Source organism: Petropleomorpha daqingensis (genome assembly GCF_013408985.1).
GTDB classification, from domain to species: domain Bacteria; phylum Actinomycetota; class Actinomycetes; order Mycobacteriales; family Geodermatophilaceae; genus Petropleomorpha; species Petropleomorpha daqingensis.
The window spans coordinates 1574352-1630194 of sequence record NZ_JACBZT010000001.1 but is presented as its reverse complement, the minus strand read 5'-3'; the positions used below and the strand labels follow the sequence as shown (position 1 = coordinate 1630194).

Sequence of the window (55843 nt, the reverse complement as noted above, 5' to 3'; positions counted from 1 at the left end):
TGGGCCCCGAGCACGGCCAGGCGGCACTCGTGGACGAGGACGTCCGGGCCGAGGCCGCCGACGTCCTCGCCGACGCCGCCATCGGCTTCTGGGCGGCCGAGGTGCTGCCCCCGCTGGTGCACCGCGAGCTCACCGCCGCCTACCACCGCGCCGCGGTCGCGTGGGGCGGGCTGCCCGACCTCGGCGCCACCACCGACGAGCTCGCCGAGCTCCTCTCCTCGATCGCCGCCCAGGACGGCGCCGGTCGCGGTCGCTGGCGGGCGGCCACGGACGACGGCCGCGCCGAGCACCGGCCGTGGGCCTCGGCGATGCACGACGCCTGCTGGGCCGCGCACGTCTCCGGGCGCACGCGCACGCTCGCCGCCGCGCAGCTGCACGCCGTCCGGGCGTTCCTCGACGGCGGCTTCGACGCCCGCGACGGTGCGCACGGCGTCTGGAACGCCGTGGCCGGCTGCGTGCAGGCGGTCGTGATGGCCGACCTGCTGGACGAGGCGTCGCTCGAGGTCCTGCGCGCCCCCTGGCTGCGCGTCCGCCCCGCCTCCTGAGGGTCGGCGGCCGACCGCGGCCGCCAAGTCGACAATTCGGTCGACGCCGTTTCCGTGTCGACATTCCGACAATTCAAAGAATGGCGCGACACGGCGAAAAAAATTGTGCCGGGCGCGGCGTTTCGCGCCGCCCGGGAGCTCCTCCGTCCAGTTCACTCTGGTCCCACACGAACCAGTAGCCCCACCGTTCGCAGCCGTGGCGAGAGGGCTCAGGACCGGATGGACACACCACCATGGCTCTTGCACGCCGCGCACTTCTCCTCGCGTTCGTCGCGGTGTGCGCTCTGCTGCTCGCCGTCGGAGTCGTCGGGCCGGGGCAGCCGCCTCGCGACCACGGGACGACCGGTGCCGTTGCCGCCGGCACGGCTGCGGCGCCCGGTGCGACCCCCGAGCTGAGCACGAGCGTCTCGAAGCAGACGAGCCCGCTGGTGCTGCTCGCGACGAGCGAGCCGGCCGCGACCCGGCGGTCCCGGCACCGCGTCCGGCCGGTCGGCCGGCGCAGCAGCGCGCACCGGCACGGGCGCCGTCCGGCACCTCGGCCGGGAGGCCGGGCCGCGCCCCGCGGTCGCCATCGGCGGCTGCGGCCCGAACCGATCGCCGGCGTCGACGAGCAGCTCGCCCGAATGGCGCTGGAGCTGAACGTGCTGGTCGGTTCGTTCCGCTATTGATCATTTCCGTCCTTTCCGGACGGGACCGGACAGCAATCTCGGCAACCCGCTCAAGAGCGGGCCGGAAATGCCGATGACGTATCGACAGCCTGCTGGGCGGGCGCCCGGCAGAAAGCAGGAGGAACACGCGTGGACCGGATCAAGGTGATGGTGGTCGACGACTCGGTCGTCGTCCGGAAGATCGTCACCGACGTGCTGTCCGAGGACCCGGCCATCGAGGTCGTCGGGACCGCCGTGAACGGCAAGGTCGCGGTCAGCAAGCTCGAGCAGCTCAAGCCCGACCTCGTCACGATGGACATCGAGATGCCGGAGATGAACGGCATCGAGGCGGTCCGGGCGATCCGCGCCGGTCAGGGCGGATCCGGGCGCAGCCGCGTGCCGATCATCATGTTCAGCACGCTGACCGAGCGCGGCGCCTCGGCCACCCTCGACGCGCTGTCGGCGGGCGCGAACGACTACGTGACCAAGCCGGCCAACGTCGGCAGCGTCGCCCAGTCCATGGAGAGCGTGCGCCAGCAGCTCATCCCGAAGATCAAGGCGCTGACCGGTCGCCCGGCCACCCCCGCCGGGCACCGCGCGCCCGCGCCGGCCGCCCTCCCGCCCCGCGCCCCGGCCCCGCGGACGGCGCCGGCCCGCAAGCCCGCCGTCCTCGTGATCGGCTCCTCGACCGGCGGCCCCGAGGCGCTCGCCCGGGTGCTGCCGGCCCTGCCGGCGTCCCTGCCCGTGCCGATCCTGCTCGTGCAGCACATGCCGCCGGTCTTCACCCGCCAGTTCGCCCAGCGTCTCGACCGGCTCTGCGCGCTGCGCGTGGTGGAGGCGGTCGACGGGACCCCGCTGCAGCCGGGCACCGTGCACCTCGCCCCCGGCGACCGGCACCTCGTCGTCCGCCGGACCGCCCGGGGACTGCAGACCGCCCTGACCCAGGACCCGCCGGAGAACTTCTGCCGCCCCGCGGTGGACCCGCTGTTCCGCTCGGCCGTCGCCGCCTACGACGGCGCCGTGCTCGGTCTCGTGCTCACCGGCATGGGCTCCGACGGCCGCAACGGCGCCGGTGCCATCCGCGAGGCGGGCGGCACCGTGCTGGTCCAGGACCAGCAGACCTCGGTCGTCTGGGGCATGCCGGGCGCCGTCACCCAGGCCGGCCTCGCCGACGAGGTCCTCCCCCTCGATCGCGTCGCCGAGGCGATCCACCGTCACCTGTCCGGCGTTGCACCCGTCACCGCCGTTCCTGCCACCGCTGGAGGACTCCGATGACCCTCGCCACCACCAACTTCGACTGGGTGCGCCAGCTCGTGCACCGGGAGAGCGCGATCGTTCTCCAGCCGGGCAAGGAGTACCTGGTCGAGGCGCGGCTGCTGCCGATCGCCCGGTCCATGGGCCTGGCCGACGTCGGCAAGCTCGTCGACGCCGTCCGCAGCCGGCCCGACCCCGACTCCACCCGGCGGATCGTCGAGGCGCTGACCACGAACGAGACGTCCTGGTTCCGGGACGGCGACCCGTTCACCGCCCTGACCTCGACCGTGCTGCCGTCGCTGGTCGCGGCCCGCGGGCCGAACGAGCCGCTGAAGATCTGGTCGGCGGCGTGCTCGAGCGGCCAGGAGCCGTACACGATCGCGATGCTGCTCGAGGACGCGCTGCCGAGCGCGGCGACGCGGGTCGCCATCACCGCCACGGACCTCTCCCGCGAGATGGTCGAGCGGACCCGGGCCGGGCGGTTCACCCAGCTCGAGGTCAACCGCGGCCTGCCGGCGCCGATGCTGGTGCGCCACTTCACCCGCGCGGGCAACGAGTGGGAGGTCGCTCCGGCGCTCAAGCGCATGGTGACCGCCAGCGAGTGCAACCTCGCCGCGCCGGCGTTGCCGCCGATGGGCCCGTTCGACGTGGTCTACCTGCGCAACGTCCTCATCTACTTCGACCTGAGCACCAAGCAGGCGATCCTCCGGCGGGTGCGTGCGGTCATGCGCCCCGACGGGTGGCTGTTCCTGGGCGCCGCGGAGACGACTCTCGGCGTCGACGACTCATGGGAGCGGGTCGTCATCGGCCGCAGCTCCGCCTACCGCCCGCTGAAGGGGGCCTGAGAAGTGCGTGCTCTGGTGATCGACGACTCCCGCGCCATGCGCCGGATCGTCTCGCAGATCCTGGAGGGCCTCGGGTACGAGGTCCGCGACGCCGGCCACGGCCGGGAGGGGCTCGACGTCCTCGACGAGGGCTGGATCCCCGACCTGTGCACCGTGGACTGGAACATGCCGGTGATGGACGGGCTGCAGTTCGTCTCCGCCGTCCGCGCCAACCCCGCCCTGCGGAGCGTGACGATCATGATGGTCACCTCCGAGAGCGAGCACACGCAGATCGTGCGCGCTCTGGCGGCCGGTGCCCACGAGTACGTGATCAAGCCGTTCACGGCCGACGCGATCCGCGACAAGCTGGCGCTGCTCGGCCTGCTGCCCGAGGAGGCCCTGCTGTGACCGCCTTCCCGACGACCGGGTCCGACACGGGGGAGCGCCGTCGCGCCGGCGACACCCGACCGGTCATCTCCGCGCTGATCGACGAGGCCACCGTCCAGGCCATCGCCGAGGAGGCGTGGATCGCCCTGGTCGGCGAGGACGAGGTGCTCGTCCCGCTGCCCGGTGACCTGCCGGCCGACCCGCTGTCCAGCTGGGTCGACGTCGTCGGCCCGTGGACCGGCAGCGTGGTGCTCACCACCGGCGCCCAGACGGCCGCCGAGCTCACCCGCGCGCTGCTCGGCGACTACGCCCCCGACCTGCTCGAGCACGAGGACGTCGCGGACGCGTTCGGCGAGATCGCCAACGTGGTCGGCGGCAACGTCAAGGCCGCTCTCCCCGGCCCCTCCGCGCTCAGCCTCCCCGAGGTCGGCAACCCGCCGGCCGTCCGGAACCCCGCCGACGTCGTCCGCATCGACGTCCTGTGGCGTGGCCAGCCGGTCTCGATCTCCGTGCAGGGTGCACTCCCGCCCCTGCCGGTGGCCCATCACTGATCCCCCGCATCACGGAAGTAGGTGTCCCTGTGAAGATCCTCGTCGCTGACGACAGCCGCGTGATGCGGCAGATCGTCATCCGCACGCTCCGCCAGGCCGGTTACGACGACCACGAGATCGTCGAGGCCGAGGACGGCGCCGACGCGCTGGCCAAGGTCGGCTCGGAGAAGCCGGACCTGGTCCTGTCCGACTGGAACATGCCCAACATGACCGGCATCGAGTGCCTGCAGGCGCTGCGCTCCTCGGGCTCGGACGTGCCGTTCGGCTTCGTCACCTCGGAGGGCTCGCCCGAGATGCGGGAGAAGGCGGCCAACGCCGGTGCCATCTTCCTCATCGCCAAGCCGTTCAACGAGGACACGTTCAAGGAGCACCTGGACGGGGTGATCGCATGACCACGGTCGTGCTGCCCGCCGCCAAGGACGTCAAGGACATGCTCTCGGGCCTGGTCGGCAAGCCGGTCGCGGTCAACCCGGGTCCGCCGGTCACCCCGACCGAGAAGAGCCCGGTGTCGGTCGCGGTCTACGTCGACCCCGGCATGGCCATCAACGCCCTGTGCGTGATGGACCTCGCGGCCTCCGCCTACACGGCCGGCGCCCTGGCCCTGCTGCCCCCCGGCGGCTGCCAGGACGCGGTCGAGGAGGACGGCGAGCTCACCAGCCTGCTGGTCGAGGCGCTGCACGAGGTCGTCAACGTGCTCTCCGCGATGTTGAACGTCCCCGGTGCCCCGCACTCGAAGCTGCACAAGCTCTACGCGCCGGGCGAGGACCTGCCCGGTGACGTGGCCGGCATGCTGGCCAACTTCAACCGGATCGACCTCGCCATCGAGGTCCCCGGCTACGGCAAGGGCGGGCTCTCGCTCGTGCTGCCGTGACATCGTCGGCCTACCGGCCGACACCGCGGCCACGAGACGTACCCCTGCCGCGTTGAGCCCCACCCGTCGCTGCTCGGGAGACCCTCCGGGCCTCCCCTCGCAGCGACACGCGACCCCCGTTGCCCTCGGGCAGCGGGGGTCGTCGCGTTCTCAGACCAGCGCTGGGCTGCGATCCTTCTGCTCGCTCGGCAGGCAGGCCCACACGTGCTTGCAGCTGCCGTCGACGTACCACCCGTGCGCCACCGAGAGCCGGGCCACCAGGTGCAGCCCCAGGCCCCCCTGCGCCGGGTCGCGGTCGACCGCTGGGGCCGGCATGACGCCGGCCGCGCGGTCGCTCACGTCGAGCAGCCAGCCACCGCTGCCGGCGACGACCGTCGCCACCACCGGGGACTCTCCGTGGCGCAGCGCGTTGGAGGCGAGCTCGTCGAAGGCGAGGATGAGCTGCTCAGCAGCGGGATCGTCCTGCTCCGGGGGAAATCCGACGTCGTCCAGCCTGCTCCGCAAGACGGAGCGGGCCGACGGGAGTTCCGCTATCCCGTCGAGGTGCCACCGCCAGACCTCCCCGCGACCATCCGGCAACGGCCGTAATGGCCAGGTCATGACTGCCATGCCTCCTCCGCGTGTCGTCCGCCGTCTCGGACGTCGGATAGGGTGCCCAGTTCCGCTCCTGCCGAACCCCGGATCTCGGACAGAGGGAAATCTCACGTTCAGCGGGGTTGCGGGTCCGGCCTGACCAGCAGCGCGACGAGCGCGACGTCGTCCTCCGGAGTGCCCTGCAGCATGCGGTCGAGCACCTGGTCGCAGAGCTCGCCCAGCGGCCGGCCGGCCAGCTCTTCCAGGCACCCGCGCAGCCGGTCGAGCCCGTCGTCCAGGGTGCTGCCGCGCCGCTCGATGAGCCCGTCGGTGTAGAGCAGGACGACGCTGCCCGGGACGACGTCGAGCGTCGACTCGACGCGGTCCGCGGTGGGGTCGACGCCGAGCATGAGGTCCCCGAACCGCCCGCCGAGCACCGCCACCTGCCGGTCGGGCGTGAGCAGGAACGGTGGCGGGTGGCCGGCGTTCGCCCAGCGCATCAGGACGCCGTCGTCCCCCGCGAGACCCTCGAACCGCGCGACGGCGGCCGTGGCGAGCGCGCCGGTGTGCATCGAGGCGATCGCCTCGTCCAGCCCGCGCAGGACCGCGGCCGGCCCGTCGCCGCTGTGGTGGGCGACACCGCGCAGCAGCCCGCGCAGCTGGCCCATCATCGCCGCCGCGGCGGTGTCGTGGCCGACGACGTCGCCGATCACGAGCACCGGCGTCCCGTCCTGCTGCAGGAAGGCGTCGTACCAGTCACCGCCCACCCGCGCGGCCTCCGCGGCCGGGACGTACCGGACGACGACCTCCGCGTGCGGGATGCCCGGAGGCTCGGTCAGCAGGCTGCGCTGCAGCGCCTCGGCGAGCTTGGCCTGCTGGCTCTGCCGGTGCACCCGGTCGACGGCCCGGCCGGCCTGGGCGGCGACCTCCCGGGCGGTCTCGACGTCCTGGGGCCCGACCACCCGCCCGGCGTCGTGGTAGAGCGTGAGGACGCCGACGGTGCGGTCGGCCGCGGGCAGCGGGAGGACGGCGGCCCGCTCGGGCCCGAGCTGCTCGAGCAGATCGCGCGCCGGGCCAGGGCGCATGAGCGCCAGGACGTCGGCCACCGGCTCGGTGACCGGCGTGCCCGCGGTGAGCGCGAGCGCGACCGGCGAGGTCGGCGGCAGCGTCTCCAGGCGGATGTCGGCGTAGCGGGCCAGCAGCCCGCGCTTGCCCGGGTCGGCGTGCCAGGAGCCGACGTCCCGGGCGCGGCCGTCGCGGTCGACCACCGTGACGATGCACGCGTCGGTCAGCGTCGGGACGACGATGCGGGCCAGCCGGCCGAGCGCCGAGACGCTGTCGAGGGCGCCGGAGAGCTCCGCGTTGACCCGAGACAGCAGGTCCAGCCGGGCGGTGGCCCGGCGCGCCGTCTCCTCGGCGGTGTGCCGGGCGGTGATGTCGAAGAAGTACACCGCCAGGCCGTCGGGTCGGGGCCACGCGCGCACCTCGTACCAGCCGGGCAGCTCTCCGGAGTACTGCGCCTCGAACGTGATCGACTGCCCGGACGCCACCGCGTCGCGGTACGCGGCCTCGAACCGGCTGCCGACCATGCGCGGGTAGACGTCCCAGATCGAGCGGCCGAGCAGCTCCTCGCGGGGCAGGTGCAGCAGCCGGTCCATCTCCGCGTTCACGTAGCGGAAGCGCCATTGCCGGTCGAGGAGGAAGAACGCCGCCGGCATCGCCTCGAGCACGCCGGCGAGGTCGTCGGGGTCGAGCTCACCGCCGGCGTCGACGACCACGCGGAGCGGGACGCGCCGGGGTCGCTCGGCCGGAGGTGGCTGCTCGGTCACCTCGACCCCCCAACGTCGGGCCCCCGTCGCGGCCCCGCTGTTGGAGCGCGCCCTGCCGCGCGGCGGAAGGGCGGACACCGTGATTGTGGCCGCGGTCACCGGCACTGCCAAGGAGGCCCGGTGCGCCGTCGTTCACGATCCGGTCACGCCACCGTCGCCCGCACGGCCCCGGCGATCGCCGCCACGCCCTGCGGCGCCCACACGATCGAGTCGTGGTTGGTGTCGGGCACGCTGCGCCCGGTGATCCCCGCCTGCTCGGCGCCGAACCCGGCCAGGCGCGGCTCGTCGTAGAGCCCGGGCGGCTGGTCGCTCATCCCCCGGGGCGCCCAGAGCAGCGTGGCCGGCACCGGCAGCTCGCGGGCCACCTGGAGCACCCGCTCCTCGGCGAGCAGGTCGGCCCCGTCGGCGCGCACCGCCGCGGGGACCACGGCGCTGCGCAGCGCCGGTGGGTCACCGGTCAGGTCGCGCGCCAGGAAGGCGGCCACCGAGGGGACGTCCACCCACGGGCCGACGGTCGGGTGCCCGGCCCAGAACGCCCGGACGGCGGCGAGATCGGGGAACGTCGTCGCCAGCCGGTCCAGCGTGCTCCCGAGCAGGGCGGTGAGCATCGCGTCGACGTCCTCACCCGGTTGGCGGGGGAAGGGCAGCCCGCCGTCGACGAGCACGAGCCCCCGAACCCGGTAGCGCGTCGCCGCGGACGCGGCCAGCGTGGCGACGAAGGCGCCCATCGAGTGCCCGACGACGACGGCGTCGCCGAAGCGGCCGAGCAGGGTGGCGACGTCGTCGGCGTGCGCGGCCAGGCCGTACGGACCCGGGAGCCCGGCCGAGCCGGCCCGACCGCGCAGGTCCGGGGCCACCACCTCGAACTCCCCGGCCAGCTCGCCGGCGATCCGCGCCCACACCAGCGCGTTCGACGTGATGCCGTGCAGGAGCACGACCAGCGGCGCGCCGGGGGAGTCCGCTCGCCAGTGCAGGACCGACAGCTCGCCGCCCGTGACCGGAACCATCGTCTGCTCGGCATCCCGCACCGGCCCAGTCTGGTCCGGGGCGGTTTCGCGCACCTAACCGCGCGCGGTTAGGCGCGCGAAACCGCGGTTCAGTCCGGGTGGGAGAGGAGGTAGCGGCCGAAGTGGGGGACGGTGAACGCGATCTGGCCGCGCTCGGCGGAGTAGACGAGGCCCTTCTTGATCAGCGAGTCGCGCGCGGGGGACAGCGACGCCGGCTTGCGGCCCAGCGAGACGGCGACCTCCGACGTCGCGACGGCGCTCCCCTGCGGTCCGCCGAGCTCCGCCATCGCGTGCATGTACTCGCGCTCGGCCGGGGTCGCGCGGTCGTAGCGGGAGCCGAAGAAGCCGACCGCCAGCTCCGTCTCGGCCACCGGCGCGGCCATCGCGACGTCGTCCGCGGTGATCGGTGAGGCGGCCGCGACGTCCCAGGTGACCTTGCCGTAGGCCTGCACGAAGTACGGGTAGCCGTCGGCGGCGGCGTACAGGGCGTCGAGCGCGGCCGGCTCGAAGGTCACCTCCTCCCGCTCGGCCGGCGCGATCAGCGCCAGGTCGGCGGCCGGCCGGTCGAGCCGGTCGATGCGCAGGTAGCGGAACAGCCGCTCGGAGTAGCTCTTCGACGCCGACAGCACCGCCGGCAGGTGCGGCAGGCCCGCGCCCACGACGATCAGCGGCGCGCCCTGCTGGGACAGCTCGTGGCAGGCCGCGCAGATCGCCGAGACGTCGTCGGGCTGCACGTCCTGCATCTCGTCGATGAACAGCGCGATGCCCTTGCCCACGTCGGCGGCCAGCCCCGCCGCGTCGCTGAGCAGCTCGACCAGGTCGATCTCCATGTCCCCGGAGTCGGCGCGGCCCATCGCCGGCGGCACGTCGATGCCCGGCTGCCAGCGGTCGCGCATCTTGGCGTCCGGCTCCTGCCGCAGCGCGAACGCCTTCACCACCCCCAGGACGGCGTCCATCGACTCCTGGTCGGGGTGCCGCAGCTCACGCAGCGCCATGTGCAGCGCGGAGGAGACCGGCCGGCGCAGCGACTGGTCCGGCCGCGCCTCGATCTTGCCGGTCCCCCACCCGCTGCCGATCGCCGCCGAGCGCAGCTGGTTGAGCAGCACGGTCTTGCCGACCCCGCGCAGCCCGGTGAGCACCAGGGAGCGTTCCGGCCGCCCGTGGGCGATCCGCTGCAGCACGACGTCGAACGCCGACAGCTCGGTGTCCCGGCCGGCGAGCTCGGGCGGGCGCTGTCCCGCGCCCGGGGCGTAGGGGTTCCGTACGGGGTCCACGTCGAGCACCGTATGGGGCCGTCTAGCGAGCGCCGTAGACATCCGTAGAACGCCCGAGCGTGTCGTCAGTCCGGGCCGGGATCCTCGGTGGCGAGCTCCTGGATCCGCCGCGAGCGCTCCTCGGCCGCCTCGGCTGCCCGGAGGTGCTCCCCTGGGTCGCCGTCGCCGCGCTCGGCGTGCTGAGCCAGCCGCCGGTGCACCGCGGCCATCTCCAGCAGTTTGGACGCGGCGTTGTAGATCGCGCCCTCCACGCTCTGCCGCTCCGCGTCCAGCAGGGTCTGCGCCGACCAGGCGTGCCCGACGTGGCAGGTGTAGATGACTGCGCCGTCCGGTGCCGACTCGAACATCCCGCCCTGGCACTCGGGGCAGCCGAGCGCCGCGGGGGTGCCGAGCTCGCTCGTCGCGGTGGGCGGTTGCTCCATGACCACTCTTCCTTCCTGCTGCGCACCGACTCCCCCGCGCTCCGCCACCGGACGGCGCACGAGGTCGGCCACGGCGGGGCCCAGCGCTGCTGCCGGGAGCGCCCGCGCCCGCCGCACGGCGGCGAGCGCGGCCCGCGGCATCCCGGTCACCCGGGCCTCGTCGGGATCCTGGACCAGGACGACGCCGTCCTGGGCCGCGACCGCCGCGGCGCCCACCGCTCCGTCGTCCAGCGCGCCGGAGAGGACCACCGCGACGACCCCCGGCCCGTACGCCGCAGCCGCGCTGCGGAACAGGGCGTCGATCGCCGGCCGCTGCCGGTTCTCCCGCGGCCCACGGGACAGCCGCACCTTCGAGTCGTGGACCAGGAGGTGCTGGTCCGGCGGGGCGACGACGATGCTGCCCGGTCGCAGCGCCTCGCCGGTGCGCGGATGGGCAGCCGGGAGGGCCCCGGCACGGGCGAGCACCTTCGGGAGGGCGCTGTCGGAGCTCGGCTGGAGGTGGACGGCGACCAGCACCGCGGCCGGCAGATCCGCCGGCAGCCCCGCGACGAGCTGCTGCAGGGCCTCCAGGCCGCCGGCGGACGCTCCCACCACCACGAGCCGATCGGTCAGCGGACTCGCCTCCCCCGGACCGGTGGCGGCCACGTCTCGGCCGCCCCTCATCCTCCTCCTGGTCGCGGCGCACGACGCATCGAGGTGGGTCTACGCCTCTCTCGCGACGACGCTAGAGAGGCGTAGACGTCGTCAGATGCTGTGTCCTGCGTGGTCGTCCCGCTAGCGTGACCGCCGTGATCAAGTTCGTGGTGAAGGTGGTCATCCTGGCCGCGGCCTTCTACGGGATGGCCTACTTCCACATCCCGAAGGGGCTCTCGGTCGATCCGAACCCGAACGGGGTCCTGGGCGAGTTCGGCACCTACCTCTGGATCGGGCTGATCTTCGGCGTCGTCAACGCCATCGTCGGGCCGATCCTGCGGCTGCTGTCGCTGCCGTTCGTCGTGCTCACCCTCGGGCTGTTCCTGCTGGTCATCAACGCCGCGCTGCTCGGCCTCACGGCCGCGCTCACCGACCGGCTGTCGGTCGACGGATTCCTCACCGCGGTCCTCGGCGGGCTCATCCTCGCCGTCGTCGGCTGGGTCGCCGACCAGGTCCTCGAGCGCTGACCCTTCCCCCGCCGCGTCGCCGTGACGGGCGCCACGGTCAGGGATAGCGTGGGTTTTCATGGCCACGACGACCGGCGTCGTCCCGGAGACCCCGGGACGCGCAGCGGGGGACGACGAGGTCCCCCCACCCCCGGCGGCTCCGACCGAGCTCGCCGCACTGGAGGCCGAGCGCACCGAGAAGCGTGAGCTGCTCGACCGCGCCGCCGAGACCGCCGTCGGGGAGCGCACCCGCTTGCCCGCCGGCTGCGGCCCCTCCGACGTCCCCGCGCTGCTGCAGCGCTACTACTGGAGCGAACCGGCCGCCGAGGTCATCGGGCACGATCCGGCCGAGCTCGCCGGCCTGGCGCTCGGGCACCTGAGGCTCGCCGAGGTCCGGCCGCAGGGCGCGGCGACCGTCGACGTGCAGCGGCTGGACGACGGGCGCGGGATCGTCCGCATCGTCACCGACGACATGCCGTTCCTGGTCGACTCGGTCACCGCCGAGGTCGTCCGGCAGGGCATCTCCCTGCAGCACGTCGTCCACCCGGTGGTCGTGGTGCGGCGGGACGTGACCGGCCGGATCCGGGCGTTCTGCGACAGCCCCTCCCCGGACGGGTGCGGTGACGACGCCCTGCCCGAGTCGTGGATGGCCGTCGTCCTCGACGGGCCCTTGGACGACGAGGCGGCCCACGACCTCGTCGTCGGCCTGCGCTCGGTGCTCGCCGACGTGCGCGCGGTCGACGAGGACGCCGCGCGGATGCGCACCCGGGCCCTGGAGCTGGCCGACCGGCTGGAGAAGCTGGCCGACAGCGCCGAGCAGCCGACCTCCGACGACCCGGCCGACGACCCCGCCGAGGCCGCCGCGCTGCTGCGCTGGCTGGCCGACGGCAACTTCGTCTTCCTCGGCGCGCGCGACGTCGAGCTGGTGCCCTCGCGGGGCAAGACCGCCTCGCGCGCCGTCCCCGGCACCGGGCTCGGCGTGCTCCGCAGCGACACCGACATGACCGCCGCCGTCCTGGGCACCCCCGAGGCGACGCGGACGCCGGGCCACTCGCTGCTCGTGGTGACCAAGGCCGACGCCCGCTCCACGGTGCACCGGCGCGCCTGGCTGGACCTGGTCGGTGTGCGGCTGCCGGCCGAGGCGGGCGTCAAGCAGCACCGGCTGGTCGGGCTGTTCCCCACCGCCGCCTACACCACGAGCGTGCTCGACGTCCCGCTCGTGCGCCGCCGCGTCGCCGAGGTGATCGCCCGCTCCGGCGTGCCGGCCGACAGCCACACCGGCAAGGCGCTGCTCGACGTCCTGGAGACCTACCCGCGCGACGAGCTGCTGCAGATCGGGACCGATGAGCTGTTGCCGGTCGCCATGGCCGTGCTGCACCTACAGGAGCGCCGGCAGACGCGGCTGTTCCTGCGCCGCGACCCGGCCGGCCGGTTCTGGTCGGCGCTGGTCTACCTGCCGCGGGACCGGTACACCACCGAGGTCCGCACCCGCATGCAGCAGCTGCTGCTCGAGCGGCTCGGCGGCACCGCGATCGAGTACACCGCCTGGTCGACCGAGTCGGTGCTGGCCCGGGTGCACTTCGTCGTCCGCCTGCCGGTGGGCCGGCGCGGATCGCCGAAGGGGCCCAAGGTCGACGGCGAGGCGCTGCAGGCCGAGCTGGCCGCCGTGGCGCTCAGCTGGACCGACGAGCTGGCCGCGGCGCTGCACGCGGTGCACCCGCCGGCCGAGGCCGAGCGGCTGCTGGCCCGGGTCGCCGACGCGTTCCCGGCCGCCTACCAGGAGGACTTCCCGGCCACCCGCGCCGTCGCCGACCTCGAGCAGCTCGAGGGCCTGGACGCCGGCGGGATGGCGCTGCGGCTGTGGACTCCTCCGGACGCCGCCCCGTCGGAGCGCCGGCTGACCATCTACCGCGTCGGCCAGCGGCTGCTGCTCTCCGACGTCCTACCGGTGCTGCAGCACATGGGCGTCGACGTGGTCGACGAGCGGCCGTACGAGATCGACCGGATCGGCGCGCCGCTGGCCTGGATCTACGACTTCGGGCTGACCACCACGGTCGAGGACCTGCCGCTGCTGCGCTCGCTGCCCGAGCGGTTCACCGAGGCCATGGGTGCGGTCTGGCGCGGGGACGCCGAGGACGACGGCCTGGGCGCGCTGGTGCTGCTGGCCGGGCTGAACTGGCGGCAGGTGACCGTCGTCCGCGCGTACGTGCAGTGGCTGCGGCAGACCGGGCTGCCGTTCGGGCAGGACTACGTCGAGGCGACGCTGGCCGCGCACCCGGAGATCGTGGGCCGGCTCGTGGCGCTGTTCGAGACCCGCTTCTCCCCCGGCCGGGACGCCGGGCGCGAGGCCCGGCAGAAGGACCTGGTCGAGTCGCTGCACACCGCGATCGGCGCGGTCGAGTCGCTGGACGCCGACCGGCTGCTGTCCGCGCTGCTGGCCGCGGTCCGCGCCACCCAGCGGACGACGTACTACGCCGGTGGCCCGCTGGCGCTCAAGCTCGACCCCGCCTCGGTGCCCGACCTGCCCGAGCCGCGGCCCAAGCGCGAGGTCTGGGTCAGCTCCCCGCGGGTCATGGGCATCCACCTGCGCTTCGGCGCGGTGGCGCGCGGCGGGCTGCGCTGGTCGGACCGCCGGGAGGACCTGCGCACCGAGGTGCTGGGCCTGGTCAAGGCGCAGATGGTGAAGAACACCGTCATCGTGCCGACCGGCGCCAAGGGCGGCTTCGTGGTCAAGCAGCCGCCGCCGGACGGAGCCGGCCGCGACGCCGTCCAGGCAGAGGGCATCGCCTGCTACAAGCTGTTCATCGGGGCGCTGCTGGCGCTCACCGACAACCTGGTCGACGGCAAGGTCGTGCCGCCCGAGCGCGTCGTCCGGCACGACGGCGACGACACCTACCTCGTCGTCGCCGCCGACAAGGGGACGGCGACCTTCTCCGACATCGCCAACCAGGTGGCGCTCGACAGCGGCTTCTGGCTCGGCGACGCGTTCGCCTCCGGCGGGTCGGTCGGCTACGACCACAAGGCCATGGGCATCACCGCCCGCGGCGCGTGGGAGTCGGTGACCCGGCACTTCCGCGAGCTCGGTGTCGACGTGCAGGCGGAGGACTTCACCGTCGTCGGCATCGGCGACATGTCCGGCGACGTCTTCGGCAACGGGATGCTGCTGTCGGAGCACATCCGGCTGGTCGGGGCGTTCGACCACCGGCACGTGTTCGTCGACCCCTCCCCCGACGCGGCGAGGTCGTTCGTCGAGCGCCGCCGGCTGTTCGACCTGCCGCGCTCGTCGTGGGCCGACTACGACGCGTCGCTGATCAGCGAGGGCGGCGGGGTCTGGCCGCGGACGGCGAAGTCGGTGCCGGTCTCGCCGCAGACGCGGGTGGCGCTCGGGCTGGCCGACGACGTCGAGGCGCTGGCGCCGACCGAGCTGATCCGGGCGATCCTGCTCGCGCCGGCCGACCTGCTGTTCAACGGTGGGATCGGCACCTACGTCAAGGCGCGCGACGAGAGCGATCTCGAGGTGGGGGACAAGGCCAACGACGCGGTCCGGGTGGACGGCGAGCAGCTGCGGGTCCGCGTGGTCGGCGAGGGCGGCAACCTGGGGCTGACCCAGCGCGGCCGCGTGGAGTTCGCGCTGGCCGGCGGGCGGGTCAACACCGACGCGATCGACAACTCCGCCGGCGTGGACACCTCCGACCACGAGGTGAACATCAAGATCGCGCTGAACCGGCCGGTCGACGCCGGTTTGCTGTCCGCCGCTGCCCGGGCGAAGCTGCTCGGGACGATGACCGACGAGGTGGCGGCCGCCGTCCTCACCGACAACCACGCGCAGAACGCGGCCCTGGCGACCGAGACCACCTCGGCCCGGTCGCTGCTCGACGCGCACGAGCGGTTCATCCGGCACCTGGAGCGCAGCGGCCGGCTGGTGCGCAGCGTCGAGGCGCTGCCCGACGAGCGCGGGCTGGCCGAGCGGCGGAGGGACGGGCAGGCGCTGACCAGCCCGGAGCTGTCGGTGCTGCTCGCCTACGCCAAGCTCGAGACCGACGACGCCGTCCTGCACTCGACGCTGCCCGACGACCCGTCGCTGGAGGACCTGCTCGTCTGCTACTTCCCGGCGGCGTTGCGGGACCGCTTCCCCGACGCGATCTCCGCGCACCCGCTGCGGCGGGAGATCGTGGCGACCGCGCTGATCAACCGGGCGGTGAACATCGCCGGGGTCACCGGGCTGTTCCGCCTGTCCGAGGAGACCGGGGTGCCGCTGGCCGCGGTGACCCGCGCGCACGCCGTGGCGCTCGCCGTCTTCGAGGTCGACCGGCTGTGGAACGCCGTCCGGCCGCTGGACAACCAGGTGCCGGCGACCGCCCAGGTCGAGCTGCGCACCGAGGCGACGCGGCTGGCCGAGCGGGCGACCCGGTGGCTGCTGCGGCTGCCCGCGCTGACCAGCGAGCACCCCGCCCCGCTCGCCGACGTGGTCGGCCGGTTCACCCCCGCGGTGGCCGAGGTGCGGGCCGGGCTGCCGTCCTGGCTGCTCGGCGGGGAGGCGCAGGCCTACGCCGACCGGGCCGCGCGGCTGGAGTCGACCGGCGTCCCGGGGTCGCTGGCCACCGAGGTCGCCGCCGCTCCCCTGCTGCCCTCGGCGCTGGACCTGGCGATCGTGGCCGAGGAGACCGGCGCCCCGATCGCGCTGGCCGGGCAGGTCATGCAGCGGCTGGCCGACCGGCTGGGCCTCGTGCCGCTGCGCGAGCAGATCATCGCCCTGCCCCGTGACCGCCGGTGGAACTCGATGGCCCGGGCCTCGCTGCGCGACGACCTGGCCGCCGAGCAGGCCGCGCTGACCGCCGACGTCCTGGGGCTGCGGTCCAAGGACAAGGCCGACGCGGGGGCCCTGGTCGAGGCGTGGGCGTCGGCGTGGGACATCGCGCAGCGCCGGGCCGCCGGCCAGCTCACCGACATCGCGACCGGGGACCGCCAGGAGCTCGCCGAGCTGCTGGTCGCCGTCCGGACCCTGCGCGGCCTCCGCCACCGCTGACGGGGGCGGCGGCTTCACCCTCGCGGTGTCGTCGCCGCCCTCGCGTCATGCCGCGCGGTTCCCGACCACACCGCGAGGGTCGGCCGCCGCTAGGTCCGTCTCGGGAGGTCTAGCCCCAGAGCTAGAGAGTCGTAGAAGGCCTCAGAGGGGCGGACGACGGTCGCCGAAGCGGGTCGCCTGCTCGAAGGCGTGCCCGACCTCCAGCACCCGCCGGTCGGCGCGCGGCGGCCCGACGATCTGCAGACCGACCGGCAGCCCGTCCGGCGTGAACCCGCCCGGCACCGAGAGCGCCGGGCAGCCGGTCGGGGAGAACAGCGTGCAGGAGCGCATCCACTCCAGGTAGTTCTCCTGCGGCACTCCCCCGATCTCGGTCGGGTACTCCATCTCGACCGGGAACGGCAGCACCTGCGTCGTCGGCGCCAGCAGGACGTCGTACCGCTCGAAGAACGCCACCATCCGCTCGTACAGCTTCGTGTGCGCCACCTCGGCGCGGGCGACGTCGGCGCCGGTGAGCTTCGCGCCCATCTCGGCGTTCCAGCGGATGCTCTCCTTGACCAGCTCCGGGGTCCGCCGCGACTTCTCCAGGTGCGCCTGCTCGAACAGCCACGCCCGCAGCGTCCCGAACACCTCGTCGGCGTCGGTCAGATCGGGGCAGTCCTCGTCGACCCGCGCCCCGAGGTCGCGGAACACCCCCAGCTGCGCCATGAGCACCTCGGTCACCGCCGGGTCGACCCTCACCCGCCCGCCGAGGTCCGGCGTCCACGCGACCCGCAGCCCGTCCAGCGACGTGGGCAGCGGCTCGGCGAAGACGGCGCCCGGCGTCTCCAGCGAGATCGGCACCCGCAGATCCGGCCCCGCGATCACCGACAGCTGCAGCGCGACGTCGGCGACCGTGCGCCCCATCGGCCCCTGCACCGACAGCGTCGACCAGCCCAGCGGCGCCGGCCACGACGGCACCCGGCCCGGTGTCGGCCGCAGGCCCACGACGTTGCAGAACGCCGCCGGGTTGCGCAGCGAACCGCCCATGTCCGAGCCCTCGGCCACCGGCACGAGCCCGGCGGCCAGCGCGGCCGCCGCTCCCCCGCTGGACCCGCCGGCCGAGAGCCCGTGCCGGTACGGGTTGTGCGTCACGCCGAAGACCGGGTTGAACGTGTGCGATCCCGCCGCGAACTCCGGCACGTTCGTCTTCCCGACCCGCACCGCGCCCGCTCGACCGAGCCGCGCGACCACGAGCTCGTCGCGGGCGGGCACGGTGTTCGAGAACAGCGGCGAGCCCCACGTCGTCCGCAGGCCCCCGGTCGCGTGGGTGTCCTTGTGCGCCACGGGCAGCCCGTGCAGCGGGCCGACCGGCTCCCCCGCCGCGAGCGCCGCGTCGGCGGCGTCGGCCGCCGCCCGCGCGCCCTCGACGTCGAGGGTCACGATCGCGTTCAGCGCGGGGTTGACCCGCTCGATGCGATCCAGGTGCGCGTCGAGAACCTCGCGCGCCGACACCGTCCGGCCGCGGATCAGCGCCGCCAGCTCCGTCGCCGGGGTGAAGCAGAGGTCGTGACTCACCCTGCGAGGTTCCCACGCTGAGCGCGGGTGGTGACCACCTGGTCGGCCGGGACGACGAGCGTCAGCGCCGAGCCGTCGGCCTCCACCGGAAAGCCGTTGCGCCGCAGCAGCGCCCGCAGCCGGCCGACGTCCGTGGGCTCGGCCGTGGTGGTCGCGAGGAACCGCGCCAGCCGCCCCTTGTGCGCCTTGTTGAAGTGGCTGACGACGGCGCGGCTGCCGTCGGACCGCTCGCTGAGCACGGTGACCGTCACCGCCCCGGGCACCGGCGCCAGCGCGGCGTACGAGCCGCTGCGCAGGTCGACCACCAGGTCGTCGATGTCCGCCAGCACCGCCGACAGCGCCGGCTTCCACAGCGTGCGCAGCGTCGGCAGCCCCGGCAGCTGCGAGCCCGCCGAGAGCCGGTAGGCCGGGATCCGGTCGCCGTCGCGCACCAGCCCGAACAGCGCCGAGCCCACCGCCAGTCGAGATGCCGCCCGGGCCCGCCCTGCCTTCGTCAGCGACCGGACGTCGAGCGCGTCGTAGAGGACGCCGGTGTAGCGCTCCAGCGCGGGCGCGGTGGGCGCGCTCAGCAGCGCCGCGTTGCGCGCGATCTCGCCGTCCTGCTGCGCGGAGAGCCCGAGCGCGGCCCGGGCCGACGGCGGGTCGTCGGAGAGCGCCACCAGCGCCTCGACCAGCTGCGCACGCACCGGCGACAGGGCGGGAGAGGACAGCGAGTCGAGGTCGAGCGGGGAGCCGGACCCGCCCGGCGACTTCGTCTCGGACGGGGGGAGCAGGACCAGCACGAGGCGCCACGTTACGTCGCCCGGAGAGCTCGCCTGAGGCGTTCCTGCGAAGTCCCTGCCAAGAGGACCGAAGTCCTGGCACGTCGCGAGCCACCGGAGCACCATCGAGGGTGCGGCAGATCACCGCGCATCCCTGCGAAGGGAGAGGACGCCATGTCAGCGTTGTCGGAGCGGCCCGAGAATGGCCTGCCGGCCGAGATGTCGCTGGAGGAGAAGCTCGCGTGCGAGCGCGAGGCCCGCCACGACGTCGCGGCCCGCGGACGCATCGCCGACGTCGCGCCCATCCAGCACTACCTCGAGCACTCCCGCACCGAGGACGGTCTGCACCCCCCGAAGAGCGGGCAGCACAAGCCACGCACCCCGCACGAGCGCCCTGCCCGGACCGGGTTGTCCGGCTGGCTGCGCTGGGGCGAGGACGGCCCCCCGAGCCGGACCCAGCACTTCCCGCCCGTCTGAGGTCGGCGGGCCCCGCCTCAGTCCGCGAGCTGCACGGCCACCGGTGCGTGGTCGCTGGCGCCCTTGCCCTTGCGCTCCTCGCGGTCGATGAGCGCGCCGGTCACCCGACCGGCGAGGGCCGGGGAGCCGAGGACGAAGTCGATCCGCATGCCCTCGCGGCGCGGGAAGCGCAGCTGCGTGTAGTCCCAGTACGTGTACACGCCCGGGCCGGGCGCGAGCGGCCGGACGACGTCGGCGTACCCCGCGTCGACGATCGCCCGGAACGCTGCCCGCTCCGGCGGTGAGACGTGCGTGGAGTGCGCGAACACGGCCATGTCCCAGACGTCGTCGTTCTCCGGCGCGATGTTCCAGTCGCCGACCAGCGCCACCGGAGCGTCCGGATCGGCGGCCAGCCAGCCGGCCGCCGTCTCCTTCAACGCGGCGAGCCACTGCAGCTTGTACTGGTAGTGCGGGTCGGTCAGCGTGCGCCCGTTCGGCACGTAGAGGCTCCAGACCCGGACGCCTCCGCAGGTCGCGCCGAGCGCCCGGGCCTCGGTGTCGGGGTCCTCGCCCCAGCACGGCTGGCCGGGGAAGCCGATCTCGACGTCGTCCAGGCCGACCCGCGACACGATCGCCACGCCGTTCCACTGCGAGTAGCCCACGTGCGCCACCTGGTACCCGAGCTCGGTGAACCGCTCTTCGGGGAACTGGTCGTCGCGGCACTTGGTCTCCTGCAGCGCCAGGACGTCGATGTCGCGGCGCTGCAACCAGGCGGCCACCCGGTCGACCCGGCTGCGGATGGAGTTCACGTTCCAGGTGGCCAGTCGCACGCGACCAACCTATGTGCCTTCCCCGACAGTCCTCGGGCGGCCAGGCTGGACCCCATGGACGTCGACACCCGCCTGAAGGAGCTCGGCATCGAGCTGCCGGAACCGGTCGCCCCGGGCGGCAACTACGTCCCGGTCATGCGGGCCGGCGACCTGCTGTTCCTCTCCGGCGCGGGGCCGGCGCGGCCCGACGGGAGCATGGTCACCGGCAAGGTGGGGGACGGCGGGCTGAGCCTCGCCGAGGGGCGGGAGGCGGCCCGGCTGACCGGGCTGCAGCTGCTCGCCGTTCTCCAGTCCGAACTCGGCGACCTCGGCCGCGTGCGTCAGGTGGTCAAGCTCTTCGGCATGGTCAACGTGGCGCCCGGCTTCACCGACACGCCGGGTGTCATCAACGGCTGCTCCGACCTGCTGGTCGAGGTGTTCGGCGACCAGGGCCGGGGCGCCCGCTCGGCGGTGGGCCAGGCGGCGCTGCCCTTCGACATCGCCGTCGAGATCGAGGCCGTCGTCCTCTGTGATCTGTCATCCTCCGGATGACACCGCGGCCAGGTGCTCACGAGCTGATGGTCAGTCCTTGGCCGCGGCCCTGGCCCGGGCGCGCTCGCGGCTCTCCACGAACCGGGTCGCCTGCGCGTCGAGGCCCTCGAGGAACACGGCCAGCTCCTCGCGCGCCTTCTCCCCCGCCGGGCCCAGGTCCGTGCGGTCGAACACCTTCCAGGCGCGCAGCACGGGGCTGACCACCTCGTCGTGGTGCAGCCGCAGGTCGTAGATGCCGGCCTTGGCGATCAGCATCGAGTTGCGCCGGAAGTTCGCCATGGTGGCGCCGGGCATCTCGAAGCCGACGACCTCCTTGGTCACCGCCTGCATGGCCAGGTCCGGGTCGATGTCGAACGCGGCCGCCATCATGTTCCGGTAGAAGACCATGTGCAGGTTCTCGTCGGTCGCGATGCGGGCCAGCAGCCGGTCGGCGATCGGGTCGCCGGTGGCCCGGCCGGTGTTGCGGTGCGAGACGCGGGTCGCCAGCTCCTGGAACGAGACGTAGGCGATCGCCTCGAGCGGCGTCTTGTCCCCGGAGTCGTAGCCGATGGTCATGTAGTCCATCCGGGCCCGCTCCAGCTCCACGGGGTCCACGCCGCGGGTGACCACGAGGTAGTCGCGCAGGGCGACGCCGTGCCGGTTCTCCTCCGCCGTCCACCGGCCGATCCACGTGCCCCACGCGCCGTCCCGGCCGAAGCGGGTGGCGATCTCGCGGTGGTAGCTGGGCAGGTTGTCCTCGGTGAGCAGGTTGGTGATCATCGCGGCCTTGGCGGTCTCGTCGAGCCGCGAGTGCTCCGGCGCCCAGTCCTCCCCGCCCAGGAACGCGAAGTCGCGCCCCTGCGACCAGGGGATGTAGTCGTGCGGGTGCCACTCCTTGGCCAGCGACAGGTGCCGGTCGAGGTTCTCTGCGACCACCGGCTCGAGTTCGACGAGGACGGCGCTCTGGGCGGGCGTGCTGGACATGGACGACCTCCGGCTCGACCTACGACTGCGTAACCTACGCTCCCGTAGCCAACGGGTGACATCAAGGGTTGGTGCCCCGATGCGACCCAGCTCACCCACCAGCGGGTGGACCTTCCTGTCGCGGGGGCCCGATCACAGGCTGTGTTCAGCTCGGGGTGCGATCATGGCCGGATGACCGAGCGGCAGAGGCCTGGGCACAACGCGTGAGCGCTGACCTCGAGGCGCCGCCGGACGCCGGATCCGGTGGTGCGCGCCGGCCGCCGCGCCGCTCGCGCCGGACCGCCCACAGCTTCGGTGGGGCCCTCGGCCTCACGGTTCTCGGCGCCGTCGTCCCCGGGACCGGCTTCTTCGCCGCCGGACGGCGCAAGCTCGGCGCGCTGACCCTGGTGGTGTTCCTGCTGGTGGTCGGCGGTGCCCTGTACCTCGCGACGATCGGCCGGCACGCCGCCGTCCAGCTCGCGGTGAGCACGAGTTCGTTGCTCTGGGTGATCGGCGGCGTGGCCTTGATCGCGCTGCTCTGGATCGCGGTGATCGCCGCGGGCTACACGATGCTCGCCCCCCGGGGGACCCGCGCGCTGCAGCACGTCGTCGGCACGGTGCTCGTCGTCCTGCTCGCGGTCGCGGTGGCCGTGCCCGCCTACTGGGTGGTGCGGCTGGCCGACGCGCAGCGCGGCCTGATCAACGGGGTCTTCGCCGACCACCAGTCGGCCACCGTCGACGACAAGCCCAACCCGTTCGCCGGCAAGGACCGGGTGAACGTGCTGCTGCTCGGCGGTGACTCCGGTCCGGGCCGCGACGGCCTGCGCACCGACACGGTGATCGTGGCCAGCATCGACACCCACAACGGCGACACGACGCTGTTCAGCCTGCCCCGCAACCTGGAGAACCTGCCCTTCCCGCCGAGCAGCCCGATGGCGCAGTTCTACCCGAACGGCTTCGAGGCCGGCAGCGAGAGCGAGGGACTGCTCAACGCCGTCTACCGCAACGGCCCGGCGCAGCACCCCGGCATCCTCGGCCCCACCGACGACGAGGGCGCCGACTGGCTCAAGCTCGGCGTCGGTCAGGCGCTCGGGCTGCACATCGACTACTTCGTGCTGGTCAACCTCGAGGGCTTCAGCCGGCTGGTCGACGCGCTCGGCGGCGTCACGGTCAACGTCAACTACTGGGTGCCGATCAACGGTGACCCGGGCACCGGGCAGCTGCCCGACGACTACATCGCCCCCGGGCCGCACCAGCACCTCGACGGCTTCCACGCGCTGCAGTTCGCCCGCGGCCGGTTCGGCCTCACCGACTACGACCGCATGGCGCGGCAGCGCTGCACGATCGGCGCCATCGTCCAGGCCGCCGACCCGGTGACGGTGCTGCGCAAGTACCAGCAGATCGCCGAGACCACGCAGGACATGGTCAGCACCGACATCCCGCAGTCGGCGCTGTCGGACTTCGTCGACCTCGGGTTCCAGGTCAAGGACGCCGAGGTGCACAGCGTCGTCTTCGACAACACGCTGATCGACCCGGCGTACCCGGACTACGACCAGATGCGCCAGATCGTGCAGTCCGCGCTGTCGTCCGACGCCCCCGCGTCCAGCAGCAGCGCGGCGCCGACCACGGGGACGACGGCCCCGGTCACCTCGGGGTCCGCCGGGGAGACGCCGCCGCCGTCGGGCTCGCCGGTCACCGACGTCGGCGACGCGTGCGCCTACAACCCGCAGCAGGCGCAGCAGGCGCTCGCCCAGGGCAAGCCGCCCACCCGCCACCGCTAGGCGGCCAGCACCACCACGAGGGTCCGGGGGCCGTGCACGCCCTCGACCCGCGAGAGCTCGATGTCGCTGGTGGCCGACGGACCGCTGATCATCGTCAGCGGTCGCACCGGGTCGAGCCGCGCGAGCCCCTCGGGCACTCCCCCGACGACCTGGTCGGAGGTCACCACGCAGACCAGGCAGTCGGGCAGCAGGGAGACCGCGCGCCGGCCGCTCTCGGCGGCGCCGTCGAGCACCAGCGTGCCGGTCTCGGCGATCGCGACCGCGACGCCGGTGACCGCGGCGGCGAAGCCGGCCAGCTCGACCGCGGGGCGGCCGTCGTCCTCGGTCACCCCATCGGGACGCCAGGGGCCCGGCAGACCGGGGGTAACGACGACGTCGGCCGGCCGCCAGCCGGCCCCCAGCCCGGCGTCCAGCGCCGCGCTGACCGCCTCGGCGATCCGGTCCGGCGCGCAGCGCAGCACCTGCGCCCGGTAGTCCTCGAGCCGGTCGGCGAGCACCTCGCGCAGGACGTCGGCCGGGCGGTCGTCGCGGACCCGGTAGTCGCGGGCGAGCTCGGCCACCGCCGGACGGTCGCCCAGCGCCGTCCGGATCCGGGCCAGCACCTCGTCGCGGGCGCTCATCCGCCGTGCTCCCGCAGCCAGGCCTGGGTGAAGGTCTCCTTCGGCGGGGTGGGCAGATCGCGGGTGCGCGTCCACTTCGACGCCGGGGGCGGCAGCGCCGCGGGCATCGTCGGCTTGCCGCGGGCGAGGAACCGGCCCAGCCCGGCCGCCTTCTGCGCCGCGTGCCACAGCCGCGGGTTCGACATCGCCTTGGCCAGCCAGCGGAAGCCGAGGGCCTCGACCGTCGTCCGCTCCTGGGCCTCGACGTGCTCGGCGCGCAGGTGCACGAGGATCGACGGGATGTCGATGGCCACCGGGCAGACCTCGTAGCAGGCCCCGCACAGCGACGACGCGTACGGCAGGGAGGCGTTGTCCTCCACCCCGGTCAGCTGCGGCGAGAGCACCGCCCCGATCGGCCCCGGGTAGACCGAGCCGTACGCGTGCCCGCCGGTGCGCTCGTAGACCGGGCAGACGTTGAGGCAGGCCGAGCATCGGATGCAGTGCAGCGCCTCGCGGCCGATCTCGTCGGCGAGGGTCGCCGTCCGCCCGTTGTCCAGCAGGACCAGGTGGAACTCCTGCGGCCCGTCGCCGGGGGTGACCCCCGCCCAGAGCGACGTGTACGGGTTCATCCGCTCGCCGGTGGAGCTCCGCGGCAGCAGTTGGAGGAAGACCTCGAGGTCGCGCCAGGTGGGCACGAGCTTCTCGATGCCCATGACCGTGATCAGCGTCTCCGGCAGGGTCAGGCACATCCGCCCGTTGCCCTCGCTCTCGACGACGGCGAGGGTGCCGGTCTTGGCCACGGCGAAGTTCGCCCCGCTGATCGCGACCCTCGCCCGCAGGAACCGCTCCCGCAGGTGCGCGCGGGCGGCCATGGCCAGCTGCCGCGGCTCGTCGGTCAGCTCGGGGTCCACGGCCGGCATCTCGCGCAGGAAGATCTCGCGGATCTCCGCGCGGTTCTTGTGGATCGCCGGCACCAGGATGTGCGAGGGCTTGTCGTGCCCGAGCTGCACGATCAGCTCGGCGAGGTCGGTCTCGTGCGCGGCGATGCCGGCGGCCTCGAGCGCCTCGTTGAGGCCGATCTCCTGGGTGGCCATCGACTTGACCTTGACCACCTCGTCGCTGCCGGTGGCCCGGACCAGGCGGGTGACGATCTCGTTGGCCTCGTTCGCGTCGCGCGCCCAGTGCACGGTGCCGCCGCGCGCGGTGACCTGCTCCTCGAGGGCGAGCAGGTGCTCGTCGAGCCGGGCCATGGTCGCGCGCTTGAGCGCCGCGCCGGCTGCCCGCAGCTGCGCCCAGTCGGGCACCTCGCCGACCACGGCCGCCCGCTTCGCGCGGATCGTGCTCGTCGCGTGGCCGAGGTTGGCCCGCAGCTGCCCGTCGCGCAGCGCGGTGCGGGCGGCGTCGGGGAACGGCTGGTCGCCGCGGAGGTTGCCGACCCCACGGGGTGCGGTGGGCAGGCCGAGGAAGACGGTCACGCCGGCACCGCCGGCCGGGTCGCCTGGTGCGGGGAGACCGCCTCTTCGGTCGAGGCGAGGATCTCGGCGAGGTGCACGGTGCGCGTGCCCGAGCGCAGCCGCGACAGCCCGCCGCCGATGTGCATCAGGCACGACGCGTCGCCGGCGGTGCAGACCTCGGCGTGCGTGCCGAGGATGTTCGCCATCTTGTCGGTGAGCATCGCCGTCGAGGTGTCGGCGTTCTTGACCGCGAACGTGCCGCCGAAGCCGCAGCACTGCTCGGCGCCGGGCAGCTCGACCAGCTCCAGGCCGCGGACCGCCCGCAGCAGCCGCACCGGTCGGTCGCCGACGTGGAGCATCCGCAGCGAGTGGCAGGTCGGGTGGTAGGTCACGCGGTGCGGGTAGTAGGCGCCGACGTCGGTCACCCCGAGGACGTCGACGAGGAACTGGGAGAGCTCGTAGGTCCGCTCGGCGAGCGCGGCGGCCTCGTCGGCCAGGGCGGTCTCGCCGCCCCGGCGCAGCACGTCGGCCTGCTGGTGGTGGATGGACGCGACGCACGAGCCGGACGGCGCCACGACCGCCTCCGCACCGGCGAAGGCGCGCACGTGGTTGGCCACGATCGGCACCGCCTCGCGGCGGTAGCCGGTGTTGACGTGCATCTGACCGCAGCACGCCTGGCCGGGCGGGACGACGACCTCGTGCCCCAGCCGCTCGAGCAGCACCGCCGTCGCGCGGGCCACCTGCGGTGCGACGGTGTCCACCAGGCAGGTGGCGAACAGCGCGACCTTCATGCGCTCCCTCTCCGGGCCGCCGCGGAGCGGCGGACCATGCTGGACTCCCGGACGACGAGCGTCGGCTCGTAGACCAGTTGCTGGTGCAGGTGCGTCGCGTGCGCGTTGGCCTCCTCGATCAGCAGCTCGGCGGCCCGGCGGCCGAGCTCCTGGCGCGGCTTGCGCACCGAGGTGAGCGGAACGGCGGCCGCGCCGGCGAAGTCGATGTCGTCGTAGCCCACGATCGCGAAGTCGTCCGGGACCCGCACCCCGTGCCGGACCATCTCCTGCAGCAGGCCCAGCGCGATCAGGTCGTTGGCGCAGACCGCCGCCGTCGGCCGCCGCGACTCGGACATCCCGACGATCTGCGCGCCGGCCTCGCGACCGCCGAGCACGGTGAGCGTCTCCGGGGAGAACACGGTCAGCGGCTCGTCGGACCCGAACCGCCGGCGGACGGCGCGCTCCACGCCGGCGTGCCGTTCCTGCACCTGCGGCAGCCCGGACGGGCCGCCGATGAACGCGATCCGCTCGTGCCCGCGCTCCAGCAGGTGCTCGGCGGCCAGCTGACCGCCGACGACGTCGTCGACGGCGACCGAGCACTGGTCGGGACCGGGTGCCCGGCGGTCGAGCAGGACGACGGGGACGCCGCGCTGCCGGATCGCGTCGAGGTGCGGGGACAGCTGGGCGGTGGGCGTGATGATCACGCCCTGCACCCGCTGCTCGGCCAGCACCGCCAGGTAGGCCGCCTCCTTCTCGGGGCGGTCGTCGGCGTTGCACAGGATCAGCGCCAGGCCCTGCTCGTTGAGGACGTCCTCGACCCCGCGGGCGACGTCGGTGAAGAACGGGTTGGCGATGTCGAGGACGACGAGGCCGACCGTGCGGCTGGAGCCCGCGCGCAGGTGACGGGCCGACTCGTTGCGCACGAAGCCCAACGCGTCGATCGCGGCGAGCACGCGCTCGCGGGTGGGCGGGCTGACCACCTCGGGCCGGTTGAGGACGTTGCTCACGGTGCCGACCGACACCCCGGCCCGCAGGGCGACGTCGCGGATGCTGGCGGTCAGCGGACCTCCTGGTGAACCGTCTCAACGACGGAAGCGGACGCCGTTCCCGAGAGGATCGTGGCGCAGTGGTTGACACATTCCTAGCAGGTTCCTTAGGGTCTGCGCCATCATTTCCTGAAACGTTTCACAGCACTTGCTCGCTCCGATCGGAGAGACCCGTGACCGACCTCCGTGCCCGCGCCCTCGAGGCCCTGGCCGCGCAGACGATCGAGCTGCCCTCCTGGGCGTTCGGCAACTCCGGCACCCGCTTCAAGGTGTTCGGCCAGCCCGGTGTGGCGCGCGATCCGTTCGAGAAGCTCGAGGACGCCGCCCAGGTGCACCGCTACACGGGGGTCGCGCCGCGGGTCTCGCTGCACATCCCGTGGGACCTCGTCGAGGACTACGGCAAGCTCGCCGCGCACGCGGCTGACCTGGGCGTGCAGATCGGCGGGATCAACTCCAACCTGTTCCAGGACGACGACTACCGGCTCGGCTCGCTGACCCACCCCGACCAGCGGGTGCGCGCCAAGGCGATCGCCCACCACGCGCAGTGCGTGGAGGTCATGCGGCAGACCGGGTCGACCGCCCTCAAGCTCTGGCTGCCCGACGGCACCAACTACCCGGGCCAGGACGACCTGCGCGCCCGCCAGGACCGGCTCGCCGACTCGCTGCAGCAGATCTACGCGCTGCTGGACCCCGAGCACCGGCTGCTCATCGAGTACAAGTTCTTCGAGCCGTACTTCTACGCGATGGACATCCCCGACTGGGGCACCTCGCTGCTGCACTGCCTCGCGCTCGGCGAGCGGGCGCAGGTCGTGCTCGACACCGGCCACCACGCGCCCGGGACGAACATCGAGTTCATCGTCATGCAGCTGCTGCGGGCCGGCCGGCTGGGCGCCTTCGACTTCAACTCCCGCAACTACGCCGACGACGACCTCATCGTCGGGTCCGCGGACCCGTTCCAGCTGTTCCGGATCATGAACGAGATCGTGGCCGCCGACGCGCTGCGCCCGGACTCCGGCGTCAACTTCATGCTCGACCAGTGCCACAACATCGAGCCGAAGATCCCCGGCCAGATCCGCTCGGTGCAGAACGTCCAGGAGGCGACCGCGAAGGCGCTGCTGGTCGACCGCGAAGCGCTGCGCGAGGCCCAGCGGTCCGGTGACGTGCTGGCCGCGAACGGCGTCCTGATGGACGCCTACAACACCGACGTCCGGCCGTTGCTGGCCGAGCTGCGCGAGTCGAAGGGCCTCGAGCCCGACCCGTACGCCGCCTACGCCCGCTCCGGCTACCAGGAGCGCATCGCCCGCGAGCGCGTCGGCGGCCAGCAGGCCGGCTGGGGCGCCTGATCCCGCGGTTTCGCGCGCTTAACCGCGCGCGGTCAAGCGCGCGAAACCACCTTTCTCGACGATCGAAGGAACTGCTCCCGTGACGAACCCCGTGGTCAGTGAGCTGATCGGCCGGTCCAACCGGCTCGGCGCCGACCCGCGCAACACCAACTACGCCGGCGGCAACACCTCCGCCAAGGGCACCGAGACCGACCCGGTCACCGGCACGCCGGTCGAGCTGGTCTGGGTCAAGGGCTCCGGCGGCGACCTCGGCACGCTGACGGAGAGCGGCCTGGCCGTCCTGCGGCTGGACCGGCTGCGCTCCCTCGTCGACGTCTACCCCGGCGTCGAGCGCGAGGACGAGATGGTCGCCGCGTTCGACTACTGCCTGCACGGCCGCGGCGGCGCCGCCCCGTCGATCGACACCGCGATGCACGGCCTGGTGACCGCGCCGCACGTCGACCACCTGCACCCCGACTCCGGCATCGCCCTGGCCACGGCCGAGGACGGCGAGCAGCTCACCCGCGAGTGCTTCGGCGAACGCGTCGTCTGGGTGCCGTGGCGCCGTCCCGGCTTCCAGCTGGGCCTGGACATCGCCGCGATCGCCGAGAAGAACCCGCAGGCGATCGGCTGCATCCTGGGCGGCCACGGCATCACCGCGTGGGGGCAGACCAGCGAGGAGTGCGAGGCCAACAGCCTCGAGATCATCCGGACGGCGGAGCGGTTCCTCGCCGAGCGCGGGAAGGCCGAACCCTTCGGCGCCCCGCTGCCCGGGTTCGAGCCGCTGGCGCCGGCCGAGCGCCGGATCCGCGCGGCCGCCCTGGCGCCGGTGATCCGCGGGCTGGCCGGCACCGACAAGCCGCAGGTCGGCCACTTCACCGACGCCGACGTCGTCCTGGAGTTCCTGGCCGCGAGCGAGCACCCGCGGCTGGCGGCGCTGGGCACGTCCTGCCCCGACCACTTCCTGCGCACGAAGGTGCGCCCGCTGGTCCTCGACCTGCCGCCCACGGCGCCGCTCGACGAGGCCGTGGCCCGGCTGCACGCTCTGCACGAGGAGTACCGCGCCGAGTACGCCGCCTACTACGAGCGGCACGCCACCCCGGACTCCCCCGCGATGCGCGGTGCGGACCCGGCGATCGTCCTGGTGCCCGGGGTCGGCATGTTCAGCTTCGGCAAGGACAAGCAGACCGCCCGTGTGGCCGGCGAGTTCTACGTCAACGCCATCAACGTCATGCGCGGCGCCGAGGCGGTCAGCACCTACGCGCCGATCGACGAGGCCGAGAAGTTCCGCATCGAGTACTGGGCGCTCGAGGAGGCCAAGCTCCAGCGGATGCCGAAGCCGAAGCCGCTGGCCACCCGCGTCGCCCTGGTCACCGGCGCGGCGAGCGGGATCGGCAAGGCCATCGCGCAGCGGCTGGCCCGCGAGGGCGCCTGCGTCGTCGTCGCCGACCTCGACCTGCACAAGGCCCGGGACGCCGCCGCCGAGATCGGTGGCACCGACGTCGCCGTCGGCGTGGCGGCCGACGTGAGCGACGCCGAGGCGGTGGCCGCGGCCTTCCGCGAGGCGGTGCTCGCCTTCGGCGGCGTCGACCTGGTGGTCAACAACGCCGGCCTGTCGATCTCCAAGCCCCTGCTGGAGACGACGGAGGCCGACTGGGACCTGCAGCACGACGTCATGGCCAAGGGCAGCTTCCTGGTCTCCCGCGAGGCGGCCCGGATCATGATCGAGCAGGGTCTCGGCGGCGACATCGTCTACATCTCCAGCAAGAACTCCGTCTTCGCCGGGACGAGCAACATCGCGTACTCCTCGACCAAGGCCGACCAGGCGCACCAGGTGCGGCTGCTGGCCGCCGAGCTCGGCGAGCACCAGATCCGGGTCAACGGCATCAACCCCGACGGCGTCGTCCGCGGGTCGGGGATCTTCGCCGGCGGCTGGGGCGCCCAGCGCGCCGCGGTCTACGGCGTCCCCGAGGAGGAGCTCGGCCAGTACTACGCCCAGCGCACCCTGCTCAAGCGCGAGGTGCTGCCCGAGCACGTGGCCGACGCCGTCCTCGCCCTCACCGGCGGGGAGCTCACCCGGACGACGGGTCTGCACATCCCGGTGGACTCCGGCGTCGCGGCGGCGTTCCTGCGGTGACCGGCACGACCTTCGCGGCCGTCGACCTGGGCGCCTCCAGCGGCCGGGTCATGGCCGCGCGGGTCGGCCCGGACCGCCTCGACCTGCACGAGGTGCACCGGTTCCCCAACCGGCCGGTCCGCGTCGGCGGCACGCTGCACTGGGACGTCCTGGCCCTGCACGGCGGCATCCTCGAGGGGCTGCGCGCCGCGGGCCGGGACGCCGGCCGGCTCGCCGGGGTGGGCATCGACAGCTGGGGGGTGGACACCGGCCGGCTCGACGCCGACGGCGTGCTGCTCGGCAACCCGGTGCACTACCGCGACGCCCGGCACGAGACGGCGGTACCGGCGGTGCACGCCGTCGTCCCGCCGGACGAGCTGTACCGGACCACCGGACTGCAGCACCTGCCGTTCAACACGATCTTCCAGCTGGCCGCCGCACGGGGGACGGCCCAGCTGGAGGCCGCGCGCACGCTCCTGCTGATCCCCGACCTGCTCGGCTACTGGCTGACCGGTGCGGTCGGCGCGGAGCTCACCAACGCCTCGACCACCGGGCTGCTCGACGCGACCAGCCGGCAGTGGGCGTGGGAGCTCGTCGACGAGCTCGGCCTGCCGCGCGGCCTCTTCCCGCCGCTGCGCGGGCCGGGAGAGCGGATCGGCGAGCTCACCGCTGAGGTGCTGGCGGAGACCGGCCTGGCCGGGCCAGTCCCCGTCACCGCGGTCGCCTCGCACGACACCGCCTCGGCGGTCGTGGGCGTGCCCGCGTCCACCGACCGGTTCGCCTACATCTCCTGCGGCACCTGGTCGCTGGTCGGCGTCGAGCTGGACGAGCCGGTGCTGACCGAGCAGAGCCGGCGGGCCGGGTTCACCAACGAACTGGGCGTGGACGGAACGGTCCGCTACCTGCACAACGTCATGGGCCTGTGGCTGCTCCAGGAGTCGCAGCGCACCTGGGCTTCATCCGGGCTCACCGCCGACCTGCCCGATCTGCTCGCCGCTGCGGCGCAGGTGCCGGTGTTCACGGCGCTGGTCGACGCCGACGACCCCCGCTTCCTGCCGCCGGGTGACATGCCGGCCCGGATCGCGCAGGTCTGCGCGGAGACCGGGCAGGTCCCGCCGCAGAGCGTGCCCGCGACGGTCCGGTGCATCCTCGACAGCCTCGCGCTGGCCTACCGGCGCACCGTCCGCCGCGCCGCGGAGCTCTCCGGCCGCGAGGTCGAGGTCGTGCACCTGGTCGGCGGGGGAGCGCGCAACGCCCTGCTCTGCCAGCTGACCGCCGACGCCTGCGGTGTCCCCGTGCTCGCCGGGCCGGTCGAGGCAGCCGCACTGGGCAACGCGCTGGTGCAGGCCCGGGCCGCCGGGGTGCTCGCCGGCGGACTGGCCGAGCTTCGGTCGTTGCTGTGCGCGACGCAGGAGGTGCGCACGTACCGCCCGACGCCGGGCAGCGGTCCCGGGTGGGACGCCGCCGAGGCGCGGCTCGGGGGTTCCCGGGCCTAGGGTCGGCGCATGATCGAGCGGGCGCCGTTCGGCGCGACCGGGCACGAGTCCAGCCGGGTCATCTTCGGGGCGGCGGCACTGGCCAGGGGGTCGAAGGGGGACGCCGACCGGGCGCTCGACGTCCTGCTGGAGCACGGGATCAACCACATCGACGTCGCGGCCAGCTACGGCGACGCCGAGCTGCGCGTGGCGCCCTGGCTCAAGCGGCACCCGGACACGTTCTTCCTCGCCACCAAGACCGAGAAGCGCACCTACCGGGAGGCGCGGGAGTCGATCCACCGCTCGCTGGACCGCCTCGGCGTCGACCGCGTCGACTCGATCCAGCTGCACAACCTGGTCGACGTCATCGAGTGGGACCAGGCCCTGAGCGGCGGCGGTGCCCTGGAGGCCGCGCTCGAGGCGCGCGAGGAGGGGCTGGTCCGCTTCATCGGCGTCACCGGCCACGGCCTGTCGGTGCCCGAGATGCACCGGCGCAGCCTCGAGCGCTTCGCCTTCGACTCGGTGCTCTGCCCCTACAACTGGGTGCAGATGCAGGACGAGCGCTACGCCGACCGGTTCGAGGCCCTCGCCGCCGTCTGCGCCGAGCGGGACGTGGCGCTGCAGACGATCAAGAGCCTCGCCCGGCGCCGCTGGGACGGTCGCAAGGCCACCGCGTCGACCTGGTACGAGCCGCTGCGCGAGCAGGCCGACATCGACCTCGCCGTGCACTGGGTGCTCGGGCGGCCGCAGGCGTTCCTGCTCACCACCGGGGACGTCGAGATCCTCCCGCTGCTGCTCGACGCCGCCGAGCGCTTCCAGCAGCGCCCCTCGGACGACGACATGGCCGCGCTCGCCGCCCGCCAGGAGGCCACGCCCCTCTTCGTGTAAGGACCCCCTCCTCCCCACCCCTCGCAGGCTCGGGGTGGGACCCGAGAGGGGGCCGAGAGCCGCCGGACGGCTGACGCGGCTGTCTGTCCTACATCGCGGCGATCTGGATGAGGTTGCCGCAGGTGTCGTCGAAGACCGCCGTCGTCACCGGTCCCATCTGCGTGGGCTCCTGGGTGAACGTGACCCCGAGCCCCTTGAGCCGGTCGAACTCGGCGTGCACGTCGGCCACCGCGAACGAGGTGTAGGGGATCCCGTCGGCCACCAGCGCCGCCTTGAACGGCTTGGCGGCGGGGTGCTCGTCGGGCTCGAGGACCAGCTCGACGCCGTCCGGCGCCTCGGGCGAGACGACGGTGAGCCACCGGTGCTCCCCCAGCGGCACCTCGGTCTTCTTCACGAAGCCCAGCACCTCGGTGTAGAAGCGCAACGCCCTGTCCTGGTCGTCGACCAGCACGCTGGTCAGGTTGATCCGCACGGCAGTTCTCCTCACTCGATGTGCCACCGCTCGACGATGGCCTTGAGCGGCGAGGTGTCCAGGTCGTGGAACTTGTACCGACCCTCGCGGCGCGACCGGACCAGCCCCGCCGCCTCGAGCACCTCCAGGTGCTGGGACACCGCCTGCCGGGTCGAGCTCAGCCCGTGCTTGGAGATCAGGCGGGCGATCAGCTCGAACAGCGTCTGGCCGTTCCGCTCCTGCAGCTCGTCGAGGATGGCGCGTCGGGTCGGGTCGGCGAGCGCCTTGAACACGTCGCCCACGACGGAACAATAGGCAAGTATCTACTTGCCTGACAAGACCCGCCGGCGTCGCCGCCGCCGGACCAGGGCACCTGCCACCAGGACGACGGCGCCGCCGGCCAGCCACGGCCACGGCCCGGGTCCGTCGACGGGTGCCACCCCGGCCGCGCCCGGACGGGGCTCCGCCGACGGCCCCGCGGCCGGCCCGAGCTCCCGGAGGTCGGCCTCCAGCGCTGCGGTGAGCGGGCCGCTGCCGCCGCACAGGGACGCCGCGTACTCCCCCGCCGGCAGCGCCGCGTCGGAGTTGGCGAAGACGACGAACGGCCCGGTCCCGGAGAGCTCCAGTCCGCAGGTCGCGCCGCTGTCCGCCGAGACGACGCCCTGGTGCTCCGCGGCTGAGCCCTTGAACACCGAGTCGACGGCGAAGACGTGCAGCGCCGGGTCGGCGCTGCTGAAGACCGGCGCGTTCGGATGGCTCACCTCTCGCGAGACGAGCGTGCCGGTGAAGACGACGTCGGCCCGTGCGAAGAACCCGGCAGCGTCGTCGGACACGCAGTCGCAGGCGGCCGCGGGGGCAGCAGGCAGCACCACCACGCCCAGCGCGGCCAGGAACAGCGCGAGCACCACCGGGAACGTCCTGCTCACGGCGGCAGTGTGCACCCGATCAGGGCCCGGCGCGCCCACCCGAGTGGTGGTGCCCGTCCTCGGCCGGCGGCGGGACCAGGCCGTCCTCCACCGCCCGCACGTACAGGTCGCGGCGGGTCGGGGCCGGCCGGCCCACCTCGGCGTACTTGAGCCGGATCCGGCGCAGGTGGGTCTTCAGCGTCTCCCGGTCCATGCCCAGCTCGCGTGCGACGGTCGGCAGCAGGTCGCTGCCGGCGACGTAGGCGACGAGGACCTCGCGCTGCCGCGGCGCCAGCCGGGGACGGCGGACACCCCCACCTGCCGGGCTCCGCTCCAGCTCCGCCCGGAGCACCTCGGCCGGATCGGTCCCGGGGCCGGCGACGACCACCGCGGTGCCCCGCTGGCGCAGCCGGACGGCGTCGTCGCGCTCCGGCGTCGCCGTGCAGACGACCACGTCGAGCCGGGAGCCGAGCGCGAACAGGTGGCCCACCCGCTCCGACCAGGCCACCACCTGGGTGCCGGGCACCCGGTCGACGGCGGCGCGGAGGTTCTCCCGGGCAGCGGAATCGTCCGCGACGACGGCGATCCGGTGCGGTTCCGAACGACCCCGAGCCTCCACCGTGCTCCTTCCGTCGCTCCCCGGTAGGTTCTCACCCGTTCCGGATCCGCGCAGGTGGGAGCGGCGTTTCGGTACCGGTCGCTTCGACGGGGAGGCAACGGGTGACGGGGGCGGGGCCGGCGCACCGCACGGTGTCGCTGCACGAGTGGCACGTGGTCGGCGCGGACGGGCTGCCGGCGCGCCATCGCACCGTGCACGTCCTGCGCGCGCTGCGACCGGGACTGGCCACCTACACCTACCGGTTCGACAGCCGGGAGGCCCGGGTGCGGGCGGTCCGGGGCTGCCGCGCGGGTGCTCCCCGGCCCGACGCCCACGGGCTCACGGCAGTCGACCTCGTGCTGCCGCGCACGCTGGCGGTGGGGGAGACGGCCGCGATGGAGTACGAGACCCTCTTCGACTGGCGCTCGGTGCCGCCGCCGCAGCTGCGCCGCGGCATGCGGCAGCGCGTCGAGCGGCTCGACATGCGCGTGGAGTTCTCCCCGCTGCGGTTGCCGGCCCGGCTGGAGTGGGCGGTCTGGGACGGCTTCGGCCCGGACGCGACGGTGCGGGCCGCCGAGGTGGTCACCCTCGACGCCGAGCACGCGGCGCACCGCTTCGTGGACTCCGCAGAGGGCGTGACCGTGGGCTTCACCTGGGCCTGGGCGCCCGGGCAGGAGCCCGTGCTGCCCCGGGAGTGACCGGGATCACGTCCTGCCTGCGTAGAAGACGTCTGAGACGACTGGCATGGTGGAGCCATGGCACCCCTCTCCCCCGACGACGTGGGAGAGGTCGCCGTCCTCGGGCGCGCCAGCGTTGCCGCGCCCGAGGCTCCGTCCCTGCGCTGAGCTCAGCCCGGCAGTTCGGCGAGCGGCCCGTCGCCGAGGTCGACGCCGCTGGCGTCGAGGACGCGGATCCCGACCGTGCCGGGCGCCACCGCGCCCACGCCGGCGCCGGCGATCAGGGGGAAGCTCCCCAGGGTGTTGCCGTTCGCGGCGAGCGCCTCGGCCGTCGTCCCGTTCCGGGGACCGCTGACCACCAGCCAGCCGGGCGGCCCGTTTCCCGGGGGTAGCGGGAGCCGCGACACCGCCCAGCCCGCCGGGACGGCGATCACCCTGTCCAGCAGGGCCGTGCCCGACGCCGCGGGGACCGTGCGGACCACGCGGATCAGCGGATCGCCCTGGCCGCTCCCGGCCACCCCGAGCCAGGCCACGGTCGCACCGGTCGGCAGCGTGGCCCCGACGAGGACCGCCTGGTCGCCGCCGTCCCCGATCGGTCCGGTCGCGAGCAGCACCGGCGAGATCATCGACGCCGGGATGCCGTAGGCGGCGACCATGTCGCGCAGCAGCGACTGCAGCCGGCCCTCGTCGACCGAGCCCCGCAGCTGCCGCGGATCGGCGGGCTGCACCGGCGCCTCGGCGATCGCCCGGGCCCGGTCGCTGAGCACCGGGGAGGTCCGCCAGCCGCCGATGGAGTCGGCGTCGACCAGCACGAGGGTGCCCGAGGGGGCCGGCGGCGGGCCGACGGGCGCGACGGAGATGCCGTCGGTGACCGGCAGCCGGTTGGCGACGCGCTCCACCTCGCCACCGGCGGTGACCGCGCGCCCCAGCAGGAAGGAGATCTGGTCGCCCGGGTGCCCGACGACGACCAGTAGGCCTCCCGTCCACTGCGCGGGCGGCACGTCCCACAGCGCGACCGGGTCCCAGCCGCTGACCGCGAACGGCGCGGTCGCGAGGGTCATCTGCTCGGGGGGCGCCCCGGAGGGCCCGACGAGCCAGGCTGCCACCGTCTGGTCGCTGTCGCGGCCGAGGACGAAGGCGATCCGCTCCTCGGGCGCGTCGGTCGCGAGCGTCACGTGCCGCTCGGCCGGCAACCCGGAGACGGCGGGGATCGACGCGACACCCGACACCCAGGCCGCGTCGTCGGCGAGCGTGCCGCGGGTCGCGATGTCGAAGAACTCGACCGGATGGGTCCGCACCGGGGGGCTCGGGTCGGTCCGGTCGTGCTCCTGCACGGGGGCGGGCGACGAGGTCAGCCGGACGGCGACGAAGACGAGCACGAGCGCCACGGCGGCGGCCAGCACGCCACCGGGACCGCGGGACCGCCGCCGGGTCGTGGGTTCGGGAGCGCCGCCGCCGTCCATGTCGTCAGCCGGGCGTCACGAGCACGTGATGCCCGAGAGGAAGAACGTGTTGTACAGGTCGTCGACCGTGTGGTCGGCCGACCAGGTCACGTACACGTTGAACAACGCGAGGTCCTTGTCGACGAACGTGAGCAGCTCGAACGGCGTCCCGTCGCTGGGGTTGGTCCACTGGGTGAAGTTGCCCTGCGTCTTCTGGTCGCAGGACCACGTCGTGATCACCTGCCCGTTCCCGTAGTTGTAGAACTGGACGACGTCGGCCAGCGTCGCCGCGTCCGGGAACCGGTTGATGAAGGCCTTGATCCCGTTGTCGAAGGTGCAGTCGATCCCTTCCACCGCCTGGGTCCCGCTGACGTCGCCGACCACGCAGCTGTGCGTGCCGACCGGCGTGTCGAGGTTCTGGTCGGGGGCTGCCGGGACCAGCGACGGGAGTGCCGACGCCACGGGCTGGATACCTGCCCACGGCTCGACGTCGGCAACCGCGCTGGCCGACGACGAGCCGCCCTCGCCGTCCTCGTCCACGGCCTTCACCTGGTAGCGGACGCGGCCGACCGGCGCCTGCCGGTCGGTGTACGTGGTGCCGCTGACCCGGTCGAGCGCGGTCCCCTCCCGGGCGACCTCGTAGTGCTCGGCGCCGGGCACGGCGGTCCAGGTCAGCGTGACCGCCAGCCCGTCGACGGCGGGCCGGGAGATCCGCGGTGCGCCGATCGCGGCGGTGATCGGCGCGAACGACGCCGGCTCCGACCGGTCGCCGGAGCCGGTGACCGCGGTGACCTGGTAGCGGTAGCGGACGCCGCCCTCCACCGAGGCGTCGGTGTAGCGGGTCGCGTCGGTGTCGGTCAGCCGCGTGCCGTCGCGGGTGATCTCGTAGCGGTCGGCCCCGCGCACCGCGTCCCACCGGAGGTGCACCTCGCCGTCGGCGGTGGTGGCCTTCAGCGCCGCCGGGGTGCCCGGTCCGCCGCCGAGCAGCACGAACGTGACGATGCCGCCGGCCACGACCAGCACGAGCAGCAGCGCCCCGACGATCAGCCCGGTGCGGGACCGGCGGCGGGGCGGCGGGACCGGGCCGGTCTGCCACGACGGCGGCGGGACCGGCACCGACGGCTGCGGTCCGACGGGCGGGGCGACGCGGGTGGCGCCGTCCGGAGCCGGTTGCTGCTGCGGCTGGGGCGCCGTCGGGGGAGGCGGCGGTGGAGCCGGAGGTGCGGCCGCCAGCCGCAGCGCCTCGGCCAGCTCGCCGCAGGTGGCGTAGCGCGCCTGCGGCTGACCGGCCATGGCCCGGCGGACGACGGCGCCGACGGCGTCCGGGAGATCGGGCCGCAGGGGCGCCAGGTCGGGGACCTCGCCGCGGATCTTCGCCGCGTAGACCGCCTCGATGCCGAGGTCGGCGAACGGGCGCACGCCGGTGAGCAGCTCGAACAGGACGGCGCCGAGGGCGTAGACGTCGGTGCGGGCGTCGACCCCGCGGCCCTCCAGCTGCTCGATCGGGGCGTAGGCCATCGTGGCGACGAACGAGCCGGTGCTGGTCAGCGCGGTGTGGCCGGTCACCGAGGCGATGCCGAAGTCGGTGAGCATCGCCCGCTCGCCGCCGGTGTCGGTCGGGGTGAGCAGGATGTTGTCCGGCTTGACGTCGCGGTGCACCAGGCCGTGCGCGTGCGCGTGGTCGAGCGCGTCGGCCACGGCGCTGACGACGGCGACCGCCCGCCGCAGCGACATGGGCCCGTGCATGCGCAGCTCCGCCGCGGCGTCGGTGCCGCGGACGTACTGCATGCTGATCCACAGCTGGTCGCCCTCCATGCCCCGGTCGTAGACGGCGACGACCGAGGGGTGGGAGAGCTGGGCGGCGGCGTCGGCCTCGCGCTCGAAGCGGCTGGCGTAGGAGGACTCGGTGGTCAGCCGGGGGTGCAGCACCTTGAGCGCGTCGTACCGCGGCAGCCTCGGGTGCCGGGCGAGGTAGACCGCGCCCATGCCGCCCTCGCCGATCAGCCCCTCGATGCGGTAGCCGGCGAAGACGGCGCCAGGGTTCAGCACGACGTCATCCCTCCGCTCCCGTCCGCCCGGGATGATCCCGCACGTCGGGGCCCCGAGGGGCGGATCGCTGCGCCGGTTTCAGCTGGAGTAGGGGCGCTCCCGGTTCAGCTCCTCGCGGGCCACCGACCGGATGTGGACGGCGTCGGGACCGTCCACGATCCGCAGCGTGCGGGCGCTGGCCCACATCCGCGCCAGCCGGGTGTCGTCGCTGACCCCGGCCCCGCCGTGGATCTGGATCGCGCGGTCGATGACGTCGAGGCACACCTTCGGCGCGGCCACCTTGATCGCGGCGATCTCGGTGCGGGCGCCCTTGGCGCCGTACTTGTCGATGAGGTCGGCGGTCTTCAGCGTGAGCAGGCGGGCCTGGTCGATCTCGATGCGGGACAGGGCGATCTGCTCGCGGACGGTGCCCTGCTCGGCGAGCGGACGGCCGAAGGCGACACGCGCCTTCGACCGCTCCACCATGAGCGCGAGCGCCCGCTCGGCCATGCCGATGGCGCGCATGCAGTGGTGGATGCGGCCGGGGCCGAGCCGGGCCTGGGCGATCATGAAGCCGTCGCCCTCGCCGGCGAGGATGTTCGAGACGGGGACGCGGACGTCGGTGAAGCGCAGCTCGCTGTGCCCGTGCTGGTCCTGGTAGCCGAACACCGGCAGGTGCCGGACGATCTCGAGACCGGGGGTGTCGCGGGGGACCAGCACCATCGACTGCTGGCGGTGGGCCGGGCCGTCGGGGTCGGTCTTGCCCATGACGATGAAGATCTGGCAGCGCTCGTCGGCGGCGCCCGTCGTCCACCACTTGCGCCCGTTGATCACGTACTCGTCGCCGTCCCGGACGATCGAGGTCTGGATGTTGCGGGCGTCGGAGGAGGCGACGTCGGGCTCGGTCATGGCGAAGCCGGAGCGGATCTCGCCCTCGAGCAGCGGCTCCAGCCAGCGCTCCTTCTGCTCGGGCGTGCCGAACAGCATGAGCGTCTCCATGTTGCCGGTGTCCGGCGCCCCGCAGTTGGTGGCCTCGGGCGCGAGGGTCGGCGACCAGCCCATGATCTCGGCGACCGAGGCGTACTCGAGGTTGGACATCCCGCCGAGCTCGTGGTGGAACAGGTTCCACAGCCCGCGCTTGCGCGCGTCGGCCTTCAGCTCCTCGAGGACCGGCGGGTGCTCGTGGTTGTCGTGGCCGCGGGCGGCCCGCCACTCGTCGTAGACCGGTTCGGCGGGGAAGACGCTCTCGCGCATGAAGTCCCACATGCGGCCGCAGACGTCCTCGGCGCGTGCCGACAGGGCGAAGTCCATGACCGCAACGTAAACGCCCCGCCGATGCCCGGCGCAGCGGGGTCAGGATCCGGCCGGCCGCTCCGGTGGGCGCATCTCGTCGATGGTGGCGCACCAGAGGCAGGCGACCAGCGGCGAGAGCATGAGCAGCACGATGCCGAGCACGCCGAAGGCGGCCAGGCCGAGCGGGATGCTGGCGAGGACGACGAGCCCGGCGGCCAGCGCGCACCCCAGCCAGAGCACCCAGCCGGGCGGCCGGCGGCGGTAGCGGGGACGATCCCCAGGAGGAGCGGCCGGCCGCGCCGGTGCGGCGAGGACGCGGCGCACGTGCTGGGTAGGCCCGGCGCGCAGCAGCGCAGCCAGCTGCGGGTCGTCCCGCTCCAGCGCCTCCGCCAGCGCGCGGAGGACGGGATCGTCGTCCATGGCCGCCCCCTCGGGGTCCGGACGGGCGTCGTCCCTCCCTGCCGGGTCACCCGTGCCGCGCCGCTTTCCCAGGATCGACGGTTTCACACATGGATCCGGCCGGTTCCGCGCACGTTTTCGTTGCGGAACCGGCCGGACCGGTCGTGCGGGTGGATCAGGCGGTGCGAGCGGCCGTCGCGGTGCGCACGGGGGCGAGCGCGATGACCAGGCCGACGACCGCGGTGAGGATGTGCAGCACGTTGTCGGCGGCGTTGATGTTCAGGAAGTCCCAGCTCTCGCCGACGGCGATCAGGCCGTAGACGAAGGCCGCGGCGTAGCCCACCGCGAGCAGCCAGCCGTAGGTGCGGGCACCGGTCAGGGTGCGCGCGAGGAGCAGGCCGGCGAGGCCGATCACGATGTGCACGACGTTGTGCAGCGGGTTGATCATGAAGAACAGCAGCATCTCGTGCTGGCTGTTGTCGGCGAAGTTGTCGAAGCCGGTGACGAAGAAGCCGACGATCCCGACCAGCAGGTACACCGCGCCGAAGACGAGCGCGAGGATCTGCGGCCAGGGCCTGGCCCCGGTGCTGGTGTTGTCCGCCGAAGCGGTCATCTCGTGTCCTCCAGAAGATCAGTCCTCCGCCACGACTCGGCGGTCCGGCCGTGCGCTACCCGCAGATGTGTTGCGTGGAAACGGATCTCACCCGTCCGTGTAGCGCACAACCGATGTTCGGCAGCCCTCTGGCCTGCGGTTCAGTACCGGGTCGGGTGTGTCAGCGCGACGTGGGCTTCGGACGGCGGACGACGAACGGGCCGATGGCCAGCAGGTCGACCGGCGCCGAGCCGAAGCACTCGAGGGCGTCGCGGGGGTCGTCGACCATCGGGCGCCCCGCGGTGTTCAGGCTGGTGTTGACCACGACCGGCAGCCCGGTGCGCCGCTCGAACGCCGCGATCATGCGGTGCACGAGGGGCTCGGTCTCGGGGTCGATGGTCTGGATCCGCGCCGTGCCGTCCACGTGGGTGACGGTGGGGATCCGGTCCTTCCACTCCGGCGCGACGTCGTGCACGAAGAGCATGTACGGCGAGGGGATCGGGCCGCGGCTGAAGATCTCGGGCGCCCGCTCCAGCAGCACCATCGGCGCGACCGGGCGGAACTGCTCGCGGCCCTTGACGTCGTTCATCCGCTCGAGGTTGGCCTCGAAGCCGGGGTGGGCGAGCAGCGACCGGTGGCCGAGCGCCCGGGGGCCGTACTCGCTGCGGCCCTGGAACCACGCGACGATGCCGTTGTCGGCGAGGACCTCCGCCACGGCCTCGGCGACGTCGTCCGGCCGCTCGTAGTCGATCGCGGCGGTCTGCAGCCAGGTCTCGATCTGCTCGTCGGTCCAGCCGCGGCCGAGCGCGGCCCCGGGCATCGGCTCGGTGCGTTCGCCCAGCTCGTGGGCCACGTGCAGGGCGCCGCCGAGCGCCGTCCCGGCGTCCCCGGCGGCCGGCTGCACCCAGACCTCCTCGAACGGGGTCTCGGCGAGGATCCGCGTGTTGGCCACGCAGTTGAGCGCCGTCCCGCCGGCCATGGTGAGCACCCGGTCACCGGTCTGCGCGTGCAGCCAGCGGGCCAGCTCGACCAGCACCTCCTCCAGCCGCGTCTGGACGCTGGCAGCCAGGTCGGCGTGGTCCTCGGTCCAGCGCTCGTCCTTGCCGAGACGGGGGGCGAAGTCGGAGAAGTCGATCGTCTCGGTGACGAAGCCGCCGTCGCCGGTCGCGCGGATGAGCTCGGAGACCTCGCCCAGGAACCGCGGCTTGCCGTAGCTCGCCATCGCCATGACCTTGAACTCGTCGGAGCTGCGCAGGAAGCCGAGGTGCTCGGTGAGCTCCTCGTACATCAGGCCGAGCGAGTGGGGGAGCGCCTGGCCGGCGAGGATCTCCAGCTGCCCGTCGACGTAGCGGCCGGACAGGTGGCTGTGCGCCTCGCCGCGCCCGTCGAGGACGAGGACGGCGTTGTCGCGCTGCGGCGCGGCCAGCCCGGCCGACGCCGCGTGCGCGACGTGGTGCTTCACGAAGCGGACCTGGGCCGGGTCGAGACCGGGCAGGGCGTGGGCGAGGAAGTCCGGGGCCATCTCGGCGTACTTCTTGCGCATCGTGTCGCCGTCGTCGAACAGCCCGGAGTCCTCCGGCGTCCCCATGAGCGCGGGGTCGAAGGAGTAGGCGACGGCGTCGAGCTCCTCGGGCCGGATGCCGGCCTCCTTCAGGCACCACGCCGCGGAGAGCTCGGGCAGCTCCCACGCGCTCCACGGCAGCGGGCGCTTGCCGTGCTTGCGCCGGCTGAAGCGCTCCTCCTCCGCCGCGGCCACGACCCTGCCGTCGACCACGAGCGCGGCCGCCGGGTCGTGGTAGATGGCGTTGATGCCCAGGACCTTCACGGGGTGGTTCCTCTCTGCAGGGCGTGACCGGCGGCTCGGCTCAGGCGGGCCGCGGCTTCAGCAGGCCGTGCTCGAGCACCGCGGCGAGCGCGAGCGTCTTGTAGCCGACCTCGTCGAAGAGGACGACGAGGCGGTCGTCCTCGACCCGCATGACCACGCCGGGACCCCACTCGGCGTGCTCGACCGGCGTCTCGACCGGGAAGGGGGTGTCCACGGGTGGGGCGGCCGGCTGCGGCTGCCCGTTCTCGGCCGCGCGGGTGTCGTTGTCGCAGTTGCCGCACGGCTGGTCGAGCTGTTCGCCGAAGTAGCCGAGGAGGAACTGGCGCCGGCACTCGGTGGTCTCGGCGTAGCCGCGCATCATCTCGACACGGCTCTGGTCGACCCGCTCGTGGTGCTCGGCCAGCTCGCGGGCGGCCGCTGCGGCCTCGGACGGCTTCGGGGCGCCCTCCGCGGGGTGCGCGGCGCCCTCCTCGTCGAGGACGACGGCGGACACCTGCTCGAGCAGGTTGAGGTCGCGGGCGAGCGGGGTGGCGCCCCGGCCGGTCTCCTCGCGCAGGTCCTTGACGTCGACGCCGTCCTCGATGCCCGCTGCCTGGGCCGCCTGCACCAGACCGGCGACCTGCTGCAGCTCCTGCTCGGCGGGGATGCCGGCGGCGAAGAAGCGACGCAGCCCGAGGTCCTCCTGCCGGTAGACCAGGACGGCGAGCGCCGGCTGCCCGTCGCGGCCGGCCCGGCCGATCTCCTGGTAGTAGCTGTCGATCGAGTCGGCCGGCTCGGCGTGGACGACGAACCGGACGTCGGGCTTGTCGATGCCCATGCCGAAGGCGGTGGTGGCGACGACGACGTCGAGCTCGTCGGCCATGAAGGCCTCCTGCCGCTCGTCGCGCTCGGCGGCGCGCACCCCGGCGTGGTAGGCCGTGGCACGCAGACCGCGCTCGGTCAGCGCCTCGGCGAGGTCCTCGGTGCCCTTGCGGGTGGCGCTGTAGACGATGCCGGGTTTCTGCCCGTCGCCCACGAGCTGGAGCACGCGGTCGAGGACCGCCTCCCGCTTGCCGTGCGCATCGGGCTGCGCGTCGACCTCGAGGCGGATCTCCGGGCGGTCGAAGCCGGCGACCACGACCTCGGCGTCGCGCATCTCGAGGCGTTCGACGATCTCGGCGCGGACCGGAGGGGCTGCGGTGGCGGTGAGGGCGAGGACGGTCGGGTGACCGAGCTGCTCGATCACGCCGCCGAGGCGCAGGTAGTCGGGGCGGAAGTCGTGGCCCCAGGCGCTCACGCAGTGGGCCTCGTCGACGACGAACAGCGCCGGTCCGGCATCGCGGATGGCGTCGACGACCTCGGGCTTGGTCAGCTGCTCGGGGGCGAGGAAGACGTAGAGGACCGTTCCGTCCGCCAGGCCCTCGAGGACCTTCCGCTGGTCGCCGGCGGACATGCTGGAGTTCAGGTGGTGGGCCGCGCCCGGCTGCAGCTCCTCCAGCCGGTCGACCTGGTCGCGCTGCAGGGCGATGAGCGGGGAGACGACGACGACCGGACCGTCGAGCAGGTGCCCGGCGACCTGGTAGATCGCCGACTTCCCGGCGCCCGAGGGAAGGACGGCGAGGGTGTCCCGCCCACCGACCACTGCCCGCATCGCGCGCTCCTGGCCGGGGCGGAAGTCGTCGAAGCCGAGGACGTCGTGGGTGATCTTCCGGATCGTGGTGGCGTCGCTGCGGCGTGGTGGCACCGGCTCAGGCTGCCCGAGCGTCATCCGGGGCAAACCGCGCCAGGGGTCACAGGCTGACGGCGACCGTGGCCGCCAGCTCCCGCACCGCCTCGAGCTCGTCCTTGCCAGGCGTGCCGATCAGGCTGAGCGGGGCGGCCACCTGCTTCCACCTCAGTCCCCCGGTGATCGTGTCGATGGCCCTCAGCGCACCGGCGGTGTCGTCGTTGCCGTGCACGTAGACGCCGTAGGGCAGGCCGACCGTCGCATCGAGGCAGGGGTAGTAGACGGTGTCGAAGAAGTGCTTGAGCGCACCCGACATGTAGCCGATGTTGGCCGGCGTCCCGAGCAGGACGCCGTCGCACTCCAGCAGGTCGGCAGCCCCGGCGGACAGCGCCGGGCGCAGGACGAGCTCCGCCTCCTCCACCATCGCGGCTCCCTCCTTGACCGCCTCCAGCACGGTCTGCAGAGCGGGCGAGGGCGTGTGGTGGACGACCAGCAGCCGAGGCACCCGGGCATCATCCCCGTCCGGCACCCGACGTTCCCGCGGGAACGTCGTCGACGGGGGTCCCGGTCTCGGCGGCGAGGCGCCGGGCGAGATCGCGATTGGTCATGAGGACGCTGACGGCGTACCGGAGATCCATCCGGTCGTAGCGCTCCTGCAGCGTGTCGGGCAGGTCGTCCGGTGCACCGTGGGGGAAGAGCACGCGGTCGATGCGCCGACGCTGGGACGCCGGTCGGACCGAGTCGCGGCGACCGGCAGGACGGCACGGACGGGCAGGGCGGCGGGGAGCCGGGCGCCGCCCGCTGACCTGGTCGAACGGCTGGACGCCGACGAAGGCGGGATGCGACGCCGGGTCGGTTCCGAGCCCGGCGAGCCCTTCGGCGAACGCCGCGTCGGCGGTGCCCCAGACATGCCGACCGTCGTCGTCCAGGACCACGAGTCGGCCGTCCTGGCGGCTCATCACGAGGTCCTGGTCGTGGACCAGACCGTGGTCGTTGTCGCACAGCAGGACCAGGTTGGCCAGGTCGGTGCGTCCGCCGAAGAGCCAGTGGCGCAGGTGGTGGGCGTGCAACCGTTCCAGCCGCGTCTCGGGACAGCCAGGACGGGCGCAGCCACCGTCGCGGCGCAGGAGAGCCCGTCGCTGGGCCTTCGTGGCGAGGCGGCGCCGCCGGCCGACGGCGAGCGGTTCTCGGCCCTTCTCGAGCATGGCGACGACGCTGGCCTCGCACATCAGCCGCCGGGCCTGGGCGCCGGTGACCGCGGATCCGCCCTCGTAGTGCGCGCGGCCGGCGGCGGTGTCGTCGGCCAGGACGTCGGCGTCGACGTGGACCACGACCTCGCGCCGAGGCGGGTCGCCGGGGCGGCGGTCCATCGCTGCGCGGGCCTCGGCGAGTGCGGTGAGCGCAGTGATCCGGCGGGCGGTCGTGCGCTCGCGCGCCAATCCGACGGCGGCGTCCTCGGCGCATCGCTCGGCCAGGTCCGGATCGACCGCGCCGCCGTCCCTGCGCACCTGCTCGTGCCCAGCGGCGGCCTTCTTGTTCTGGGCGCGCTCGCGGCGGGCGTCGCGCTCGGCGAGGGACTCGATCGCGGCCATCATCGGTGCGCCCTGGTCGACGGGACCGCGCACCCTCAGGGTGAAGAAGCCCTCGTCGTCGGTCGTGTACTCGAAGAGCAGCCGCTCTTCGGGCCGCCGTTGGTCGGCCGTCTCGTCGTCGACGCGCCGCCACGTCCGGCAGAACCGCTCGGTCTGCGATGCGGTCGCCGAGAGTGCGAGCTCCAGGAGGGCGGCCTCGCAACCGGGTTCTGCGATACGCGTCAATGCCCGCACCTTCGAGTAGGACAGCCGGCCGGTCGCGAACGCGGCGTCGATCGCCCGCAGCGAGCGCAGCGCCCGGGCCACGCGCACGTGCTCCCGTGCCGCGCCGGGACCGAGACCGCACTGCCAGGCCAGCCATTCGGCGCACGAACGGATGCCGACGCCCTGCCAGCCGCCGCGCTCGTCGAACTCCGCGACCAGCCGGAGCCAGGACGCCGTGGCCGCGGCCAGCCGAACGGCACCGGCCGTGATCGCCGCCGCCAGCTCCTCGATCGGAACATCTCTGTCACTCGAACTCATGTTCGAACGCTACCGCTGCCTGCCGACAAGAGTGCAGGTCAGCGCGTTGCGGCGTTCCCGCGGGAACGTCAGCGCAGCGAGGACCGGCGGTGGCCCACGTCGGCGCGCTCGGCCGCCTCCCGGCCCGCGAACCAGCCACCGGCATCCACCGACGCCCTGCTCCGGCTGCTGCGCACGCGCGGGAAGAGCTCGGCCGTCGCCTTCCCCACCGCCTCGCGCCGCGACCGCAGCACAGGCAGCAGATCGACACCGTGCTCGGCGGCCGCCGCGGCGGTGGCCCGCTGCCGCGCCGTCTGCAGCCGCTCACCGATCCGGTGCGCGTAGCCGAGCAGGAAGGACCGCCGGAACGACCGGGACGCAGACCGCCGTCCCTGCGCCCGCTCGGCCGCGGACATCGCCTGCGCGACCTGCAGCAGGAGCGAGGTGAACAGCAGCTCGACGGCGGCCACGTCGGCCGGCAGGCCGACGAGGTTGGCGATCCCGAGGCTCGCGTACCAGACCAGCCGGACGTCGTTGGCCTCGGCGACGGCGGCGAGGAGTTGCATCTTGGCGCGCACGTAGGGGTCGGCGACGTGCACCCGCCGGGTCCCGACGCCGTCGGACGGCGAGGCCCCGGTGTCGAGCAGGGCGGCGTCGACCGCGTACCGGGTCATCAGCTCCTGCGCCTTGGCGGTCAGCGCCTCGGCCTCCTCCGGGAACTCCGTCGACTCGGCCTTCGCCAGCAGCCCGCGGATCCGCCGCAGCACGCGCTCGTCGCCCGCCGTCTGCTCCCCGGCCGGACGCGACCGCGGCGGACCCCATTGCGACGGCGGTGGCACCAGCGTCTCGATCCGGAACGCCCCGCGCAGCGCTCCGACGAGCTGCAGCACGATCCGCCACGCCTCGGCCGCCGACCGGCGCTCGGACCGGTGCCAGGTGTGCACCACGGCAGGGTCCCCGGGCTCCAGCGCGCCCAGCTCGCGCAGCTGGTCGACCCAGGCGTCGGGCGCGCGCAGCACGGCGTCGCTGCGCCGGGCGTGCTCGCCGATCAGCGCGACGGCCAGCGGCACGGCCCCGGCCGTGAGCGCCCGCCGGGCGTTGTGCACGACGTCGGCCGGCTGCCAGCCGCGTTCCCAGCTCTGGTCGAGAGCGTCCAGCAGCGCCTGCGTCGCGATCCCGTGGCCGGCCAGGGACGGATCGCGCGCGGCCAGCGTCGCCGCGAGCTCCTGCGCGATGTCGGCGTCGGAGAGCATGCCGGTGCGGTCGAGCAGGAGATCGGCGAGCCACGGGTCGTGCGTCATGGCGCCATGGTGCCCAGCGGTGCCGACGAGGAGCCGGAGCGCCTGTGGACGGCGGGGCGTCGTCCACAACGCCGTCTAGGGTCTGGCGCGTGGCCGCCACCTACCGCATCGCCGAGGCCGCCGAGCTGCTCGGCGTCAGCGACGACACGGTGCGCCGCTGGATCGACAGCGGCCGCCTGCCGGCTCGGCGCAACGGCGGTGGCCCGGCGGTGGTCGACGGCTCGGACCTCGCCCGGGTGGCCACGCAGCTGCACGAGGCGCCCGACCCCGGCACCACCCGGTCCTCGTCGGCCCGCAACCGGCTGACCGGCATCGTCACGCGGGTGGTTCGCGACACCGTCATGGCGCAGGTCGAGATCCAGGCCGGCCCGTTCCGCGTGGTCTCGCTGATGTCCCGCGAGGCCGCCGACGAGCTCGGGCTCGAGGTCGGTGTCCGGGCCGTGGCCACGGTCAAGGCGACCCAGGTCAGCGTCGACATCCCGTAACAGCGGCCCTGCGGCCCGTCACTCTTGCGCAAGTACGGTTCCGTCTGGTGTTGTCACTCCGCACTTGCGGAGACGGAGGACGGATGAGGACGCGTGCCCTGCTCGCGCTGCCCGCGGCGGCGCTGCTTGCCCTGACCGCCTGCGGCGGCTCGTCGAACGACGCCGCCTCGACCTCGGGACGCTCCTCGGCGGCGGAGTCCTCCGGCGGCGACCTCACCGGCACGCTCACGGTCTTCGCCGCCGCGTCGCTCACCGACGTCTTCACCGATCTGGGCGACCAGCTGATGAAGGAGAACCCGGAGCTGGACGTGAAGTTCAACTTCGCCGGCAGCGACGCCCTGGCCACCCAGATCACGCAGGGCGCCCCCGCCGACGTCTTCGCCAGCGCCAACGAGAAGCAGATGAAGGTCGTCACCGACGCCGGGCTGCAGGGCGCCGACCCGAAGATCTTCGCCGAGAACGTGCTGGAGATCGCCGTCCCCAAGGGCAACCCCGGCCACGTGACCGGGCTGAAGGACTTCGAGAACGCCGACCTGACCCTGGCGGTCTGCGCGCCGACCGTGCCGTGCGGCGCCGCGGCGCAGACGGTCTTCCAGGCGGCCGGGATCAACGCCCGGCCCGACACCGAGGAGACCGACGTCAAGGCCGCGCTGAACAAGGTGCAGCTCGGTGAGGTCGACGCCGCCCTGGTCTACGCCACCGACGTCGAGGCGGCCGGCGACCAGGTCGAGGGCATCGAGTTCCCCGAGGCCGACCAGGCGGTCAACGAGTACCCGATCTGCGTGCTCGAGGCGGCACCCAACCCCGACGCGGCGAAGGCGTTCGTCGACCTGGTGACCTCCGACGAGGGGCAGAAGGCGCTCACCGACGCCGGCTTCCGCAACCCGTGAGCCGTCCCCGCGAGGGCGGGGTCCCGCTCCCCCTGCTCGTCCCCGCCGCGATCGGCACGCTGTTCCTGGTCCTGCCGCTGCTCGGCCTGCTGATCCGCGCGCCCTGGTCCGACCTCGGCGCGCGGCTCACCGAGCCCGGTGTCGGTGAGGCGCTGCGGCTCTCGTTGGTCACCGCGACGCTGGCCACGGCGGTCGCGATGGTGCTCGGCGTGCCCATCGCCTGGGTGCTGGCCCGCACCCGCATGCGCGGGCGGTCGGTGCTCCGCGCGCTGGTCACGGTCCCCCTCGTGCTGCCGCCGGTGGTCGGCGGCGTCGCGCTGTTCCTCGTGCTCGGCCGGCAGGGCATCCTCGGCCGGCTGCTGTACGAGTGGACCGGTTTCACCATCCCGTTCACCACGCTGGCCGTCGTCATCGCCGAGACGTTCGTCGCGATGCCGTTCCTCGTGATCAGCGTCGAGGGAGCGCTGCGCGCGGCCGACGCCCGCTTCGAGGACGCCGCCGCCACCCTCGGCGCCGACCGGTGGACGACGTTCCGCCGCGTCACGCTGCCGCTGGTCTCCCCCGGCGTCGCCGCCGGCGCCGTCCTCTGCTGGGCCCGCGCGCTCGGCGAGTTCGGCGCGACCATCACCTTCGCGGGCAACTTCCCCGGGACGACGCAGACGATGCCGCTGTCGGTCTACCTCGCGCTGCAGAGCGACCCCGAGGCGGCGATCGTGCTGTCCCTCATCCTGTTGGTCGTGTCCGTGGCCACGCTCTTGCTCCTTCGCGAGCGCTGGCTGGGACGGGCCGCCGCGGCATGAGCCTGGCGGTCACCATGACCGTGCGCCGCGGACAGCTCACGGTCGACCTCGACCTGGCCGTCGCCGACGGCGAGGTCCTCGCCGTCCTCGGTCCCAACGGCGCCGGCAAGTCCACCCTCCTGCGGGTGCTCGCCGGGCTGCTCGCCCCGGACACCGGCCGGGTCACCGTGGACGGCGACGTGTGGGACGACGACGGCGTCCACGTCCCGCCGCACCGCCGCCGGGTGGGCATGGTCTTCCAGGACTACCTGCTGTTCCCGCACCTGTCCGCGCTGGAGAACGTCGCCTTCGGGCTGCGCACGCGGGGGATGCGGCACGCCGAGGCCCGCCGCCGCGCCGCCGACTGGCTGGCCCGCGTGGGCCTGGGCGACCTCGCCACCAGCAAGCCCGGCCAGCTCTCCGGCGGCCAGGCGCAGCGGGCGGCCCTGGCCCGCGCGCTGGCCACCGACCCGGCGGTGCTGCTGCTCGACGAGCCGCTGTCCGCGCTGGACGCCCGCACCCGCCTCACCGTGCGCGCCGAGCTGCGCCGGCACCTGGCCGCGTTCGCCGGCAGCACGGTGCTGGTCAGCCACGACCCGGTCGACGCGATGGCGCTGGCCGACCGGGTCGTCGTCGTCGAGGACGGCCGCGTCGTGCAGGAGGGGACGCCCGCGGAGGTGGCCCGCCGGCCGCGGACCGACTACGTCGCCCGGCTGGTCGGGCTCTCGCTGCTGCCCGGCACGGCGGAGGGGACGACGGTGCGCCTGGACGACGGCGGCGTGGTGGCCGTCGCCGAGGAGGCCGACGGGCCGGTCTTCGTCGCCGTCCGGCCGGAATCGGTCGCGCTGTACCTCAGCCGCCCCGAGGGCAGCCCGCGCAACGTCTGGCCGGTGCACCTGGTCGGCGCGACCCCGTACGGGGCGACCGTCCGCTGCGACCTCGAGGGGGAGGTGTCCCTGGTCGCCGACGTCACCGCGACCGCGTTCGCCGAGCTGCAGCTCGCGCCTGGCTCGCCGGTCTGGGCCACGGTGAAGGCCTCCGAGATCGCCGTCTACGAGCGCTGAGAGAGTGGAGGCCGTGACCGTCGCCGCCGTCGTCCTCGCCGCCGGAGGAGGGCGCCGCTACGGCATGCCCAAGGCCCTCGTCGAGTACGACGGCAGCCTGCTCGTGGAACGGGCGGTCGGGACGGCGCAGGCCGTCTGCGACACGGTGCTCGTCGTCCTCGGCGCCCGGGCCGTCGACGTGTGGCGGCAGGCGCAGCTCGGCAACGCGGTCGTGGTGGCGAACGAGGACTGGGAGACCGGCATGGCCTCCTCGCTGCGCACCGGTCTGGAGGGCCTGCGCGGGTTGCCGCTGCGGATCGACGCCGCGCTGATCACGCTGGTCGACATGCCCGGCATGACCCCGGCGGCGCTGGAGCGGATGGCCGGGTACGGCACCCCGGACGCGCTCGCCGTCGCCACCTACGACGGCGTCCGCGGGCACCCCGTGCTGATCGGCCGCGACCACTGGGCCGGGGTGATCGAGACGGCGACCGGCGACGAGGGCGCCCGCCGGTACCTCGCCGCACACGAGGTCACCGAGGTCGACTGCTCGGGGCTGGCCGATCCCACGGATCTCGACGTCCCGCCGGCGTCCTAGCCACGGGTACCTTCCAGGACGTGAGCCCGCAGATCGCCCGCGTCGTCGACGAGCCCTTGTCGGTGGCCGAGCACGAGGACGCCGTCGCCGACAAGGCCGCCGGCGCCGTCGTCTCCTTCGCCGGCGTCGTCCGCGACCACGACGGCGGGCGGTCGGTGACCGAGCTCGAGTACGTCGGCCACCCCACGGCCTCCGACGTGATCACCGAGATCGCCGCTGAGTTCGCCGCCCGGCCGGGCCTGCACGCCGTCGCCGTCTCGCACCGGGTCGGCATGCTGGGCATCGGCGACGTGGCGCTGGCCTGCGCGGTCAGCGCGTCGCACCGCGGCGAGGCGTTCACCGCCTGCGCCGAGCTCGTCGACGAGGTGAAGAAGCGGCTGCCGATCTGGAAGCGGCAGGTCTTCACCGACGGCGAGGAGGAGTGGGTCGCCTGCCCCTGATCAGGGCTTCTCGATGCGCGCCTCGACGATCTTGGTGGCTCCGGCCGCCCGCGTGCCGAGTTCGTCGGTGCGCTCACGCAGCCGCCCGAGCATCTCGCTGTCGCTGATCGGCATGCTCGCCACCAGCTTCTCGGCGCCCTCGACGGCGGGGTGCTCCAGCACGGCGTCCACGAGCCGGGTACGCGTTCCCGGCGGCAGGTGGCCCGCCTCGACGTGCAGGGCGGAGCGCACCACGCCGGGCTCGGCGTCAGGGCAGACGTCGGCCTCGGCGAGGAGCTTGCCGTCGTCCTCGACGCGGACGCTGGAGGGGACATCGGATCGGGTCATCGCTGGTTCTCCGCGGGATCGATCGGGCCGGTAGGGGCGGCCACGGCACCGGGGCCGGTCGACGACGCGACGCTGCAACGCCGTCGCCAGCGTGACCTGGACGGGACCCCGTCGCACGGCGCGCGAGCGGCGGGCCCGGTGCGCCGGACCGCTACGCGGTGGTCACCTCGCGATCAGCGACCGCGGCGCACCCAGGATCCGGCTGGGCGGTCAGACGTGCGCCGCGGTGCCGGCGAGCAGCGTGCTGAGCGTCCGGGCGACGAACTCGACGGTGGCCAGGCCGCGGGCGGCGCTCAGCGGCTGCGCCCGGTAGGCGAGCGCGCAGAGCGTGCCGAACAGCTCGCCGTCCCGGCCGACCAGCGGAACGCCGAGGTAGGCCGCCACGTCCGCCGCCAGCCCCGTCGCGCACCGCGCGTAGGCGGGGATCGCGGCGGTCACCGTCGCCACGCGCGGACCGGCACCCTCGACCATCTGCTTGCAGAAGCTCTCGTCCCAGGTCAGCGCCGCGCCCGGCGGGACGGCGCCGTGCGGGAACGCGTGCAGGACGACCTGCACGTCCCCCTCGATCCGGGTCACGGCCCAGAGGTCCCAGCCCAGCTGCTCGTGCAGGAACGCGAGGGAACCATCGGCCGCCGCGGCCCAGTCGGGCCACGGGGCCACATCGGCGATCCCCCTCGTCTCGGGGGTCCCCAGAGGGGCCATGCCGTTCATGGTCCCCCTGGACGCTGGAAACGGCACGTTCCGAGCAGGTTCAGCCGGCGAACTCCCGCACGGGTCGGCCGGCGACGCCGGGGTCGACCGCGAAGAGGGAGCCGGCCAGCGGATCGGCGTCCGGCGGGAGGTCCTCGCGCGAGGTCGTGATGTAGAGCCGGTCGAGCCGCGAGCCGCCGAACGTGCAGGCGGTGACCTTCTCCGCGGCGACCTCGACCACGCCGTCCAGCCGGCCGTCGGGGGTGTACCGGTGGACGGCGCCGGCGCCGTACAGCGCGATCCACACCCCGCCTTCGGCGTCCACCGTGAGCCCGTCGGGGTTCTCGTCGTCGGCGAGCTGCACGAACGTGCGCCGGCCGGTCAGCCCGCTCTCGCGCGCGTAGTCGAAGACGGCGATCTGGTGGGTCGGGGTGTCGTTGTAGTAGGCCAGCGACCCGTCGGGGCTCCACTCGAGGCCGTTGGAGATGGTCGCCCCGCCGAAGGCGACCGCCACCGTGCCGTCGGGGTCGAGCCGGTAGAGGCTGCCGCCGCCGGGACGCTGGTCGTAGGCCATCGAGCCGCACCAGAACCGGCCGTCGGGGTCGCAGCCGCCCTCGTTCATGCGCACGCCCGGGTCCGACCAGACCGGCGGCAACGTGGTCAGGGACCCGTCGGCGTCCTGGAGGGCGAACCCGCGCTCGACGCCGATGACCGCGCCGCCGTCCCGCCGCGGCCGCAGCGCCGCCGCGACGTCGCCGACGTGCGTGCGGGTGATCGCACCGTCGTCGGCGAGCGCGAGGACGTCGCCGGCGAGCATGTCGACCCAGCGCAGGCCGCCCCAGCGGGACGACCAGACGGGGCCTTCTCCGTGGTAGGCGACCGGGTCGGTGACCTGTTCGGCACGCACGCGGACGTCAGCGGGCGCCGGCGAGGCCGTCGTCGTCGTGCCGCTGCGCGGAGTCCTCGGCGGCCTCCTCGGCCTCTTCGCGCTCTTCCTCGACCTCGCCCTCGAGGCGGACGGCCTCGCCGTGCAGCTCGGCGGCGGCGTCCCCGTGCGACTCCCCGTAGAGCTCCTCGGCGCGTCCGAGCAGCTCGTCCCACTTGGCCTTGGCCCTGCCCCAGACGCTCATGGGGTCATCCTCCCGCGAAGGGAGGGAGGACGTCGACGACGGTCCCCGGTGCGAGGGACAGCGAGCGGTCGCGCGTCGTCGTGCCGTCGACGAGGAACGAGCAGGCGGTCAGCACCCGCTCCAGCTTCTCGCCGTGGTCGCCGACGATCTGCCCGACCAGCTCGTCGAGCGTCGCGGCGTCGCGGTTCTCGGTGTCGACGCCGGCGGCCGCCCGCGCGCCGGCGAAGTAGCGAACGGTGACGGTCACCCGCTCAGCCGCCGATGGCCGACATGGGGCGGCTGGGCTGCAGGAAGCTCGGGTCGTCGATGCCGTGGCCGGGCAGCTTTCCGAGGGTGGCGATCCGCCAGCGGTCGGCCAGCTCCTCGTCGGTCGCACCGTCGCGCATGGCCGTGCGCAGATCGGACTCCTCGCGGGCGAACAGGCAGTTGCGGATCTGCCCGTCGGCGGTGAGCCGGGTGCGGTCGCAGGCGCCGCAGAACGACCGGGTGACCGAGGCGATGACGCCGACCGTCGCCGGTCCGCCGTCGACCAGCCAGCGCTCGGCCGGGGCCGACCCGCGCTCCTCGGAGTCCGGCGTCAGCGTGTGCGCGGCCGAGAGCTGCTCGAGGATGTCCTCGGCGGTGACCATGCGGCCGCGGGTCCAGGCGTGGTGGGCGTCGAGCGGCATCTGCTCGATGAACCGCAGCTGGTAGCCGTGCTCCAGGCAGAAGTCGAGCAGCGGGACCGCGTCGGAGTCGTTGATGCCGTGCAGCAGCACCGCGTTGACCTTGACCGGGGTGAGCCCTGCGGCCTGCGCGGCGGCGAGCCCGTCGAGCACGTCGTGCAGCCGGTCGCGGTAGGCCAGCTGCTTGAACCGCGCCGGGTCGAGCGTGTCGAGGCTGACGTTGATCCGGTCCAGCCCGGCCTCGGCCAGCGCGGACGCGGTGCGGGCCAGGCCGATCGCGTTCGTCGTGAGGCTGATCTCGGGCCGCGGGTCGAGCGACGACGCCGCCGCCACCAGGCCCACCAGGCCGGGACGCAGCAGCGGCTCGCCGCCGGTGAAGCGCACCTCGCGGATGCCCAGCTGCTCGACGCCGATCCGGATGAGCCGGTTGATCTCCTCGTCGGTGAGGATCTCCTGCTTCGGCAGCCAGGCCAGGCCCTCGGGCGGCATGCAGTAGGTGCAGCGCAGGTTGCAGCGGTCGGTCAGGGAGACGCGCAGGTCGGTGGCCACCCGGCCGTGCCGGTCGACCAGGCCGCCCGTGCCCGGGACCGCGTCGGCAGGACGCACCCAGGGG

General features: G+C 73.9%; 57 protein-coding genes and 1 pseudogene (2 of these 58 only partly in view). 25 read left to right on the top strand and 33 right to left on the bottom strand.

Annotation, left to right across the window (positions count from 1 at the left end):
• From GGQ55_RS08145 to GGQ55_RS08110, 8 genes are all read left to right on the top strand, one after another.
• Nucleotides 1–545 carry the 3' portion of a hypothetical protein gene (locus GGQ55_RS08145; protein ID WP_179715940.1) on the top strand. It extends 355 nt beyond the left edge of the window, so the window shows 545 of its 900 coding nt (coding positions 356–900); its start codon lies beyond the left edge, outside the window; its stop codon occupies nucleotides 543–545.
• Between the two features lie 233 nt (nucleotides 546–778).
• Entirely contained in the window at nucleotides 779–1213 is a 435-nt protein-coding gene (locus tag GGQ55_RS08140; protein WP_179715939.1) for a hypothetical protein, read from the top strand.
• Between the two features lie 129 nt (nucleotides 1214–1342).
• Complete coding sequence (locus GGQ55_RS08135) at nucleotides 1343–2467, top strand: protein-glutamate methylesterase/protein-glutamine glutaminase (protein WP_179715938.1); 1125 nt, start codon at nucleotides 1343–1345, stop codon at nucleotides 2465–2467.
• Entirely contained in the window at nucleotides 2464–3291 is an 828-nt protein-coding gene (locus GGQ55_RS08130; RefSeq protein WP_179715937.1) for a CheR family methyltransferase, read from the top strand. The genes GGQ55_RS08135 and GGQ55_RS08130 overlap by 4 nt, the downstream gene beginning before the upstream one ends.
• Before the next feature lie 15 nt (nucleotides 3292–3306).
• Nucleotides 3307–3678, top strand: a complete 372-nt coding sequence (locus GGQ55_RS08125; RefSeq protein ID WP_366488995.1) for a response regulator — start codon at nucleotides 3307–3309, stop codon at nucleotides 3676–3678.
• Nucleotides 3675–4208, top strand: coding sequence for a chemotaxis protein CheX (locus tag GGQ55_RS08120; protein ID WP_179715934.1), 534 nt, complete (start codon nucleotides 3675–3677; stop codon nucleotides 4206–4208). The genes GGQ55_RS08125 and GGQ55_RS08120 overlap by 4 nt, the downstream gene beginning before the upstream one ends.
• Before the next feature lie 29 nt (nucleotides 4209–4237).
• Nucleotides 4238–4600 carry a response regulator gene (locus GGQ55_RS08115; RefSeq protein WP_179715933.1) on the top strand — a complete coding sequence of 121 codons (363 nt, stop codon included), beginning with the start codon at nucleotides 4238–4240 and terminating at the stop codon, nucleotides 4598–4600.
• Nucleotides 4597–5079 (top strand): hypothetical protein, encoded by a 483-nt coding sequence (locus tag GGQ55_RS08110; protein ID WP_179715932.1) that lies wholly within the window; start codon nucleotides 4597–4599, stop codon nucleotides 5077–5079. Before GGQ55_RS08115 ends, GGQ55_RS08110 begins: the two co-directional genes overlap by 4 nt.
• Nucleotides 5080–5229: 150 nt before the next feature.
• On the opposite strand, the gene GGQ55_RS08105 is transcribed toward GGQ55_RS08110, so the two are convergent.
• The 5 genes from GGQ55_RS08105 to GGQ55_RS08085 all read right to left on the bottom strand — a co-directional run bounded on the left by GGQ55_RS08105 (nucleotide 5230) and on the right by GGQ55_RS08085 (nucleotide 10847).
• Nucleotides 5230–5679, bottom strand: a complete 450-nt coding sequence (locus tag GGQ55_RS08105) for an ATP-binding protein (RefSeq protein ID WP_436277825.1) — start codon at nucleotides 5677–5679, stop codon at nucleotides 5230–5232.
• 107 nt (nucleotides 5680–5786) lie between these two features.
• Nucleotides 5787–7481, bottom strand: a complete 1695-nt coding sequence (locus tag GGQ55_RS08100) for a SpoIIE family protein phosphatase (protein WP_179715929.1) — start codon at nucleotides 7479–7481, stop codon at nucleotides 5787–5789.
• Between the two features lie 143 nt (nucleotides 7482–7624).
• Entirely contained in the window at nucleotides 7625–8509 is an 885-nt protein-coding gene (locus GGQ55_RS08095) for an alpha/beta fold hydrolase (RefSeq protein WP_366488992.1), read from the bottom strand.
• A gap of 68 nt (nucleotides 8510–8577) precedes the next feature.
• Complete coding sequence (locus tag GGQ55_RS08090; protein WP_179715928.1) at nucleotides 8578–9762, bottom strand: DUF8462 domain-containing protein; 1185 nt, start codon at nucleotides 9760–9762, stop codon at nucleotides 8578–8580.
• Nucleotides 9763–9827: 65 nt separating this feature from the next.
• On the bottom strand, nucleotides 9828–10847 hold the full coding sequence (locus GGQ55_RS08085) for a chemotaxis protein CheB (RefSeq protein ID WP_179715927.1): 1020 nt from the start codon (nucleotides 10845–10847) through the stop codon (nucleotides 9828–9830).
• A gap of 125 nt (nucleotides 10848–10972) precedes the next feature.
• On the opposite strand from GGQ55_RS08085, the gene GGQ55_RS08080 reads away from it, so the two are divergent.
• Nucleotides 10973–11344 carry a phage holin family protein gene (locus GGQ55_RS08080; protein ID WP_179715926.1) on the top strand — a complete coding sequence of 124 codons (372 nt, stop codon included), beginning with the start codon at nucleotides 10973–10975 and terminating at the stop codon, nucleotides 11342–11344.
• A 58-nt stretch (nucleotides 11345–11402) separates the two neighbouring features.
• The gene (locus GGQ55_RS08075; protein ID WP_179715925.1) at nucleotides 11403–16349 is read left to right on the top strand and encodes an NAD-glutamate dehydrogenase; all 4947 of its coding nucleotides are present in this window, start codon (nucleotides 11403–11405) and stop codon (nucleotides 16347–16349) included.
• A gap of 141 nt (nucleotides 16350–16490) precedes the next feature.
• Here the strand turns inward: GGQ55_RS08075 and GGQ55_RS08070 are convergent, their stop codons facing one another.
• Together GGQ55_RS08070 and yaaA are read right to left on the bottom strand one after the other, a co-directional pair.
• On the bottom strand, nucleotides 16491–17903 hold the full coding sequence (locus tag GGQ55_RS08070; protein WP_179715924.1) for an amidase: 1413 nt from the start codon (nucleotides 17901–17903) through the stop codon (nucleotides 16491–16493).
• Entirely contained in the window at nucleotides 17900–18685 is a 786-nt protein-coding gene (gene yaaA / locus GGQ55_RS08065) for a peroxide stress protein YaaA (RefSeq protein WP_179715923.1), read from the bottom strand. Before yaaA ends, GGQ55_RS08070 begins: the two co-directional genes overlap by 4 nt.
• A 153-nt stretch (nucleotides 18686–18838) precedes the next feature.
• Between yaaA and GGQ55_RS08060 the strand changes: the two genes are divergently transcribed.
• Nucleotides 18839–19141, top strand: coding sequence for a hypothetical protein (locus GGQ55_RS08060; RefSeq protein WP_179715922.1), 303 nt, complete (start codon nucleotides 18839–18841; stop codon nucleotides 19139–19141).
• Between the two features lie 17 nt (nucleotides 19142–19158).
• Here the strand turns inward: GGQ55_RS08060 and GGQ55_RS08055 are convergent, their stop codons facing one another.
• Nucleotides 19159–19950, bottom strand: coding sequence for an exodeoxyribonuclease III (locus GGQ55_RS08055; protein WP_179715921.1), 792 nt, complete (start codon nucleotides 19948–19950; stop codon nucleotides 19159–19161).
• Nucleotides 19951–20004: 54 nt separating this feature from the next.
• Between GGQ55_RS08055 and GGQ55_RS08050 the strand changes: the two genes are divergently transcribed.
• A complete protein-coding gene (locus GGQ55_RS08050) occupies nucleotides 20005–20481 on the top strand; it encodes a RidA family protein (protein WP_179715920.1) in 477 nt (158 codons plus the stop codon).
• Between the two features lie 30 nt (nucleotides 20482–20511).
• Here the strand turns inward: GGQ55_RS08050 and GGQ55_RS08045 are convergent, their stop codons facing one another.
• Nucleotides 20512–21444, bottom strand: coding sequence for an acyl-ACP desaturase (locus GGQ55_RS08045; protein ID WP_179715919.1), 933 nt, complete (start codon nucleotides 21442–21444; stop codon nucleotides 20512–20514).
• Between the two features lie 203 nt (nucleotides 21445–21647).
• On the opposite strand from GGQ55_RS08045, the gene GGQ55_RS08040 reads away from it, so the two are divergent.
• Nucleotides 21648–23204, top strand: coding sequence for an LCP family protein (locus tag GGQ55_RS08040; protein WP_179715918.1), 1557 nt, complete (start codon nucleotides 21648–21650; stop codon nucleotides 23202–23204).
• On the opposite strand, the gene GGQ55_RS08035 is transcribed toward GGQ55_RS08040, so the two are convergent.
• The 4 genes from GGQ55_RS08035 to GGQ55_RS08020 are packed head-to-tail and all read right to left on the bottom strand — an operon-like array spanning nucleotide 23201 to nucleotide 27076.
• A complete protein-coding gene (locus GGQ55_RS08035; protein ID WP_179715917.1) occupies nucleotides 23201–23824 on the bottom strand; it encodes a LutC/YkgG family protein in 624 nt (207 codons plus the stop codon). The two genes, GGQ55_RS08040 and GGQ55_RS08035, sit on opposite strands and share 4 nt — an antisense overlap.
• Complete coding sequence (locus GGQ55_RS08030; RefSeq protein WP_179715916.1) at nucleotides 23821–25278, bottom strand: LutB/LldF family L-lactate oxidation iron-sulfur protein; 1458 nt, start codon at nucleotides 25276–25278, stop codon at nucleotides 23821–23823. Before GGQ55_RS08030 ends, GGQ55_RS08035 begins: the two co-directional genes overlap by 4 nt.
• Nucleotides 25275–26048, bottom strand: a complete 774-nt coding sequence (locus GGQ55_RS08025) for a (Fe-S)-binding protein (protein ID WP_179715915.1) — start codon at nucleotides 26046–26048, stop codon at nucleotides 25275–25277. The genes GGQ55_RS08030 and GGQ55_RS08025 overlap by 4 nt, the downstream gene beginning before the upstream one ends.
• Nucleotides 26045–27076 carry a LacI family DNA-binding transcriptional regulator gene (locus GGQ55_RS08020; protein ID WP_366490328.1) on the bottom strand — a complete coding sequence of 344 codons (1032 nt, stop codon included), beginning with the start codon at nucleotides 27074–27076 and terminating at the stop codon, nucleotides 26045–26047. Before GGQ55_RS08020 ends, GGQ55_RS08025 begins: the two co-directional genes overlap by 4 nt.
• Nucleotides 27077–27246: 170 nt before the next feature.
• Here GGQ55_RS08020 and rhaI point away from each other — a divergent pair, with 170 nt between their 5' ends.
• The 4 genes from rhaI (at nucleotide 27247) to GGQ55_RS08000 (ending at nucleotide 32874) form a co-directional block, all read left to right on the top strand.
• On the top strand, nucleotides 27247–28416 hold the full coding sequence (gene rhaI, locus GGQ55_RS08015) for an L-rhamnose isomerase (RefSeq protein ID WP_179715914.1): 1170 nt from the start codon (nucleotides 27247–27249) through the stop codon (nucleotides 28414–28416).
• Nucleotides 28417–28495: 79 nt separating this feature from the next.
• Nucleotides 28496–30532: a bifunctional aldolase/short-chain dehydrogenase gene (locus tag GGQ55_RS08010; RefSeq protein ID WP_179715913.1), complete on the top strand. Its 2037-nt coding sequence runs from the start codon at nucleotides 28496–28498 to the stop codon at nucleotides 30530–30532.
• Nucleotides 30529–32007, top strand: a complete 1479-nt coding sequence (locus tag GGQ55_RS08005) for a rhamnulokinase (RefSeq protein WP_366488986.1) — start codon at nucleotides 30529–30531, stop codon at nucleotides 32005–32007. Before GGQ55_RS08010 ends, GGQ55_RS08005 begins: the two co-directional genes overlap by 4 nt.
• Before the next feature lie 9 nt (nucleotides 32008–32016).
• Nucleotides 32017–32874, top strand: a complete 858-nt coding sequence (locus tag GGQ55_RS08000) for an aldo/keto reductase (RefSeq protein WP_179715912.1) — start codon at nucleotides 32017–32019, stop codon at nucleotides 32872–32874.
• Between the two features lie 88 nt (nucleotides 32875–32962).
• Here GGQ55_RS08000 and GGQ55_RS07995 read toward each other — a convergent pair whose 3' ends face one another.
• The 4 genes from GGQ55_RS07995 to GGQ55_RS07980 are packed head-to-tail and all read right to left on the bottom strand — an operon-like array spanning nucleotide 32963 to nucleotide 34849.
• On the bottom strand, nucleotides 32963–33346 hold the full coding sequence (locus tag GGQ55_RS07995) for a VOC family protein (protein WP_179715911.1): 384 nt from the start codon (nucleotides 33344–33346) through the stop codon (nucleotides 32963–32965).
• Nucleotides 33347–33357: 11 nt separating this feature from the next.
• Nucleotides 33358–33627 carry an ArsR/SmtB family transcription factor gene (locus GGQ55_RS07990; RefSeq protein ID WP_179715910.1) on the bottom strand — a complete coding sequence of 90 codons (270 nt, stop codon included), beginning with the start codon at nucleotides 33625–33627 and terminating at the stop codon, nucleotides 33358–33360.
• Nucleotides 33628–33648: 21 nt separating this feature from the next.
• Nucleotides 33649–34251 (bottom strand): hypothetical protein, encoded by a 603-nt coding sequence (locus tag GGQ55_RS07985; protein WP_179715909.1) that lies wholly within the window; start codon nucleotides 34249–34251, stop codon nucleotides 33649–33651.
• 19 nt (nucleotides 34252–34270) lie between these two features.
• Complete coding sequence (locus tag GGQ55_RS07980; RefSeq protein WP_179715908.1) at nucleotides 34271–34849, bottom strand: helix-turn-helix domain-containing protein; 579 nt, start codon at nucleotides 34847–34849, stop codon at nucleotides 34271–34273.
• A gap of 101 nt (nucleotides 34850–34950) precedes the next feature.
• On the opposite strand from GGQ55_RS07980, the gene GGQ55_RS07975 reads away from it, so the two are divergent.
• The gene (locus tag GGQ55_RS07975; RefSeq protein WP_179715907.1) at nucleotides 34951–35526 is read left to right on the top strand and encodes a hypothetical protein; all 576 of its coding nucleotides are present in this window, start codon (nucleotides 34951–34953) and stop codon (nucleotides 35524–35526) included.
• Between the two features lie 149 nt (nucleotides 35527–35675).
• Here the strand turns inward: GGQ55_RS07975 and GGQ55_RS07970 are convergent, their stop codons facing one another.
• The 10 genes from GGQ55_RS07970 to GGQ55_RS07925 form a co-directional block, all read right to left on the bottom strand.
• The gene (locus GGQ55_RS07970) at nucleotides 35676–36908 is read right to left on the bottom strand and encodes a hypothetical protein (protein WP_179715906.1); all 1233 of its coding nucleotides are present in this window, start codon (nucleotides 36906–36908) and stop codon (nucleotides 35676–35678) included.
• A 75-nt stretch (nucleotides 36909–36983) separates the two neighbouring features.
• Complete coding sequence (locus GGQ55_RS07965; protein WP_179715905.1) at nucleotides 36984–38996, bottom strand: protein kinase domain-containing protein; 2013 nt, start codon at nucleotides 38994–38996, stop codon at nucleotides 36984–36986.
• A 78-nt stretch (nucleotides 38997–39074) separates the two neighbouring features.
• Nucleotides 39075–40286, bottom strand: coding sequence for an acyl-CoA dehydrogenase family protein (locus tag GGQ55_RS07960; RefSeq protein WP_179715904.1), 1212 nt, complete (start codon nucleotides 40284–40286; stop codon nucleotides 39075–39077).
• Nucleotides 40287–40328: 42 nt separating this feature from the next.
• Entirely contained in the window at nucleotides 40329–40688 is a 360-nt protein-coding gene (locus GGQ55_RS07955; RefSeq protein WP_179715903.1) for a hypothetical protein, read from the bottom strand.
• A 154-nt stretch (nucleotides 40689–40842) separates the two neighbouring features.
• The gene (locus GGQ55_RS07950) at nucleotides 40843–41280 is read right to left on the bottom strand and encodes a DUF4383 domain-containing protein (RefSeq protein ID WP_179715902.1); all 438 of its coding nucleotides are present in this window, start codon (nucleotides 41278–41280) and stop codon (nucleotides 40843–40845) included.
• A 160-nt stretch (nucleotides 41281–41440) separates the two neighbouring features.
• A complete protein-coding gene (locus GGQ55_RS07945) occupies nucleotides 41441–43084 on the bottom strand; it encodes a carbamoyltransferase family protein (RefSeq protein ID WP_179715901.1) in 1644 nt (547 codons plus the stop codon).
• Between the two features lie 40 nt (nucleotides 43085–43124).
• Entirely contained in the window at nucleotides 43125–44807 is a 1683-nt protein-coding gene (locus GGQ55_RS07940) for a RecQ family ATP-dependent DNA helicase (protein ID WP_366488982.1), read from the bottom strand.
• A 46-nt stretch (nucleotides 44808–44853) separates the two neighbouring features.
• Nucleotides 44854–45294 (bottom strand): flavodoxin family protein, encoded by a 441-nt coding sequence (locus tag GGQ55_RS07935; RefSeq protein WP_179715899.1) that lies wholly within the window; start codon nucleotides 45292–45294, stop codon nucleotides 44854–44856.
• A 7-nt stretch (nucleotides 45295–45301) separates the two neighbouring features.
• Nucleotides 45302–46903, bottom strand: a complete 1602-nt coding sequence (locus tag GGQ55_RS07930; RefSeq protein WP_179715898.1) for an HNH endonuclease signature motif containing protein — start codon at nucleotides 46901–46903, stop codon at nucleotides 45302–45304.
• A gap of 68 nt (nucleotides 46904–46971) precedes the next feature.
• The gene (locus GGQ55_RS07925) at nucleotides 46972–48183 is read right to left on the bottom strand and encodes a DUF2786 domain-containing protein (protein ID WP_179715897.1); all 1212 of its coding nucleotides are present in this window, start codon (nucleotides 48181–48183) and stop codon (nucleotides 46972–46974) included.
• Between the two features lie 89 nt (nucleotides 48184–48272).
• Here GGQ55_RS07925 and GGQ55_RS28255 point away from each other — a divergent pair, with 89 nt between their 5' ends.
• The 7 genes and pseudogenes from GGQ55_RS28255 to GGQ55_RS07895 all read left to right on the top strand — a co-directional run bounded on the left by GGQ55_RS28255 (nucleotide 48273) and on the right by GGQ55_RS07895 (nucleotide 52418).
• Nucleotides 48273–48668, top strand: coding sequence for a TOBE domain-containing protein (locus tag GGQ55_RS28255; RefSeq protein WP_179715896.1), 396 nt, complete (start codon nucleotides 48273–48275; stop codon nucleotides 48666–48668).
• A gap of 83 nt (nucleotides 48669–48751) precedes the next feature.
• Nucleotides 48752–49558 (top strand): molybdate ABC transporter substrate-binding protein, encoded by an 807-nt coding sequence (gene modA / locus GGQ55_RS07915; RefSeq protein WP_179715895.1) that lies wholly within the window; start codon nucleotides 48752–48754, stop codon nucleotides 49556–49558.
• Nucleotides 49555–50358, top strand: coding sequence for an ABC transporter permease (locus tag GGQ55_RS07910; protein WP_366488979.1), 804 nt, complete (start codon nucleotides 49555–49557; stop codon nucleotides 50356–50358). Before modA ends, GGQ55_RS07910 begins: the two co-directional genes overlap by 4 nt.
• 29 nt (nucleotides 50359–50387) lie before the next feature.
• Nucleotides 50388–50825, top strand: a pseudogene (locus GGQ55_RS28715) (ATP-binding cassette domain-containing protein); the annotation flags it as partial.
• Nucleotides 50826–50945: 120 nt separating this feature from the next.
• Nucleotides 50946–51401 carry a TOBE domain-containing protein gene (locus GGQ55_RS28710; protein ID WP_436277842.1) on the top strand — a complete coding sequence of 152 codons (456 nt, stop codon included), beginning with the start codon at nucleotides 50946–50948 and terminating at the stop codon, nucleotides 51399–51401.
• 13 nt (nucleotides 51402–51414) lie between these two features.
• Nucleotides 51415–51978, top strand: coding sequence for a nucleotidyltransferase family protein (locus tag GGQ55_RS07900; protein WP_366488977.1), 564 nt, complete (start codon nucleotides 51415–51417; stop codon nucleotides 51976–51978).
• A gap of 20 nt (nucleotides 51979–51998) precedes the next feature.
• Nucleotides 51999–52418, top strand: coding sequence for a molybdenum cofactor biosynthesis protein MoaE (locus tag GGQ55_RS07895; RefSeq protein ID WP_179715892.1), 420 nt, complete (start codon nucleotides 51999–52001; stop codon nucleotides 52416–52418).
• Here GGQ55_RS07895 and GGQ55_RS07890 read toward each other — a convergent pair whose 3' ends face one another.
• The 6 genes from GGQ55_RS07890 to moaA all read right to left on the bottom strand — a co-directional run.
• Complete coding sequence (locus GGQ55_RS07890) at nucleotides 52419–52745, bottom strand: hypothetical protein (protein WP_179715891.1); 327 nt, start codon at nucleotides 52743–52745, stop codon at nucleotides 52419–52421.
• 210 nt (nucleotides 52746–52955) lie between these two features.
• Nucleotides 52956–53447 carry a GAF domain-containing protein gene (locus GGQ55_RS07885; RefSeq protein WP_179715890.1) on the bottom strand — a complete coding sequence of 164 codons (492 nt, stop codon included), beginning with the start codon at nucleotides 53445–53447 and terminating at the stop codon, nucleotides 52956–52958.
• A gap of 49 nt (nucleotides 53448–53496) precedes the next feature.
• Nucleotides 53497–54342, bottom strand: coding sequence for an SMP-30/gluconolactonase/LRE family protein (locus GGQ55_RS07880; RefSeq protein WP_179715889.1), 846 nt, complete (start codon nucleotides 54340–54342; stop codon nucleotides 53497–53499).
• A 7-nt stretch (nucleotides 54343–54349) separates the two neighbouring features.
• The gene (locus GGQ55_RS07875; RefSeq protein ID WP_179715888.1) at nucleotides 54350–54565 is read right to left on the bottom strand and encodes a hypothetical protein; all 216 of its coding nucleotides are present in this window, start codon (nucleotides 54563–54565) and stop codon (nucleotides 54350–54352) included.
• Between the two features lie 4 nt (nucleotides 54566–54569).
• The gene (locus GGQ55_RS07870; RefSeq protein WP_179715887.1) at nucleotides 54570–54812 is read right to left on the bottom strand and encodes a MoaD/ThiS family protein; all 243 of its coding nucleotides are present in this window, start codon (nucleotides 54810–54812) and stop codon (nucleotides 54570–54572) included.
• Between the two features lie 4 nt (nucleotides 54813–54816).
• Nucleotides 54817–55843 carry the 3' portion of a GTP 3',8-cyclase MoaA gene (gene moaA, locus GGQ55_RS07865; protein ID WP_179715886.1) on the bottom strand. The gene runs 23 nt beyond the window's last position, so the window shows 1027 of its 1050 coding nt (coding positions 24–1050); the start codon falls outside the window, past its right edge — the gene reads right to left on this strand; it ends in the stop codon at nucleotides 54817–54819.

What these genes read in the sequence shown, in the direction of transcription:
- GGQ55_RS08140 (WP_179715939.1), top strand. Translation starts at nt 779, where the DNA reads ATGGCTCTTGCACGCCGCGCACTTCTCCTCGCGTTCGTCGCGGTGTGC.
- GGQ55_RS08130 (WP_179715937.1), top strand. Translation starts at nt 2,464, where the DNA reads ATGACCCTCGCCACCACCAACTTCGACTGGGTGCGCCAGCTCGTGCAC.
- GGQ55_RS08110 (WP_179715932.1), top strand. Translation starts at nt 4,597, where the DNA reads ATGACCACGGTCGTGCTGCCCGCCGCCAAGGACGTCAAGGACATGCTC.
- GGQ55_RS08105 (WP_436277825.1), bottom strand. Translation starts at nt 5,679, where the DNA reads ATGACCTGGCCATTACGGCCGTTGCCGGATGGTCGCGGGGAGGTCTGG.
- GGQ55_RS08085 (WP_179715927.1), bottom strand. Translation starts at nt 10,847, where the DNA reads ATGAGGGGCGGCCGAGACGTGGCCGCCACCGGTCCGGGGGAGGCGAGT.
- GGQ55_RS08075 (WP_179715925.1), top strand. Translation starts at nt 11,403, where the DNA reads ATGGCCACGACGACCGGCGTCGTCCCGGAGACCCCGGGACGCGCAGCG.
- GGQ55_RS08060 (WP_179715922.1), top strand. Translation starts at nt 18,839, where the DNA reads ATGTCAGCGTTGTCGGAGCGGCCCGAGAATGGCCTGCCGGCCGAGATG.
- GGQ55_RS08050 (WP_179715920.1), top strand. Translation starts at nt 20,005, where the DNA reads ATGGACGTCGACACCCGCCTGAAGGAGCTCGGCATCGAGCTGCCGGAA.
- GGQ55_RS08045 (WP_179715919.1), bottom strand. Translation starts at nt 21,444, where the DNA reads ATGTCCAGCACGCCCGCCCAGAGCGCCGTCCTCGTCGAACTCGAGCCG.
- GGQ55_RS08035 (WP_179715917.1), bottom strand. Translation starts at nt 23,824, where the DNA reads ATGAGCGCCCGCGACGAGGTGCTGGCCCGGATCCGGACGGCGCTGGGC.
- GGQ55_RS08025 (WP_179715915.1), bottom strand. Translation starts at nt 26,048, where the DNA reads ATGAAGGTCGCGCTGTTCGCCACCTGCCTGGTGGACACCGTCGCACCG.
- GGQ55_RS08000 (WP_179715912.1), top strand. Translation starts at nt 32,017, where the DNA reads ATGATCGAGCGGGCGCCGTTCGGCGCGACCGGGCACGAGTCCAGCCGG.
- GGQ55_RS07960 (WP_179715904.1), bottom strand. Translation starts at nt 40,286, where the DNA reads ATGGACTTCGCCCTGTCGGCACGCGCCGAGGACGTCTGCGGCCGCATG.
- GGQ55_RS07955 (WP_179715903.1), bottom strand. Translation starts at nt 40,688, where the DNA reads ATGGACGACGATCCCGTCCTCCGCGCGCTGGCGGAGGCGCTGGAGCGG.
- GGQ55_RS07950 (WP_179715902.1), bottom strand. Translation starts at nt 41,280, where the DNA reads ATGACCGCTTCGGCGGACAACACCAGCACCGGGGCCAGGCCCTGGCCG.
- GGQ55_RS07930 (WP_179715898.1), bottom strand. Translation starts at nt 46,903, where the DNA reads ATGAGTTCGAGTGACAGAGATGTTCCGATCGAGGAGCTGGCGGCGGCG.
- GGQ55_RS07925 (WP_179715897.1), bottom strand. Translation starts at nt 48,183, where the DNA reads ATGACGCACGACCCGTGGCTCGCCGATCTCCTGCTCGACCGCACCGGC.
- modA (WP_179715895.1), top strand. Translation starts at nt 48,752, where the DNA reads ATGAGGACGCGTGCCCTGCTCGCGCTGCCCGCGGCGGCGCTGCTTGCC.
- GGQ55_RS28710 (WP_436277842.1), top strand. Translation starts at nt 50,946, where the DNA reads ATGGCGCTGGCCGACCGGGTCGTCGTCGTCGAGGACGGCCGCGTCGTG.
- GGQ55_RS07890 (WP_179715891.1), bottom strand. Translation starts at nt 52,745, where the DNA reads ATGACCCGATCCGATGTCCCCTCCAGCGTCCGCGTCGAGGACGACGGC.
- GGQ55_RS07885 (WP_179715890.1), bottom strand. Translation starts at nt 53,447, where the DNA reads ATGGCCCCTCTGGGGACCCCCGAGACGAGGGGGATCGCCGATGTGGCC.
- GGQ55_RS07875 (WP_179715888.1), bottom strand. Translation starts at nt 54,565, where the DNA reads ATGAGCGTCTGGGGCAGGGCCAAGGCCAAGTGGGACGAGCTGCTCGGA.